Source organism: Rathayibacter sp. AC182, from assembly GCF_979253875.1.
The window spans coordinates 2,164,355-2,222,025 of sequence record NZ_CEEDEK010000005.1 but is presented as its reverse complement, the minus strand read 5'-3'; the positions used below and the strand labels follow the sequence as shown (position 1 = coordinate 2,222,025).

Genomic DNA, 57,671 nt, shown 5'->3' with positions numbered 1-57,671 from the left:
TGATCGCCGTCATCCTCGCGACGGCGCTCGTCAACGCCGTCGCAGCCGGAGTGCCCGCCCTCGTCGGCCGGCGCCTGGGCCTGCCCGGCGTCCGGATCGTCGCCTCACCGCGGGCGCTGCTCCTGGTGGCCGCCGCGGCGCTGCTCTCGCGCTTCGCCGGACTCGACCCCGCCTTCCTGTTCGGCGTGGTGATCGGGCTCCTCCTGCCGGAGGGCGCCTCGCCCGTCGACCGCGCCAAGCTCGCCACGGTGCGCGTCGTCTCGCTCCTGGGTCTCGCGGGGCTCGCGTGGAGCCTCGCGGTCGTCCCGACCGGCGGCTCCGTCGGCGGCGTGCTGACCGCCGAGGTGCTCAGCGCGACGACCCTGATCGCCGTCGGGTCGAGCGTCTTGCTGCTGTTCCCGGTCGGGCGTCCGGCCGGACAGAGCGTCCTGCGGTGGTCGCCGGTCCTCTGGCTGGGTCTCACCCTGCTCTCGACGACCGTGCTCTTCCTCCTGCTCACCCCCACGATCGCCGTGTGGGCGACCGAGGGCGGAGGCGGTCCGGTCGTCTTCGCCGTCGTCGCGTTCACCGTGGTGTGCACGTCGGTCTGGGCCTGGCGCCGCTTCGTCGAGCCGGAGCAGTAGCCGCGCTCCAGCCGATCGAGACGGGCTCGCGCACGTCGTCGTCCGGCAGCTCGTCGACCACCGCGCCGACCGTGAACTCCCCGAGCGTCGCGATGCCGTCGTACACACTGAGGAACGCGGTGTCCGCGGCGTCGCGTCCGGTCGCGATGCGCACGAGGCTCTGCCGGGGAGCCAGCGTCGTCGCGTCGACCACCCGCCACTCCCCCTCGATCCAGGCTTCGGCGACCGCGTGGAAGTCCATCGGGGACAGCCCGGGGGCGTAGACCGAGACGAGGCGCGCGGGCACGTCCAGGGCCCGGAGGAGCGCGACCACGAGGTGCGCGAAGTCGCGGCAGACCCCGCGACGCGCGAGCAGCGTCCGCTCGGCGCCGTCGGTGGGCAGGCTCGACCCGGTGACGTACGCCAGGCGCGTGCCGACCCAGGAGCTCACCGCGGCGAGGAGGTCGGCCCCGGCGAGGCCGGCGAACTCGGCCCGTGCGGTCGCCCACAGCACGTCCGACTCGGCGTAGCGGCTCGGGCGGAGGTAGCGCAGGCGGTCCACCTCCTCGCCCGCGATCGGCTCGAGGCGGCCGAGGATGCGGGCGGAGTAGTCGATGACGAGCTCGCCGACCCCGGGTTCGAGCACGTGCAGCCGGGTGCCGTGCTGGTCGAGCACCTCGCGGGGGCGCAGGGGCCGACCGTCGAGCGAGACGGTGAGCGACTCCTCGGCCGCGTAGGCGTCGGCCACCGCGATCGAGAGGACGAGCGACGCGGGTCGCGCCACGTCGAGGGTGAGGTGGGCGGTGACGTCGCGCTTCATGGTCGCTCTTCCCGGCTGATGGAGTGGACGGTGCAGGACGGTGCAGGTCTCTCGAGCGAGGCCGGGGCCTAGGGGCTCTGCTCGCCCTTGGGGGGCGGGGTCGGAGCCGCGTCGGGCTCCTGCACGAGCTGGAGTCCGCCGGAGGAGTTCGCCGAGACCGTCAGCAGATCGATCCACGTGCGGTTGATCGAGGGCACCCGGCCGCCGAAGTACTTGAAGTAGAGCGGCACGGAGGGATCGAGCCAGATGCTCGAGCGCCCGTCGCCGACCGCCGGGTCGTCGCGCCACGAGAAGAAGAAGCTCTCGCGGCGGCGCAGCTTGTTGGCGATGACGATCTGGACGTGCGTGAGCGTGCGGTCGTCGAATTCGATCTCGACGCCCGAGGCGCCGTAGAGCAGCTTCCCCATGGAGGTCTCCTGCCGCCCGTCTCCGGGCGGTGCGGTACAGTGCCCTGCGGCACGAGAAGAGGACGGAGCCGTACGGCCTCGCCCTCCGATGATACGGGCGATCCCGGCTCCCCGAGTGAGTGCGCACGCGCGATCACGGGCGTGGAACCGCCCGGCCACGACTCTATTCGAGAGGCACGGGGCGGATCCGGTGTTGACGGGCGGCGTCCTGACGGGTAGCCGCATCTGCACGCCGGCCCCGGATCCCCGGACCCGCCGAGCGGCGCCCCGGCGATGTCGGTGGTCGGACGTACGGTACCCGCATGATCGAATGCACGAGCTGTGGAACCGATGCCGTCGTCCTCGACCGCTCCGGAGCGGACGAGTCCTCCCCGAGGACCTGGTGGTCCTCTGCGCCGACTGCGCCCCCGGCGAGATCACCGAGGTGCTCGCGGCGGCGCTCCTGGCCGGGTCACCCGGACTCGCGGAGCGAGCACGCGCGAGCCGCCTGAGCGCGCATCGGTGCGGGCTCCCGGCCGCCCGGGCACCTGCGGTAGGTCGACCTTCGGGTGGACCGGTGCTCGCCCCCGCCGAGACGACGTGAACCGGGGCCGGACATCCGGTCGAGGCCCGTTCCGAGTCCCTTCGGTCTTCGGAGCACTCCTGAGGCGACACGGACGGGAGTACGACGTCCGGTCAGGGCCCGCCCCGAGTCGCTTCGGGCAACGGGACGTCTTCGAGACGTCACGGATCGAGGCCCGTCGTGAGGTCGCAGCCCGTTCCGAGCCCCTTCGGTCTACGCGCCGTCCCCGAGACGACAAGGATCGGGGCCCGACGTGAGGTCGCGGCCCGGGGTGCGATCGGACGTGCGCCGGAACGTCCGCCGCCGCGGAGTCGGATGGCTAAGCGTCAGGACGGATGCGACCTCCACCCGCTCGGGCGACGATCGCTGCGGAGTGCCCCCACTGGGACTCGAACCCAGACTGAGACGATTTTAAGTCGTCTGCCTCTGCCGATTGGGCTATGGGGGCGGCTTCCGCGGGGCGCGATCACTCGCGCCCCGCGGGAGCGGGGTCAGAGACTTGGCGGCTCTCCGCCGACGGTCACGGGCGCACCGGCGGGGCCGGGAGTACCCGCCGCGGGAGCGGCAGGAGCGGCGGCCGGAGCGGCCTTCGGTCGGGACGCGTAGGTCTCGAAGGAGCCGCGCGGGTACTCGCGCGCCTCGATCGACACGATGTCGCGGCCGAGCCAGAGGTTGTTCCACCAGCCCCACACCACGCGGAACTTGCGCTCCCACGAGGGCATGGCCAGGCCGTGGTAGCCGCGGTGCATCACCCAGGCGGGGAAGCCCTTGATCGCGATCTTGCCGGACTGGAAGACGCCGATGCCGATGCCGAGACCGGCGACGGCTCCGATGTTCTTGTGGAAGTAGTCCTTCGGCTTCTCGCCGCGGAGCACCGCGACGATGTTCTTCGCCATGAGCTTGCCCTGGCGCACCGCGTGCTGGGCGTTCGGGACGCAGTAGCCGCCCACTCCGCCGCCGGTGAGGTCGGGGACGGCGGTCGCGTCGCCGGCACCCCAAGCGCCCTCGACGAGGACGTCGTCGTGGCCGACGCGCAGGTCGGGGCGCACGCGCAGACGTCCGCGCTCCTCGATGGGGAGGTCGGAGTTCTTGATCGACGGGTTCGCCATGACGCCCGCGGTCCAGATGATGAGGTCCGACTCGAAGGTCTGACCGGTCGACAGCTCGATGACGCCGTCCTGGGCCGACTTCAGCTGCGTGTCGAGGTGGACCGTCGCTCCGCGCTGGTCGAGGTTCTTCAGCACCCAGTGGCTGGTCTCGAGCGCGACCTCGGGCATGATGCGCCCCATGGCCTCGACGAGGTGGAACTGCGTCTCCTCGAAGTCGATCTCGGGGTAGCGCTTGAGCAGCGCGCTCGCGAAGGAGCGGAGCTCGGCGAAGACCTCGATGCCGGCGAAGCCTCCGCCGACGACGGTGACGGTCAGCAGGCGCGAGCGCTCGGGACCGGCGGGCAGCGTGGCCGCCTTGTCGAAGTTGGTGAGGATGCGGTCGCGGATCGCGGTCGCCTCCTCGATCAGTCTTGAGGCCGATCGCGTTGTCGGCGACGCCCGGGATCGGGAAGGTGCGCGAGACGGAGCCGGCCGTGACGACGATCTGGTCGTACTCGAACTCGTAGGGCTCGCCGACCGTGGGGGTGATCACGGCGGTCTTCGCGGCGTGGTCGATCTTCGTGACCTTCGCGGCGAGGATCGCGGTCTTCTTCAGGTGGCGGCGGAGCGACACGATGGCGTGGCGGGGCTCGATCGAGCCGGCGGCCACCTCCGGAAGGAAGGGCAGGTACGCCATGTACGGCAGCGGGTCGGCGATCGTCACCTCGGCCTCGCCGGGGCGCAGGTACTTCTCGAGCTTCCACGCGGTGTAGAAACCGGCGTAGCCGCCACCGACGATGAGGATTTTGGGCACGGTGAACTCTCCAGAGGGATGGACTGTGCGAACACCCTACTATCACGAAGTGCCCGCTCTCGACGGCGGGTGGCAGCACTGACCCCGACGAATCCGAAGTCTAGCGAAGTGCGGGCCGATCGAGGCGGACCGCCCTCCCGCCTAGGAGGCGGCGGAGTCGTCGAACGGACGGCAGGCGCAGCGCTCGGGAGACCAGTCGGCGCGCGCGAGGGCGAGGTCGCCGATCGGGTTCACTCCCGGACCCGCGGCGAGCGAGTGGGCGACCTAACGCGTGCAGGCACTTCACCCGCGAGGGCATGCCCCCGGAGGAGATGCCCGCGATCTCGGGGACGGAGCCGACGCTCTCGCGGTCCGCGAGGAACGCGCGGTGCGCGGCGGCGTACGCCTCCCGCAGCTGCTCGTCCTCGGCGAGGAGGTCGTTGTACTCCGCCATCACCTGGGTGGCCCTCGAGCTGCGAGATCGCGGCCGTCGCGGCGGTGCGTGAGGTAGTAGAAGGTGGGGAACGGCGTGCCGTCCGCCAGGCAGGGGCTCGTCGAGACCACGGTGGGGTTGCCGCAGACGCAGCGGGCGCTGATGCCGACCACGTCGCGGGCGGGGCGGCCCAGCTGGGCGGAGACGACGGCGACGTCGCGCTCGCTGGGCGGATCGAAGGGGGGCGTGGTCACGAGGGCTCCAGGGGACGTCGACCGGACGGAACGATCCAGTCTACGCCGGGGCGCTCACGGGGCGGGCGGAGCCGGCTCGGCGGGCGCGAGCTCCTCGGTCGTCGGCTCCCCGAGGCCGGCCACCGCGATCGAGGACAGCAGCGAGCCCGCCCAGTCGACCGGCGTCTCCTGCACGGAGTCGCTCGCGGGCTGCTCCGCCTGCTGCGCCACGGCGATGTCGTCGAGCACCAGGTAGCTGACCTCGCCCGGCATGACGAAGTAGAGGCGCTCGCGGGCCTGCGCGCGGATGAACGCGGGGTCCGACCAGCGCGTGCGCTCCTCGTCGAGGTTCTGCGCCTGGGTCTTGGCGGCGTCGACCGTGCGCTGGAGCTCGGCGATCTCGGCGCGCTGCTCGACGAAGGTCTTCACCGCTCGGGGCGAGCACCACGACGGCCATGATCATGATCCCCATCACGAGGAGGGTGAAGCCGGAGCCGCGGACGCCGGCGATCCACGCGGACGACGGCGCGGCGGGCGGCTGCTTCGGGCGGGCGGGGCGGGACGCCCCGGACCGGGACGCCGCACCGGCGGGGCGGCTGCGCGTCGAGCCGGACGCCGCTGCGCTCCTCGTCCCCGAGGCGGGCTTCGACGCCGCGCCCGGCCTCTTCGCCGCACCGGGCTTCTTCGCCGCACCGGCCGACGACGCCGCACCGGGCTCCGCGGCACCCGAGGACGCGATCGGAGCCTCCGGCTCCTGCCGACGCGGGCGCTGCCGGGAGCGGAGGGACGGCGGGGCGGTCGAGCCATGGCGGAGGCCTCCTCGGCGGTGCTGGGGGAACGGGAGCGGCCCCGGTGCCCGCACCGAGGTGCGGGACGACCGGGGCCGCTGGGCGAGGCTACGCCGAGAAGCGCGGGAAGGCGGAGCGACCCGCGTAGGTGGCCGCACCTCCCAGGATCTCCTCGATGCGCAGCAGCTGGTTGTACTTCGCGACGCGGTCCGAGCGGGCGGGGGCGCCCGTCTTGATCTGGCCACCGTCCACCGCGACCGCGAGGTCGGCGATGGTGGTGTCCTCGGTCTCGCCGGAGCGGTGCGAGAGGATCGCGGTCATGCCGCTGCGCTGGGCGAGGGCCACCGCGTCGAGCGTCTCGGTGAGCGTGCCGATCTGGTTCACCTTGACCAGGATCGAGTTGCCGGCCTTCTCGGCGATGCCGCGCGCCAGGCGCACCGGGTTGGTGACGTAGAGGTCGTCTCCGACGAGCTGCACCTTGTCGCCGATCTCGGCGGTGAGGTGGGTCCAGCCGGCCCAGTCGTCCTCGTCCAGCGGGTCCTCGATCGAGACCAGCGGGTAGTTGGCGACGAGGTCGGCGTAGTAGGCGGAGAGCTCCTCCGCGGTCAGCTTCTTGCCCTCGAACGTGTAGGCGCCGTCGTTGTAGAACTCGGAGGAGGCCACGTCGAGCGCCAGTCCGATGTCCTTGCCGGGGGTGAAGCCGGCGGCCTCGACGGCCTTGAGGATGAAGTCGAGCGCCTCGCGGTTGGTGGGCAGGTCGGGGGCGAAGCCGCCCTCGTCGCCCAGGCCCGTGGCGAAGCCGGCCTTCTTCAGCTGCGCCTTGAGCGCGTGGTAGATCTCGACGCCCCAGCGCAGGCCCTCCGAGAAGGACTCGGCGCCCAGCGGGACCGCCATGAACTCCTGGATGTCGACGCCGGTGTCGGCGTGCGCGCCGCCGTTGATGATGTTCATCAGCGGGACGGGCAGCGTGTGGGCGTTCGGGCCGCCGACGTAGCGGAAGAGGTCGAGGTCGGCCGACTGCGCGGCGGCCTTCGCGACCGCGAGGCTGACGCCGAGGATCGCGTTGGCGCCCAGGCGCGACTTGTTCTCGGTGCCGTCGAGCTCGATCAGCTCGGCGTCGACGAGGCGCTGGTCGGTGGCGTCGAAGCCCTCGATGGCCGGGCCGATCTCGTCGATGACGGCGTCGACCGCCTTCTGCACGCCCTTGCCGAGGTAGCGCTCGGAGTCGCCGTCGCGCAGCTCGTACGCCTCGAAGGCACCGGTGGACGCGCCGGAGGGCACGGCCGCTCGCGAGGACGCGCCGTCCTCGAGCAGGACCTCGACCTCGACCGTGGGGTTGCCACGGGAGTCCAGAGACTTCTCGGGCGACGACTGCCTCGATAAGGGCCACAACTATCTCCCTCTTGACGGGTGCGCCCCCGGAGGGTGGGAGCGGTCGGGAAGGAGTCTGCTGACCGCCCCCGAACGGCAGGGGAACGCAGGGCGTGCGTAGACTTCCAGGGCCCTGAACACAGCAGCGCGCCCGCGCGCGAGCCGATCCGGAGGATCCCGTGACCACGACCGCCGCCGCCCTCGTCGAGCGCCTCACCGAGGTCGTCCCCGACTTCCCCGAGCCCGGGATCCTGTTCCGCGACCTCACCCCCGTCTTCGGCGACGGCGAGGCGCTGCGGGCGGTGGCCGACGCGCTGCTGGAGCCCTACCGCGGCCGGATCGACGCGATCGCCGGAGTGGAGGCACGCGGCTTCCTGCTCGCGGCGGCCGCCGCCTACTCGGCGGGGCTCGGCGTCGTCACCATCCGCAAGCCCGGCAAGCTCCCCCGCGCCGTCCTGCGGGAGGACGCGACGCTCGAGTACGGCACGACGACCCTCGAGGTGCACGAAGACGCGGTGCCGAAGGGCGCGCGGCTCCTGCTCGTCGACGACGTGCTCGCCACCGGCGGAACGCTCCACGCGAGCCGCCGGCTGATCGAGCGGGCCGGCTGGAGCCTCGAGGGCATCGCCGTCGTCATGGAGCTCGACGGTCTCGGCGGCCGCGAGCTGCTTCGCCGGCAGCCGCGTCGACGCGCTCGTCACCGTCTGAGGCGTCGGCGCCCGGGCGCGTCGCCCCGGGGCCGACGCGCGCTCAGTTGAGCGAGAGCGACATCCGCGAGAGCACGAAGGTCTCGATGACCTGCACGACCGTGTAGAGCACGAGCGAGACGCCCGTGACGAGCACGACCGCCGACCAGACGTCGTCGAAGCGCGCCTGCGCCGACCAGCCGGAGATCGAGCCGCCGATGCCGTTGCCGGTCGAGAGCCACTCGGCCAGCAGGGCGCCCGTGATGGCTCCCGGCACCGACACGCGGATCGCCGCGAACAGCGACGGCAGCGCGCCGGGGATCGCGACCTTGCGGATGGCGGTGAGGGTCGACCCTCCGTAGACCGAGACGACGTCGAGCATCTGCGGCGAGGCGTTGTTCAGTCCGAACGCGATCGTGACCAGGGCGGGGAAGAGCACCACGATGCCGCCGACCACCGCGACGGACGCGATCGTGCCCTGGCCGAACACCAGGATGATCAGCGGCGCCATCGCGATGAGCGGCACCGAGCGGAGCAGGAGCGCGAAGGGCATCAGGGCGTGCTCGACGCCCTTCGAGAGCCGGAACAGGATCGCCACGAGGATCGCGACCGCGAGACCGGCGGCGAAGCCGATGAAGGAGTCCCACAGGGTGACTGCGAAGAGCGCGCCCAGCTCGGCGCGGTGCTCGGCGGCGCTCTCGCCGGTGACCAGGTGGTCCCAGACGTCCCACGGGCCCTTGATCACGTAGGGCGAGACGCCGCTGAAGAGGATGACGCCGATCCAGATCGCGAGCACGATCACGATCGTCGAGAGCGCGATCAGGGCGCTCTTGCGCAGGCTCTTGAGCGTCGCGCCCAGCGCCGCCGAGCGCAGCTGACGGCGGAGCTCGTCGACCGCGAGGATCGACGTGTCGGTCGACTGCTCGGTCCTGTCGCGGGTGAGGGTCATGACGCGCCTGCTTTCCGGAGGACCAGGGCGCGACGAGGCGGCCGATCAGTCCGACGATGCCGTAGCCCAGGAGCGCGACTCCCGCGCAGAGCAGGAAGAGCGCCCAGACGCGCGGCGAGTTGAGCGAGACCTGCGCGGCGACCAGGATCGGGCCGACTCCGGTCTCGATCTTGCCGAAGTACTCCCCAGGATCGCGCCGAGGAAGGCCGCGGGGACCGCGATCTGCAGCGCCGAGAGGATGTTGGGCAGGGCCGCGATGATGCGCACCTTGCGCAGCTGCGTGAGCCTCGTGCCTCCGTAGACCGTGACCACGTCGAGCGAGGCCTTGTCGGCCGCCTTGAGCCCGAGGAGGCTGCCCACGACAGTGGTGAAGAAGACCGAGAGGCCGGCGAGGAACACCGCGGTGGCGCTCGGGAGGCCGGGAGCCTCGGCGCCGCCCATGATCAGGAGGACGAGGGTGCCGATCGCAACGATCGGGACGCAGTACGTGACGACCGCGAGCTGCGAGACGATCCCCTCCAGCCACGGCACGACGAGGACGAGGGCCGAGAGCACCAGGGCGATGAGATTGCCCCAGAAGTAGCCCACGGCCGCCTCGCCGATCGTGACGGAGAAGTTGCGCCAGTAGAAGCCGAAGCCGTCGTCGATCGCGACCTGCACGACCTGCACGGGCGTGGGTACGACGGCGTAGGTCGAGGAGCCGGTGGGTGCGCTGACGAGCGCGATGGCCCACCAGACGGCCACGATGCCGACGACCCCGAGGAGTCCGGACGCCCAGGGCGGGAGGGAGAAGGAGCGCCGCTCGAGCGCCGGAGAGGGGGAAGCCGTGGCCACGGTGCGCGTCCTAGTGCTCGTCGGCGGCCGCGCCGCCGTCGCCGAACAGCAGCTCGGAGGCCTGGTCGACGTACGCGTGGAACTCGGGGGTGCGCTGCATCTCGGGCGTGCGCGGACGGGGCAGGTCGATGTCGATGATCTCCTTGACCCGGCCTGGGCGCGGGCTCATCACGGCCACGCGGTCCGACAGGAAGATCGCCTCCGAGATGCCGTGCGTGACGAGCAGCGTGGTGGCGGGCTTCTCGGTCCAGATGCGCAGCAGCTCGAGGTTGAGCTTCTGCCGCGTCATGTCGTCGAGCGCGCCGAACGGCTCGTCGAGCAGGAGCACCTCGGGCTTGAGGATGAGGCACCGCGCGATCGAGACGCGCTGGCGCATGCCGCCCGAGAGCTGAGCGGGCTTGGCCTTCTCGAAGCCGCGCAGGCCCACCAGGTCGATGAGCTCGTCGATGTAGGACTGGTCGACCTTCTTGCCCGCGATCTCGAACGGGAGGCGGATGTTCGACATGACGCTGCGCCACGGCAGGAGCGCGTGGTCCTGGAAGGCGATGCCGAGCTTGTTGTCGCGGCGCAGCTCCTTCGGGGTGCGGCCGTCGACCCGGATGGAGCCGGACGTGGGCTCCTCCAGCCCCGCGAGGATGCGGAGGATCGTCGACTTGCCGCACCCCGAGGGGCCAAGCAGCGCGAGGAAGCTGCCCTGATCGGTGTGCAGATCCGTGTCCTGCAGCGCCGTGACGCTGCGGGAGCCCATCCGGAACGTCTTCGACAGGCCGTGGATCTGGATGCCGGTGCCGCCGGCGTCCTGCTCGCGCAGGAGGCCGGCGTCGGTCGTGTCGGTCACGGGTGGTGCCCTTCGTGGAGGTGGATCGGCGCCGGGATCAGGCGGCGTAGTCGACGAGCTCGGGGTTCTCCTCGTAGACCTCGGCGAGGAGGCTCATGTCGAAGAGGTCGTCGGCGGCGATGTCGATGCCGGCGCCGGCGAGCGAGGCGATGGTCTCGCTCTGCAGCTCGTCCGAGATCGTGAAGAGGCCGTTCGACGCGGTGTCGTCCGAGACCACGAGCTGCTCGGCCTGGATCGTCGCGCCCTCCTTCGAGGAGGCCTCGTCCAGACCCAGGTCCTTGCCGTACTCCTCGACGGCGAGCATCGCGCCCGCCTCCGGGTCCTGCACGGCGTCGGTCCAGCCCTTGATCTCGGCGACCAGGAACGCCTTCAGCGCGTCGCGCTTCTCGGCGATGGCCTGCTCGGTGACCGTGAAGGTCTCGGCGACGAACGGCAGTCCGTTGTCGGCGAAGGGCAGGTTGACGACCTCGTAGCCCTCGTTCGCGACGGTGATCGACTCGTTGGTCAGGTAGGCGATGAAGCCGTCGACGGTGCCGTTGATGAGGACGGAGGGGTCGTACTCGACCGGCACGACGGTGAGGTCGGACTCGGAGAGGCCGTTCGCGGCGAGGAGCGCCTGGAACAGCGAGGTGTTCGACGCCTGGACGCCGATCTTCTTGCCGGCCATGTCGGCCGGGGTGGCGATGTTGCCCGCGGTCGCGATCGAGAGGACCGTGAAGGGGTTCTTCTGGTAGGTCGCGCCGATGATCTTCAGCGGAGCCTCCTGCTGGGCGATCACGGTGCCGACCGAGACGGCGTCGCTGAGCGCGACGTCGGCGGAACCCGAGAGCAGTTCCGCGGTGCCGGTCGACGGGCCCGCGGTGAGGGTGACGCCCGAGAGGCCGGCCTCGGTGTAGTACCCCTTCGAGTCGGCGAAGAACTCGCCCGAGAACTCCTCGTTCTTGATCCACGAGAGCTGGACCTTCAGGGTGCCGAGGTCGCCGCCCTCGCCGCCGCCGCCGGTCGAGCCGGAGGCGTCGGAGGAGCAGGAGGCGAGGACGGAGGCGCCCCCGAGGGCGAGGCCGGCCACGCCCGCCATGCGGAGGAGGCTGCGGCGGTCGAAGGCCGGGGTGCGGAAGGGCGACAGGGTCAAGGGGGACTCCTCGGGTCGAGATCGTCGGGGCTGCTGGGAGCGGCCGCGGTGATGCTGCTGCTGTGGTGCGCGGGTGGCGACGGGTGCCCGTCCAGGCGCGCCAAGTCGCGCCGATCGGGTGCCTCGACGCTATCCTCGGGAGATTTCTCGGGTGTGTCCGCAGATTTCGCGGGTATTAAGGCTCTCACGGATCCGCCAACGAATGCGCCACTCAGGCGAACCCGTCCGGCGGATCGGGTGGAGCCCCTCCCGAGTCCGCTCGATCAGCCCAGCGGCTTGAACGTCAGGGAGTCGACGTCCGCGCCGTCGCGCGGAACGAGGGCGAAGCGGGTGAAGCCCGCCGCAGCGGCCCGGTCCAGGAGCGGAGTGAGGTTCTTGCTGCGGCGCTCCAGCCGCACCCGGGAGCCGCGCGCGATCAGCTCCTGCTTGAGCGCGAGCAGCGTCTCGGGTGCCGCGTCGCGCTCGTGCACGAGCACGACCGCATCCGGGCGGTCGTCGACGGGCACGTCGATCAGCTCGACGATGCGCTCGAAGCCGATCGAGAAGCCGCACGCGGGCACGTCCTGGCCGAGGAACCGGCCGATCATGCCGTCGTACCGTCCTCCTCCGCCGACCGAGGAGCCGGAGGAGGGGTGCGCGATCTCGAAGATGGTCCCGGTGTAGTAGCCCATGCCGCGCACGAGGGTGGGGTCGAAGCGGAGCGAGACGCCGGCCGGCAGGGAGCGCAGCGCGCGGGCCAGGGTCTCGAGCGCGAGCACCGCCTCGGGGTCGACGCCCTCGGGCAGGATCTGGAGGATCGCGGACTCCTCCATCGGCACACCCCGCCGCTGACCGCCTCCTCGATGCGCGCGAGGTAGCCGCCGAGGACCGCCGCGGCGTCCGCTCCGTCGGCCTCGAGCTCGGCGACGACGCCCGCGGCGCCGATCTTGTCGAGCTTGTCGATCGAGATCAGGGCCGGCCCGAAGCGCTCGGGCGCGAATCCGCAGTGCTCGAGGATGCCCAGCAGGAGCCGTCGGTCGTTGATCCGGATCGTGCAGTCGCGCAGCCCCAGGGTGTCGAGCGCGCCGATGCGGTCGCGGTGATCAGCTCGACCTCGGCCAACTGGCCGGGCTCGCCGATGATGTCGATGTCGCACTGCACGAACTGGCGGTAGCGGCCCTTCTGCGGGCGCTCGGCGCGCCAGACCGGAGCGATCTGCACCGAGCGGAAGACGGTGGGGAGCTCGGCCCGGTGCGTGGCGTAGAAACGGGCGAGCGGGACGGTGAGGTCGAAGCGGAGCCCCAGATCGGCGAGCGCCGACGGGTCGTCGGACTCGGCGGCCGCGGCGAGGTCGTCGTGGGAGAGGCCGCGGCGCAGCACGCTGAAGGCGAGCTTCTCGTTGTCGCCGCCGAGGCCCGAGTGCAGTCGCTCGAAGTCCTCGACGACGGGGGTCTCGATCTCGTCGAAGCCGTGCGACGCGTAGACGCGGCGGATGACGGCGAGCGCGTGCTCGCGCTTCGCCTTGTCGGCCGGGAGGAAGTCGCGCATGCCGCGGGGCGGGGTGATCGAGGAGGCCATGGGCTCGATTGTCCCAGACCCCCGACCACGCGTCCGGCGCCGCCGAGCCGTCCGACACGGGCGTCGGCTAGGCTCGCCGCGCCCGGACGGTCGAGGGGACCCCGGGCGGCGACGGACGGGGACCGGATGCACGCGGACCAGCACGACTTCGACCAGGACGGGTTCGACCAGGACGGGTTCGCCCGCTACGACGACGTGCCCGACGCGGTGCCCCGCGGCTTCCGCTCCGGATCCGGGATCGGCGGCATCGTCGCCGAGGGCGTCTCGCGCTCCTTCGGGTCCGTGCACGCCGTGCGGGACGCGACGTTCGAGGCGCGCCCCGGCGAGGTGACAGCGCTGGTCGGCCCCAACGGAGCGGGCAAGACCACGCTCATGCTCCTGCTCGCCACGCTCCTCCGGCCCGACGCGGGCCGACTGCTCGTGGCCGGGCACGACCCGGTCGCCGAGCCGGCCGCCGTGCGGGCGTCGCTCGGCTGGATGCCCGACGTGCTCGGCTCCTGGGCGGCACTGACCTCGCGGGCGACGCTGCGCACCACCGGCATGCTCTACGGACTGCCCCGCGCCGACGCCGAGGCGCGCGCCGACGAGCTGCTCGGCCTGGTCGACCTCGTCGAGCTCGCCGACCGGCCCACCCGCGTGCTCTCGCGCGGGCAGAAGCAGCGCCTGAGCCTCGCGCGGGCGCTCGTGCACGACCCCGCCGTCCTCGTGCTCGACGAGCCCGCCTCGGGCCTGGATCCCGGGGCGCGGATCGCCCTGCGCGACCTCGTCCTGCGGCTCGCGGGCGAGGGACGGACGGTGCTCGTCTCCAGCCATGTGCTCGCCGAGCTCGACGAGATGGCCGACGCGGCCGTGTTTCTCGACGCCGGCACCACGGCGTCGCAGGAGGCGGTCTCGCACGCGGCCGGATCGCTCCGCACCTGGCGCATCGAGGCGGTGTCGATCGGCGGGCGCGAGCTGGCCGGCCTCGTCGCGCGGGTGACCGGCGCCGTCGCCCAGGAGGATCGCGACGCGGTGCTCGTGCCCGTCGCCGATGACGCGGCCGCCGCGGCACTCCTCGCGGCACTGGTCGGCGCGGGGGTCGCGGTCAGCCGCTTCGCCCCGGCCGTCGGACAGCTCGAGCACACCTTCGCCGACCTTCGGCGAACGGGCACGGCGACGACGGAGGAATCCGCACGATGACCACGACGACCCTTCCCGAGCCCGTCCGCGCCCTTCCGTTCCTCCGGGGTGTGGGACTCGTCGTCCGGCTCGAGCTCGCTCAGCGCGTCCGCGGCGTCTCGTCCTTCGTGCTGCTCGGACTGTTCTTCCTGCTCGTGGGAGCCGTCACAGGGCTCCTCGTCGTCGCGAGCGGCGTCCTGTCGGGCAGCGGCGCCCAGGTCGGCGGCTGGATCTACTCCGTCCTCGTCTACTTCGTGCTGCTGCTGGGCAGCCTGGTCACGCCCGCGCTGTCCGGCGCCGCGATCAACGGAGAACGCGACGCGGGAGCGCTTGCGACGATGCAGGTGACGCTCCTGACCACTCCGCAGCTCGTGCTCGGCAAGCTCGCCTCCGCCTGGCTGGTCGCCCTCGCGTTCCTGGTCAGCACGCTGCCGTTCCTGCTCGTGGCGGTGCTGGTGGGGGGCGTCTCGGCGGTCTCGGCGCTCGTCTCGGTGCTCGTGCTCGCCGTGCAGCTCGGAGTGGTCGCGGCGATCGGAGTGGGGGCTCAGCGGGATCCTCGATCGGCCGCTCATGTCGGTGGTCACCACCTACCTCGTGGTCGCGGCGCTGAGCGTCGGATCGCTGATCGCGTTCGGCCTCCTCACGACGGTGACGACGTCCGAGACGCGGACCGTCTTCGTCGACGGCGAGGGGAACCCCGATCCCGCGTGCGGCTCGGGGTACGACAGCGTCGCTCCGCGCTACGACTACTACTGGGGGCTGCTGGCGCTCAACCCGTTCGTCGTCCTCGCCGACGCGGTGCCTCCGCGACTCGATGACTACGGGCAGCCCTCGGACCTGTTCGGGAGCATCGCGCTCGGGGTCCGCCAGGCGCAGATCCCGCCGGAGCTGGAGGTCGAGATCGACTGCACCGGGACGTCGGAGCAGGAGTACCGCGGGCCCGCGGAGACGTTCGCCGAGACGGTGCCGTCGTGGTTCGTCGGCCTCGCTCTGCAACTGGTGCTCGCGGTCGGACTGGTGCTCGGAGCGATCCGGCGCACGGCGACGCCGGCCGCACGGCTGCCGAAGGGGCGCCGCGTCGCCTGACCGCGGCTAGTCGGCGGCGCGCTCGCGCTCGACGGCCCGGATCTCGTCCTGCAGGTCGCGGGTCGCGGTGCGGAGGGCGCGCTCGGCGTCCAGGCCCTGCGCCCGAGCGGAGGCGACGATCGCGAGCAGCAGGGCCCGAGGTCGTCCTCGGACTCGATCGGCAGCGGCCCCTCCCCCGCGTCGACGATGCCGAGGGTCGTCGCCTTGCCGATCACCTTGTCGGCGAGGGCCAGCGCGGGCATGCCCTGGGGTATGCCGTCGAGGACGCTCGTGCGGTGCGGCTTCTCGGTCCTCTTCAGCTCGTCCCAGACCGCGATGACGTCGTCGGCCGTCTCGGCCGTGGCGTCGCCGAAGACGTGCGGGTGGCGGCCGATCATCTTGGCGTTCATGTGCGCGGCGACGTCCTCGATGGTGAACGGCTCGGAGCCGTCGGCGGCGAGATCGGCGTGGAAGAGCACCTGGTAGAGCACGTCGCCGAGCTCCTCGATCAGATCGGCGCGGTCGCCCGCCTCGATCGCGTCGACGAGCTCGTGCGACTCCTCGATGAGGTAGCGCACGAGCGACTCGTGGGTCTGCTCGGCGTCCCACGGGCAGCCGCCCGGAGCGCGGAGGACGTGGACGGTGCGGATGAGCTCGTCGAGCCGGGGATGCGCGGTCACCCGGCCATCCTCGCATCCGCGATCGTTGCCGCCCCTCACGCGCGGGCGAGGCGGTGCCGTGCCACGAGCAGGCATGCGGCGACCACGAGCGGGACCGCGGCGACGAGACCGGGCGCGGCTGCGACTCCGACGGCCGCGGCGCCCGCCACGAGCACGCCGGCCAGGTTCCAGAGCAGCACCATCACTCCGCACCGTCGCCGATCGGCAGAGGGACCGGGTTCAGGAGCGACGGGGGCAGTGGCCCGCGCGTGGCGTCCATCGCTCGGGCGGCGACTGCGACCACTGCCGCGGCGATCGCCGGGGCGGCGGGTCCGGTGACGAGGACCGCGCCGCCGAGGACGAGCGCCGTGGCGAGGACCAGCGGCAGGATCCCGTGCAGCAGGAGCAGATCGAACGGAGCGGGTGCGAGCAGCGCGGGCTGTCCGGCCGTCGCGGCGGCGTGCCGGAAGCCGTCGCTCCACACCCTGCTCCGCTGTAGGCGAGGAGCCCGGCGATCACCGCGGGGACCGCCAGGAGCGACGGGGGCACGACGGTCGCGACGGCCAGCGCGACGCCGGCGCCCGCGAGGGCGGCGGCTCCCGCTGCGGAGCGCCCCGGAGTGCGGAGGGATCCGACGGCGTCCCGGATCGGCACCGCGAGGGCGAACGGAGCGAGGCGCACCGCGGTGACGCGGCGGAGGCGAGCGGGCCTCGGCCGGTAGCCCTCGAGCGCGTCGGCGAGCTCCCCGATCGCTCCCCTGCCCAGGGCCGCACGCCACTGGCGCGACTGGGCCACCACGACGGGGCCGCGGACGGTGTCGAGCAGGGGAGGAACGGCGGCCAGGGCGAGAGCGGCCAGGGCGAGCAGCGCGGCGAGGGTCCGCAGCTGCAGCGGCCCGGTCTCGGTGACCGCGCCGGCGGCCAGTGCGCCCGCGGCCGCCGCCACGACGACGAGGACGGCGGCGAGCACGGCGGAGGACCGCGGCGGCAGGCACTGCCCGGCGAGCCAGGCGACAGAGGCGAGGACGCCGAGCGCGGCTCCGGCCGTCGCGGCGATCGGCCAGGGAGAGTCGGAGGCGATCGCTCCGAGGAGCGCGGCGGCGACGCCCGCCAGGACGACGACGGCACCCGAGACGGCCACGGGCCGGCGGAGGACGAGGCGTCGGGGCAGATCGGTCGCGAGCAGCACGGCCGTGGTGTGCGGCTCCCCACCGCGGGGCCGCGGACCCGGCCCAGGAGGACCGCGGCGGGCAGGAGGCGCCGCCGCGACTCCGACGACCAGGGACGGATCCAGGGAGGCGAGGGCCGGTCCGGGGTCGCCGAGCAGCAGCACGAGGGCCCGCAGCACCGGCAGCACCACGACGAGGAGGGTCAGAGCTGCGAGGTAGCCGGCGTAGGCGCCGCCGCCGTGATCCGCTGCTGAGCGGGAGCGGTGCAGCGCGCGGACGGCGCGGATCCGGGACGCGCTCATCGGGCGCCCAGCTCGATCACCCGCGTCGCCAGCCCCTCGGTCATGACCGAGCTGTGCGTCGCGAGGAGCACAGCACGCCCGCGCGCGGCCTCGCGGAGCACCTCCACGGCGAGCGGCACGCGGTCGACGTCGAGCCGCTGCTCCGGCTCGTCGAGCAGCAGCACCTCGCTCGGGCGCGCGAGGACGAGGGCGAGCGAGAAGAGCTGGGTCTGACCCGAGGAGAGCTCGTGGGGGAAGCGGAGGGCGAGCGGAGAGAGTCCGAGGGCGTCGAGGCCCCGGGACGCTTCGGCGCGGGCGTCGTCCAGCGATGCGCCCCACGAAAGAGCGACCATCGCCAGGTGCTCCTCGAGGGTGAGGTCCCGCTCGACAGGCGGTGTGCCGAGGAGGGCTGCGACGCGGCGGCGGTGCTCACGGGAGCGCTCGTCCACCGGAGCGCCCGCGACCTCGACGGTGCCGGCGGTAGGAGGGGTGAGCCCGGCGATCACGCGGAGCAGGGTGGTCTTGCCGCTGCCGTTGGGACCGGTGACCGCGACGACCGCCCCCGCCTCGACCTCCAGCGAGAGCGGCGCCAGCAGCTCGGCCTCGGCCGTCCGCACGGCGACGTCGCGGAGCCGGACGAGCGGAACGCCGGCTGCCGAGGGGCGGAGCGGCGACGACGGGCGAGCAGCGGCATGCCTTCATCCTGTCGGCGCCCCGCGGCCTCCGCATCCGCCGGTCAGCGGAGTCCACATCCGTCGGTCATCGGGCCGTAACACGACGCGGCTATCGTCGCCGCGGGGCGCACCCGGCGACCCGGAACAGGATCACCGTGCCCGACACCACTCCCCTCGACCGAGGCGCCCCGCCGAGCGCCGAGCTGCACATCCACATCGAGGGCACGATCGAGCCCGAGCACATCGTCGAGATGGCGCGCCGCAACGGAGTCGCCCTGCCGACCGAGGACATCGACGCCCTGCGCGCCCGGTACGCGTTCACCGACCTCGGCTCGTTCCTCGACCTGCACTACTCGAATCTCACGGTGCTGAAGACCGAGCGCGACTTCTTCGAGCTCGCCACCGGCTACCTCGACCGCGCGAAGCTCGCCAACGTGCGCCGCGCCGAGATCTTCTTCGACCCGCAGACGCACCTCGGCAACGGGGTCGCGCTCGAGACCGTCATGGCCGGTCTCACGCGGGCTCTCGGGCCCAGCGTCGAGACGCACGGCATCTCGACGGACCTGATCATGTGCTTCCTGCGCGACCTCGGCGCGGAGGCGGCCGACGAGATGCTGACGGCGATCCTCCCCTACCGCGAGCACATCATCGGGGTCGGGCTCGACTCGAACGAGGTCGGCTTCGGACCGGAGCTCTTCGTCGACGTCTACGCACGCGCGGCGGCCGAGGGGTTGCGGCTCGTCGCGCACGCCGGCGAGGAGGGCGGCCCGGAGACGGTGGCGGCGACACTCGAGCTGCTGAAGGTGGAGCGGATCGACCACGGCATCCGCGCGATGGAGGACCCGGCGGTCGTGGCGATGCTCCGAGTGCAGAAGGTGCCGGTGACCGTCTGCCCCCTGTCGAACGTCGCTCTGCGGGCGGTCGACACGATGAAGGACCACCCGCTGCCCGAGATGCTCCGGCAGGGCCTCGTCGCGACGGTCTCGAGCGACGACCCGCCCTACTTCGGCGGCTACGTCGATGCGAACTACCGGGCGCTCGTCGAGGAGCTCGGCATGGACGACGCGCAGCTCGAGCAGCTCGCGCTGAACTCGTTCGACGCCGCGTTCATCTCGGCCGAGGACCGCGACCGCTGGAAGGCCGAGGTCCGGGCGCACTTCGGGCACTGACGACCGCCGCGAGAGGCCACTCCGGCACGCGACATGCCATCGTGCCGGAGTGGCATCTCGCGGAGGCTCGCCGGGCTAGGAGTGGTCTGCGACGTCGGGCTCGGCACGGGCGACGTCGGCCGCCTCCTCCTCGGGGCGCGGGGCGACGGTCTCGTCGTCCTCGAGCTCGGGGATGCTGGACTCGTCGGGCGCGGGGACGCGGGGCGGGACGGAGTGCTGGTCGGGTGCGGTCACGGTGATCCTTCGTTCTGGGTCGGGTGGCGGACGGTCAGCTCGCGACCGCGACCGGCTCGGGGAAGAGCGCCTCGAGCAGGTTCGCGACCCAGTCGATGAGGGCGCGATCGTTCAGCGGCACGCCGTCGACGACGGGCATCGGGACGACGACCGCGTTCGCCTGCTGGAGGTACTTGGCGCTCGGGTACATGCGACGCAGCCGGACCTGGATCGAGTCGGCGAGGTGCGCCGGCGCGACGCGGACGTTCGAGCCCATGGCGACGACGTCGCTGAGCCCGGCCTTCTGAGCGCGCATCCGCAGCCGCGAGACCAGGATGAGGTTCTCGACCGCCTCGGGCAGTTCGCCGTAGCGGTCGGTGAGCTCCTCGACGACCAGCTCGACGCTGCCCTGCTTCGCGGTGGGCGAGGACGCGGCCGACAGCTTCTGGTACGCCTCCAGGCGCAGCCGCTCGCTGTCGACGTACTCCTCCGGGATGCGGGCGTCGACGGGCAGCTCGAGCCGCAGCTCGGTCTGGCCCTCGGCGACGTCTCCGCGGAACGTGTCGACGGCCTCGCCGATCATCCGCAGGTAGAGGTCGAAGCCGACGCCCTGGATGTGACCGGACTGCTCGCCGCCGAGCAGGTTGCCGGCCCCGCGGATCTCGAGGTCCTTCAGCGCGATCTGCATGCCGCCGCCGAGGTCGGTGTTGGCCGCGAGCGTCTGCAGCCGGTCGTGCGCCGTCTCGCTGAGCGGCGTGGTCTCGTCGTAGAGCAGGTAGGCGTAGGCGCGCTCGCGTCCGCGGCCCACGCGTCCGCGCAGCTGGTGGAGCTGCGAGAGCCCGTACTTGTCGGCGCGGTCGACGATGAGGGTGTTGGCATTGGGGATGTCGAGGCCGGTCTCGACGATGGTCGTCGAGACGAGGACGTCGAACTTGCGCTCCCAGAAGTCGACGATGATGCGCTCGAGCTGCGCCTCGCTCAGCTTGCCGTGGGCGACGGCGATCCGCGCCTCCGGCACCAGCTCGGCGAGCTGCGAGGCGACGCGGTTGATCGTGGAGACGCGGTTGTGCACGAAGAACACCTGGCCCTCGCGCAGCAGCTCGCGACGGATCGCGGCGCCGACCTGCTTCTCGGAGTACGGCCCGACGAAGGTGAGGATGGGGTGCCGCTCCTCGGGCGGGGTCGCCAGGGTCGACATCTCGCGGATGCCGGTGACCGCCATCTCGAGCGTGCGCGGGATGGGGGTCGCGCTCATCGAGAGGATGTCGACGTTCTTCTTCAGCGCCTTCAGCTTCTCCTTGTGCTCGACGCCGAAGCGCTGCTCCTCGTCGATCACGAGGAGGCCGAGGTCCTTGAAGGCGATGTTGTCCGAGAGGAGCCGGTGGGTCGCGATGACCATGTCGACCGTGCCGTCGGCGAGGCCGTCGATCGTCTCCTTCGACTCCTTCGCGCTCTGGAAGCGGCTCAGGGCGCGCAGGTGCACGGGGAACCCGGCGAAGCGCTCCTGGAAGGTCTCGAGGTGCTGGCGCACGAGCAGCGTCGTCGGGACGAGCATCGCGACCTGCTTGCCGTCCTGGATCGCCTTGAACGCGGCGCGCACGGCGACCTCGGTCTTGCCGAAGCCGACGTCGCCCGAGAGCAGGCGGTCCATCGGGATCGGCCGCTCCATGTCGGCCTTCACCTCGTCGATGACGGTCAGCTGATCGGGCGTCTCGGCGAAGGGGAACGCCTCCTCGAGCTCGCGCTGCCAGGGGGTGTCCGGCGGGAAGGCGTGCCCGGGCGACGCCATGCGGGCGGAGTAGAGCTTCACGAGCTCCACCGCGATGTCGCGGACCGCTCGGCGCGCCTTGCTCTTGGCCTGCGCCCAGTCGCTGCCGCCCATCTTGCTCAGCGCAGGCGCCTCTCCTCCGACGTAGCGCGAGAGGAGGTCGAGCTGGTCGGTGGGCACCAGGAGCTTGTCGCCCGGGAAGCCGCGCTTGCTGGGCGCGTACTCGAGCACGAGGTACTCGCGCTTGGTCTTCACCGCGTTGCGCCCGCCGCTGGAGACCTCGCGCTGCGAGAGCTCGACGAACCGGCCGATGCCGTGCGTGGCGTGCACGACGTGATCGCCCGGAGTGAGCTGCAGCGGATCGACGACGTTCTTGCGGCGCGACGCGAGCTTCTTCACGGCGCGGGAGTCGTAGCCGACGGTGCGCCCGTAGAACTCGGTGTCCGTGAGCAGCGCGAGCTTCGCCTCCGGCACCTCGAAGCCGTGGTCGACGGACGCCTGCAGCACGTAGGCGAGGCCGGGCTCGACGCTCTCGGGCAGGTCGGGCACGATCCGCGCGGCGAGCTCGTGCTCGGCGAGGACCTGATCGGTGCGCTCGACGGTGCCGGTGCCGGGCGCGGTGAGGACGACGGTCCAGCCGTCGGCGAGGCGCGAGCGGACGTGCGCGAGCGCGCCCTCGACGTTCGCCCCGAAGCCGGGGACGGGCTCGCCCTCGACGCGCACGGCGAGGATCTCGTCGATCCCGAGGTCCTCGGGGAGCACCTCCGCCTCGCCCGCGGCCGGGCCCTGGCGGAAGGTGCTCATGGTCCACCACGGGTGGTCGGGAGCGGCGGCACCGGGGGCGCTGAACTTCACGGAGTCGCGCAACGCGCCGAGGGAGATGAACTCGCCCGACGCGAGGTCGATCGGCGCCTCCGCCCCGGCCGTGGCGGCGCTCCACGCGGCCTGCAGGAACTCGCGGTTGGTCTCGGCGAGGCTGATCGCGCGGGTGGCGACCCGCTCGGGGGCGAGGACGGCGACCGCCGCTCCCGCGGGGAGGTAGTGCGAGATCGGCACGAGGCGCTCGAGCAGCGCCGGCGCCAGCGACTCCATGCCCTCGACCGGGATGCCCTCGGCGATCTTCGCGAGCATCCCCGACAGGCTCGGGAACTCGTGCAGCATCTCGCGGGCACGCTGGCGGACGGCCGGGACCAGCAGCAGCTCGCGGCTGGGCGGCATGACGACCGAGTCGGACTCTCCGGGGAGCGAGCGCTGGTCGGCGACCGAGAACGCGCGGATCGAGTCCACTTCGTCGCCGAAGAAGTCGACGCGGCTGGGGTGCTCGGCGACGGCGGGGAAGACGTCGAGGATGCCGCCGCGGACCGCGAACTCGCCGCGGCGGGTGACCATGTCCACGCGCGCGTAGGCGAGGTCGACCAGCTCGGCGGCGATGCGGCCGAGGTCGTAGCCGCGCCCGCCCTTCTCGAGGCGGATCGGCGCGATGTCGGCGAGGTTGTCGGCGACGGGCTGAAGGGCGGCGCGCACGGACGCGACGACGACCAGCGGCTTCTCGGCGCTCCACGTCTTCATGCGGCGCAGGGCGTCGAGGCGGCGCCCCACGATCTCGGCGCTCGGGCTCAGCCGCTCGTGCGGCAGCGTCTCCCATGCGGGGAACTCGACGACGTCGGCGCCGGGCAGCATGCAGCTGAGCGAGGCGCGGACGTTCTCGGAGTCGCGGCCGGTGGCGGTGACGACGAGGGCGGCCTGAGGGCGGCCCGCCTCGGCACGACGCTCGAGCAGGCCCGCGAGCAGGGGCACGCGGAGTCCGTCGGTCAGGGAGAAGTCGGCATCGCGCACCGCGTACGCCAGTGCGTCGTCGAACGTGGAGGCGCGCGAAAGCGCCGAGATGATCTCGTTGAGGGGCACTGTCCGAGTTTACTGCGGACCCCCGACACGGAGCCGTGCTCGGCGGCGGCCGGTCCGTCCGTGAGGGAACCCCGGACGGTCGAGGAGCCCGTTGCTCCGGGTTCCCCCGACGGTCCGGGGTTCCCTCGGTGAGGCAGGCTCAGGCGCTCGTGTGGAACTTGAGCTGGGCGGCGGCGAGGCCGGAGTCGGCGATCAGCTCGACGGCGTCGGCCGCGTCCTGGATCAGGATCGGCAGCGTCTCGCGCTCGGGGCCGGCGAAGTCCTTCAGGACGAAGTCGGCCGCGGGCTGGCGTCCGGGCGGGCGTCCGATGCCGACCCGCACCCGGAGGAACTCGGCGCCGTCGGTCGCGGCGAGGATGTCGCGGATCCCGTTGTGGCCCCCGTGACCGCCGCCCTGCTTCAAGCGCAGGGTGTCGAAGGGGATGTCGAGCTCGTCGTGCACCACGATCAGGCGCCCGGGAGCCAGCGAGTAGAAGTCGAGCAGCTGCGAGGTGGGGCCGCCCGAGAGGTTCATGAAGCTGTTCGGCTTGCCGAGGACGAGCTTCGGCCCGCCGGGGCGGAGGAACCCCTCGGCCACCGTCGCGTTCGCCCGCGTGTGCCGGCGGAAGGAGCCGCTGATCCGGGAGGCGAGCTCGTCGAGCACCATCTGGCCCACGTTGTGGCGGTTCCGCGCGTACTGCGCGCCCGGGTTGCCGAGCCCGACGACGAGCCAGGTGTCGCCCATGGTGGTCCTCTTCTCGTGCCGATGCGGGGAAGCCCGGGTGTGCCCCGGATGCGGAACGGGCCCGCTCGCTCTCGCGGCGGGCCCGTCCGGTGGTGCGGGTGGGGAGACTACTCGGCGGTCTCGGCGACGACGTCGCCCGACGCCGGCGTCTCGTCCTCGTCGCCCAGGTCCTGCTCGACCTCGGCGGTGACGTTGACGACCAGCACGTCGGCCTCGGTGACGAGGGTCGCGCCGTCGGGCAGCACGACGTCGCCGGCGGCGATCTGGGTGCCGGCCTCGAGGCCCTCGACCGAGATGACGATGTTCTGCGGGATCTTGGTCGCGTCGACCTCGAGCGAGAGCGTGTTGGCGTCGATCGACACGAGGGTGCCGGGAGCGGCCTCGCCCTCGACGTGCACGGGGATGTCGACCGAGACCTTCTCGCCGAGCTTGATGACCACGAGGTCGATGTGCTCGATGATCTGGCGCACCGGGTCGCGCTGGATGTCCTTGACCAGGGTGGTCTGGGGGGTGCCGTCGATGTCGAGCTCGAGGATCGCGTTCGCCTTGCGGGTCAGCAGCAGGACCTGGTGGCCCGGCAGCGTGACGTGCTGGGGCTCGGTGCCGTGGCCGTAGAGGACCGCGGGGATCTTGTCCTGGGCGCGGATCTTGCGCGCCGCTCCCTTGCCGAACGAGGTGCGGAGCTCCGCGACGACCTTGTTGGTGAGTTCAGCCATGATGTTCTCCTTGGGCGGCGCGCACGCCACCGGATCGGGGTCGTGGCCGAGGCCACGGACGGGGTTTCGACTCGAACGCATGTCAGCGTGAGGAAAAGTCCGCGGCGCCCCTCTCGGGGCCTCGCCTGCTTCCACCGCGTCGATCACGGATGCGTGGTGCATCCCTCGCCGAAGTTCAGCTGCCCACCCTACCGGCCGATCCCCTCCTCCGCCACCCGCGGAGCCCTGCCAAGAAGCGGTCAGGAGCACGGGAGGCGGTCAGGAGCACTCGTTAGCGTTCGGGCCATGACTGACGACGACTTCGGCTCCTACGTGGAGAAGAACGGGTTCCACCGCGACACGAACTACATCCCCACTCGGATCACCGCCGACGGCAGCGACGGCTTCCCCGTCGAGGCGGGCCGCTACCGGCTCGTGGTCTCGCGGGCCTGCCCGTGGGCGAACCGCGCCGTGATCGTCCGGCGCCTGCTCGGACTCGAGGACGCCCTCTCGATGGGCATCTGCGGTCCGACCCACGACAAGCGCAGCTGGACGTTCGACATCGATCCCGGCGGCGTCGATCCGGTGCTGGGCATCCCGCGCCTGCAGGACGCGTTCCTGAAGCGCTTCCCCGACTACCCGCGCGGCATCACCGTGCCGGCGATCGTCGACATCCCCTCCGGCGAGGTCGTCACCAACGACTACCCGCGGATGACCCTCGACTTCTCGACCGAGTGGACCGCGTTCCACCGCGACGGAGCGCCGGAGCTCTACCCGGACCACCTCCGCGACGAGATCGACGAGGTGGCCGAGCTGGTCTTCCAGGACGTCAACAACGGCGTCTACAAGTGCGGGTTCGCGGGGTCGCAGAAGTCGTACGAGCGCGCCTACGACGCGCTCTGGGCTCGCCTCGACTGGCTCGAGGAGCGCCTCGCCACGCAGCGCTACCTGGTCGGCGACACCATCACCGAGGCGGATGTGCGCCTGTTCACGACGCTGGCCCGCTTCGACGCCGTCTACTACAGCCACTTCAAGGCGAACCGGAACCTGCTCTCGGCGATGCCCGCGCTCTGGGCCTACGCGCGCGATCTGTTCGCGACTCCGGGCTTCGGGGACACCATCGACTTCACCCACATCAAGTCGCACTACTACGAGGTGCAGCGCGACATCAATCCGACCGGAGTGGTCCCGAAGGGCCCGATCTGTCGGGCTGGCGCGTCCCCTCGCACCGCGACGAGCTGGGCGGCCGCCCGTTCGGCGACGGCACCCCGCCGCCGCCGCCGATCCCCGCGGAGCGCGTGCCGACCGACCACACCGTCTGAGCGGCCGCGCACGGCCGTGAATCCGGGCCGCGACCGATGTGCAGTCGCGGACCCGGGCTCCCGGAGGGGTGCTTCGGTACCCTGGGCGCGTCCCTGAACGCGTACGTCGAGGAGAACCGTGTCTGACAAGCCCACCGCCACAGCCAACATCGGAGTCGTCGGTCTGGCGGTGATGGGCTCGAACCTGGCCCGCAACCTCGCCAGCCGCGAGGGCAACACCGTGGCCGTCTTCAACCGCTCCTACGGTCGCACCGAGACGCTGATCACCGAGCACCCCGAGGCCGGCTTCGTCGCCTCGGAGACGATCGAGGACTTCGCCGCCTCGCTCGCCACTCCGCGGACCGCGATCATCATGGTCCAGGCCGGCCGCGGCACCGACGCCGTCATCGACCAGCTGACGAAGGTCTTCGAGCCCGGCGACATCATCGTCGACGGCGGCAACGCGCTCTTCACCGACACCATCCGCCGCGAAGGCGGTCCGCGAGACCGGCATCCACTTCGTCGGCACCGGCATCTCGGGCGGCGAGGAGGGCGCGCTCAAGGGCCCGTCGATCATGCCCGGCGGCTCGGTCGAGTCGTACAAGACGCTCGGACCGATCCTCTCCTCGATCGCGGCGGTCGCCGAGGGCGAGCCCTGCGTCACCCACATCGGCACCGACGGCGCCGGCCACTTCGTCAAGATGATCCACAACGGCATCGAGTACGCCGACATGCAGCTCATCGCCGAGGCCTACGACCTCCTCCGCACGGTCGGCGGCCACGAGCCCGCCGCCATCGCCGAGGTCTTCGACGCGTGGAACAAGGGCGACCTCGAGTCGTACCTGATCGAGATCACCGCCGAGGTGCTCCGCCAGGTCGACGCCGAGACCGGCTCGCCGTTCATCGACGTCGTCCTCGACCAGGCCGGCTCCAAGGGCACCGGCGTCTGGACCGTGCAGAACGCGCTGGACCTGGGCGTGCCCGTCGGCGGCATCGCCGAGGCCGTCTTCGCCCGCGCGGTCTCGTCGAAGCCGGAGCAGCGCGCCGCGGTGCAGAACCGCGTCACGTCGCGTCCGACCCCGGTCGCGCTCTACGACGGCTTCGAGGACGACGTCCGCGCCGCCCTCTACGCCTCGAAGGTCGTCGCCTACTCGCAGGGCTTCGACGCGATCATCGCCGGTGCCGAGAAGTACGGCTGGGAGATCGACAAGGGCGCCGTCGCGAAGATCTGGCGCGCGGCTGCATCATCCGCGCGCAGTTCCTCAACCGCATCGTCGACGCCTACGCCGAGAACGCGGGCATCACGACGCTCCTCGAGGACCCGTACTTCGCCGAGGCCGTCGCGAACGGCGAGGCCGCCTGGCGCCGCATCGTCTCGACCGCCGCGCTCTCGGGCGTGCCGATCCCCGGCTTCGGCGCCGCGCTGTCCTACTACGACTCGCTCGCCTCGAAGCGCCTCCCCGCCGCCCTCGTCCAGGGCCAGCGCGACTTCTTCGGCGCGCACACCTACCAGCGCGTCGACAAGCAGGGCACCTTCCACACGCTGTGGTCGGGCGACCGCTCCGAGGTCGAGCAGGACCCGTCGACGCACTGACCCCCTGACACGCCGGAGCGCCCCGCACCTCGATCCTCGGATCGGCGCGGGGGCGCTCTGTCGTTCAGCGGTTCAGCGCAGCCAGACCGTGGTCTCAGGAGGCAGGACGCCGTCCGTCAGAGGTCCGCTCGCCAGCAGCACCTCTCCGGCGGGGAGGTCGACCGGGACCGCGCCCAGGTTCGTCGCCGAGCGCCAGCCGTTCGGGCGTGCGAAGTGCAGCACATCGGCTCCGGAGTCGAGCCACTCGAGCTGCTCGCCGGACTGCAGCTCGTGCCGCAGCGCGAGCGCCCGGCGGTAGAGCGCGAGCGTCGACTCCTCATCGCGCTCCTGCGCCTGGACGGAGGAGTCCGCGAACCACTCCGGCTGCGGCAGGTGCGCGCCGCCGGAACCGAAGCCCAGCGACTCGCCCGTCTCCGCCCAGGGCAGGGGCACGCGGCAGCCGTCGCGGCCGACGTCGGTGCCGCCGCTGCGGAAGAACGTGGGGTCCTGGCGCTCGCATCCGGGATCGCGGGCACCTCGTGCAGACCCAGTTCCTCGCCCTGGTAGAGGTAGGCGGACCCGGGCAGCGCGAGCAGCAGGAGCGTCGCGGCGCGGGCTCGGCGCAGACCCCGCTCGGCGTCCAGCTGGGGCTCCACTCCCCGCTGAGCAGCCACTGCTTCGCGGGGCGGTCGGAGCGTCCCCGCGGGCCGGCAGCCCGTAGCGCGTCGCGTGACGCACCACGTCGTGGTTCGAGAGCACCCAGGTCGTCGAGGAGCCCGACTCGGCGGCGAGCGCGAGGTTGAACGAGATCAGCCGGCGGAACTCCTCCGCATCGAAGTCGGCCTCCAGCAGGTCGAAGTTGAACGCCTGGCCCAGGCCCTCCGGGCTCGCGTACCGGGCGCGGCGCGACGCGTCGACCCAGGCCTCGGCGACGGCGGTGCGCGGCGGGTCGTAGGAGTCGAACAGCGCGCGCCACTCGGCGTAGACCTCGTGGACCTCGTCGCGGTCCCAGAACGGGTGCGAGCCGTCGAGGCGCTGCTCCTGGATCTCGGCGGCCGCGGGGAGCGGCTCGCTGAGGTCCTTCACGAGCGAGTGCGCCACGTCGATCCGGAAGCCGTCGACCCCGCGGTCGGACCAGAAGCGGAGGGTGTCGAGGAAGTCGTCGCGGATCTCGCGGTTCGCCCAGTTCCAGTCGGGCTGCTCCTTCGCGAAGAGGTGCAGGTACCACTGGCCGTCGCCCACCGGCTCCCAGGCCGACCCGCCGAACACCGACTCCCAGTCGCTGGGCGGGAGGGAGCCGTCGGTGCCGCGGCCGTCGCGGAAGACGTAGCGCTCGCGCTCGGGCGAGCCCTTCGGTGCCGCGAGCGCCTCCTGGAACCAGGGGTGCAGATCGGAGGAGTGATTCGGCACGATGTCGACGATCACGCGGATGCCCGACTCGTGCAGCCGCCGCGTCATCTCGTCGAACTCGGCGAGGGTCCCGATCCGCGGATCGACGTCGCGGTAGTCCGCCACGTCGTACCCGCCGTCGGCCAGCGCCGACGGGTAGAAGGGCTCAGCCACACCGCGTCGATCCCGAGCTCGCGGAGGTAGGGGATGCGCGCGATGATCCCCTTCAGGTCGCCGATCCCGTCCCCGTCCGCGTCCGCGAAGCTCCGCGGGTACACCTGGTACACCGCCGCCTGCCGCCACCACTGCGCGTCCTGCGCCGTGCCGCTCCTGGTGAGCAAGGTCTCCGTCATGCCGTTCCTTCCGTTCGTTGTGTCGTGTCGGTTGCGCCCGCCGTCTGGCGGACGTGGATCTCGATACGCCCGCTCCGCGGGCTACTCGATCAGCAGAGGTGGGCCCCCGCTCCTGAGCAGCTGCTCGTGCGCAGCACGGCCCCTCCCCCCTCGGCTCGTGCGCAGCACGGCCCCTCCCCCTCGGCTCGTGCGCAGCACGGCCCTCTCCGCGCCTCCAGCAGAGGTCGCGGGTCTCGGGGTGGTGAGCTGCAAGGCGGAGGAGGGAAGGCGTAGCGGAGCTACGACGACCGACGACAACGCCGCAGATCGCCGCTCCGAGGCCCGCGATATCTGCTTGATCGCCCCCTGAGTCACGCCGGACATGACCCAGCGCTGGGTGAAGAGGTAGACGATGATCGCCGGCGCCATGGCCATCAGGTAGGAGGCGAAGGCGACGTTGTAGTCGTTGCTGAACTGCGTCTGGAAGATGCTCTGGAGCACCGGCAGCGTCTGCAGCGAGGGGTCGGACGTGATGAGCGAGGGCATCATGAAGTCGTTCCAGGAGGCGAGGAAGGCGAAGATGCCGACCGTGGCGCTCATGGGGGCGAGCAGCGGGAACACCAGTCGCCAGAAGACCTGGTTCGTGGTCGCTCCGTCGAGCCGTGCGCTCTCCTCGAGCTCCTCGGGCAGCGAGCGGAGGAACGCGGTGAACAGCATGACGCTGAACGAGAGCTGGAACATGATGTGCAGGATCGCGACGCCGATCGGGTTGTCGAGGCCGACGAGTCCGGTCAGCGAGACCTGCGAGAGCGCGAGGACGGGGAACGGCAGGAACATCGCGGCGAGCAGGTAGAAGAACGAGAAGCGGTAGAACCTCCTGCTCCAGTTGCGCGAGATCGCGTAGGCGGCGAGGGCGCTGAGCACGATGGTGCCGCCGACGGTGATCGCGGTGACGAGCAGCGAGATCGCGAAACCGCGGGGGAAGTCGGTGAGGGTCCACGCCTGCACGAAGCCGTCGATCGAGATCGGGGCGGGGATCGAGAAGGCGTTGCCGTCCACGGCCTGAGCGGTGGTCTTGAACGCCATGGTCACGGTGACCCAGAGCGGAGCGACGACCGTCAACGCGCAGATCGCCAGGACGATCGTGAGCAGGAGGTTCGAGCGGCTCCGGCGGCCACCGCGTCGGGCGTCCGCGTCGGCGGCGGGGCGGGTGCCGGGCAGCGCCGGCGAGAGGGGGACCTGGCTGGTCATCAGAAGGCCGCCTTTCCGCGCGAGATGCGCAGTTGCACGAGCGCGATCACGAGCGCGATGAGGAAGAAGATCGTGGCGTTGGCCATCTGGTAGGCGTAGTCGCCGCTGGTGAAGCCCGAGAAGATCGTCATCGCGACGCTGCGGGTCGAGGTGCCCGGTCCGCCGTTGGTGAGGCCGACGATGATGTCGTACGAGTTGAGGAAGTTCTTGAAGCCGATGACGAGGTTGATGACCACGTAGCCGGCGACGAGCGGCAGCGTGATGGAGCGCAACTGCCCCACGTCGAGGCCCCGTCGAGCGACGCGGCCTCGTAGACGTCGCCGGGGATCGAGAGGACGCCCGCGATGTAGATCAGCAGGGCGGAAGGGACCGACTGCCAGGCGGTGACGATCACGATCGCGAGCCACGCGAGGTTCGGGTCGGCGAGCATGCTGCTCGCGAGCGGCGTGAATCCGATCGACGCGGCGAAGCCCGGCAGCGAGTTCGAGAAGAGGAAGTTGAAGACGAACGCGATGATGATGCCCGAGACGACCATCGGCAGCACGAAGACGGCGCGGAGGGCGACCTTGCCCCGGATCTGCGTGGTGAGGGCGATGGCGAGCAGGAACGCGATCACGTTGACCAGGAGCACCGTCATCAGCGCCAGAGCGACCGTGAATCCGTAGGACGCCGCGATCGCCGGATCCGAGAACAGCGCCACGTAGTTCGTGAAGCCGATGAAGGTCCACTCCCGAAGCCGATGGAGTCGGTGAAGCTGAAGAAGATGCCCATCAGCGCGGGCAGGGTGATCGCGAGCGTGAAGAGGATCAGCGCGGGGAGCAGGAAGAGCGGGAGCGTGAGGTCCCGGCGCCGCTTCGGCGTGGTGCGCGCGACGGCGTGGGCAGCGACGGGGCGCCGCTCCTCCGTCCGTGCGGGGAGGGTGGTGGCCATGGTGTCTCGTCTCTGAGAGTGGTCGGCGGGAGGAGGGGGATCAGGAGCGGAACGCGATGCGCGCCCAGTCGGCGTCGATGGTGCGCAGCGTCGACTGCGGGTCGGAGCCGAGCACCATGCCCTGCACGTAGTTCTGCAACGGGATGTTCTGCGGCACCAGCTGCGAGGCGCCGAGGCTGAACGCGGCGCGGTCGTAGAACTCCTGCAGCTCGACGAGGGTGGGCTGGGTCACGGCCGGGGCGTCGGTCGTCACTCCGAACGCGTTGTTGTCGGCGTTGTAGGCGTCGATGATCTCGGGCCGCATCAGGAACGCGAGGAACTCGCGCGCCGCCTCCTTCTTGGTGGAGGCCTCCGGGATCCAGAGGGCGAGGTCGACGTTGACGCGACGCGGCGGTCCTCGGGGTCGTCCGTCATCGGCAGCGGGAAGGCTCCGACCGAGAGGTCGGGGGCCGTCTTCGCGATCTCGCTCAGCGCCCACGGCCCCTGGAAGTACATCGCGGCCTCGCCGTTCGAGAACGCGAGGTTCCCGTCTCCGTAGGCACGGCTGGCCGCATCGGGGTTCGAGTACGCGGCGATCTGCAGCATCTGCTCCATCGGCGCGGCGAGGTCCTTCTGGAACGAGACCGGCGACCCGGGTCCGACGTCCGGGCCCTGCTCCTTCAGCTGCGAGAAGAACGACTCGAGGTCGACGGTGCCGCCGACGGAGTAGTCGAAGAGGCCCTGCGAGACCGTCCACGGGTCCTTGTAGGTGCTGTAGAGCGGAGTGATGCCCGCGGCCTGCAGCGCGTCGCAGACCGCGAGGAACTCCGTCCAGGTCGTCGGCACCTCGAGCCCCTGCTGGGCGAAGATGTCGCGGTTGTAGAGCACGGCCGACATCATCAGCGAGTACGGCAGCACGCTGGTCCGGTCCGGGTACGACGCGGTCTGCTCGATCAGCGGCTGCAGCGCCGGGTTGATGCGCTCCGCCTCCGGCATGTCCGACAGATCGCTGAACGCCCCCCGCTCGACGAAGCGCGCGACCTCGAAGTTGTAGTTGAGGCAGCCGAGGTCCGGCGGGTTGGTCCGCACGAAGCCTGCCGAGAGGTTGGAGGAGAAGTCGTGGACGACCCGCACGCGCGACTGCGCGGCGTGGAACTTCTCGATCACCTCGTCGAAGTAGCCGATGACCTCGGGCTTGGACTGGTGGAACACGATCTCGGTCGCACCTCGGGCGCCCGAGGGGGACGCGCACGCGGCGAGACCGAGCGCCGCGGCGCCCGCTCACTGCGGCGGTGAGGAGGGTCCGTCGGCGCAGGCCGCCGCTGGGTGGGGTGGTGAGGGGCGTCGTCGTCTCCCGGTCTGGCAGGTGGATCTGGCGGGGATAAGTTGCTTCGTCGACTAAATCTGAGAAGAAAATCTAGTACGCGATGTACTGTTGCAGCCGATCCCGCTCGGGTCAAGAGGGAGGCGGAACCGATGTCCGAGAACGTGTTCTCGTTCCAGCGCCGGCGCAACGCCCTCGAGATCCTGCAGGGCGCGTGGAGCGGCGAGCCGATGACGGCGTCCGATCTGATCGAGCGCACCGGGCTCACGCGGTCGACCGTGATCGCGGTCTGCGACGACCTCATCGAGCTCGGCTGGCTCGAGGAGCTCGAGAACCAGCGCGCTGCGGGCGACTACGTCAAGGGCCGCCCCGCCCGCCGCTACGCGCTGCGGCGCGAGGCGGGCGTGATCGTGGGGGTCGACGCCGGTCAGCACAGCGTCGGCGTCGACGTCGCGGACCTCCTCGGCGACTCGATCGCGCACCGCGTCGAGCCGGTCGAGCACGAGCCCGTCGAGGAGCTCCCGCACGAGCGGCGCCTCGCCGACATCGAGCGGATCCTCGACCGCACACTCCAGCAGGCGGGAGTGGCCGATGCCGGGGTGCTGGCGATCACCTTCGGCGTCCCGGCACCGGTCGACGCCGACGGCCGCTCCCCGCCGACGACAACGGCTTCTGGAGCGCGATGAACCCCGGTCTCGCCGACCGCTTCGCCGATCGGGGCTGGCGCCCGGTGGTCGACAACGATGCCAACCTCGCGGCCCTCGCCGAGGGCTGGCGGGGTGCGGCCGTCGGATGCTCCGACTATCTGACCCTGCTCTCGGGCGAGCGCCTGGGCGGCGGTGTCGTCCTCGGCGGCACGCTGCTCCGCGGCGCCCGGGGCCTCACCGGCGAGATGCGCTACCTCGACCTGGTCGAGGGGGTCGGCTCGGCAGAGGGCGTCGCCGCGCTCGCCCGGACCTGGGCGCAGGAGGCCCTCGCTACCGAGGACCGCGCGCCCTCGCTCCTGGATGCGGCGCCGCTCCCGGGCGCCGAGCAGGTGCTGGCCGCCGCGGCCGCCGGGGACGCCCTCGCCCTCGAGATCGTCGATCGGCTCGCCGTCCGCCTGACGAGCGTCGCCGCGACCCTCGCCAACCTGCTGGACGTCTCGCTCCTCGTGGTCGGCGGGGCTCTCGCCGAGTCGGCCGGCCCACTGCTGGCAGACGTCTCGGAGCGCATCGCGCCCCTCGTCCACGCCCCCGCGCCCCGGATCGTCCCCTCGACACTGGGCGACCGCGCCGTCGCGCTCGGCGCCGTCCGAGCGGGTCTGGACCGCGTCCGCGCGGATCCGCTCGCCCTCCGCCTGGCTGCCGCCTCGATCGACACCGCGGCCGCACCGCTCTGAGCTCGGGGCGCCGACGGGACTTCAGCGCCGGAACGCCCGCACGATCAGCAGCACCGCGAGCAGCACCGCCACCGCCGCCGCCGTCGCGGTCGGCAGCGCGAGCAGCAGCACCAGCGCGCCGACCGCCGACACCACCGCCGACCAGCTGCGCAGCTCGGCCTGGTCGATCCGGCGCAGGAGGAGCACCAGGAGGCCGGCGCCGACCGCGAACGCGAGCAGCGCATCCGCGTCGAGGATCACGACCGAGAGCACCGAGACCAGGCAGACGAGCAGCTGGGGAGCGACCGGCGCGCCCGTCCTGGCGCTGATGCCCGCGAGAGGACCGGGGATCTCGCCGGCGCGCACCAGTCGCACGAGGGCGCTCGCGTCGCGCCGGAGCAGCACGACGAGCGCGAGGACGCACGCGAGCACGGCGGCGATCGCCACGAGCGGCTGGGCCGCGGTCCCCGCCGCGGCCGCCAGCAGAGGGGTGGGCGTCGCGGCGAGGGCCGCGGGGCCGACGAGCAGCAGGAGCCCCGCACCGAGGGCGCTCGCGGCGAGAGCGACGGCGCCCGTCGTCACGAGTGCCGACCGGAGGCGCACGCGCACGCCGGAGGAGCCGGTGCGACGAGGAACAGGGCGTACGCCGCGGCGGTGGTCGCCCCCTCCGCACCGCCGATCACCGTGTCGGCCGGAGGGACCACGGGCGGGGTGACGAGCACCGTCACGGCCGCCGCGGTCAGCAGGAGGAGGACCAGCAGTCCGAGCACCCGCGCGAGCGCCGGCCGCACCACGCCGCCGCGCAGGACGAAGACCGTGACCGCGACCAGGAGGAGCACCGCCGCGGGACGCGCGGCGGCCCCGAGGACGTGGTCAGCCGCCGTGAGGGCGAGGGCGGAGGCACCGAGCGCTCGGCCCGCGAGCGCGAGCCACTCCCCGTGGGGCCGTCGTGCACCTCGCGACCGGAGTCGGCGATCGCCCCGATCACGGTCAGCGCGGCCGCGATGCCGATCCCGAGCAGCAGCCACCAGCCGGCCTCGAGCGCCGCGGGCGAGAGGACGAGGAACACTCCCGCGAGCGCGATCGCGCCGACGGGCTCCGCGGGACGCAGCGCATGCCGCTCACCGGTCTCGCGTCGCTCGGGCACCCGCTCACCCTAGGCCAGCACCCCTCGTGCGGGGGTTCTCCCGGTGGACACCGATTCGCGTGTCGCCCGGACCGCGCCCGCGGAGCGGCTCGAAGACCTCGTCCGCAGGGCGAACGTGCACGCCACACTGGCGGTCGCACGCCCGAGGACGGCACGCCTCACCCGACCACCGGCACGGCTCGGAGGCGCACGCCCAACTCGACCGGTCGGCGCGGCCCGGAGGCGTCGGCTGCAAGGCGGAGGAGGAAGCGATACCGGCGGTATCGCGCCCGACGACAACGCCGCAGACGGCGCCTCCGGGGCTGCCGGCGCGGCTCGGAGGTGTCGTCTGCAAGGCGGAGGAAGAAGCGATACCGGCGGTATCGCGCCCGGGGACAACGCCGCGGACGGCGCCTCCTGAGCCGTGCCGGGCTAGGCGTCGCCGTCGAACATGGAGGTGACGGAACCATCGTCGAAGACCTCGTGGATCGCGCGCGCCAGCGGCGGCGCGATCGGGAGGATCGTCAGGCGGTCCCACTTCTTCTCCTCCGGCAGCGGGAGGGTGTCGGTGACGACGACGGAGTCGATGAACTCGGAGCTGAGGAGCTCGCGCGCCGGGTCCGAGAACACCGCGTGGGTCGCGGCGACGACGACGCCGATCGCTCCGGCGTTCTTCAGCGCCTCGGCGGCCTTCGCGATGGTGCGGCCGGTGTCGATGAGGTCGTCGACGAGGAGGCAGACGCGGCCCTCCACCTCGCCGACGATCTCGTGCACGGAGACCTGGTTGGCGACCTTGGGGTCGCGGCGCTTGTGGATGATCGCGAGCGGCACGCCGAGCTTGTCGCTCCAGATGTCGGCGACGCGGACGCGGCCCATGTCGGGCGAGACGACCGTGAGGGTCGAGGGGTCGAGCTTCTCGCGGAAGTGCTCGAGCAGCACAGGCATGGCGAAGAGGTGGTCGACGGGGCCGTCGAAGAAGCCCTGGATCTGCGCGGCGTGCAGGTCGACCGACATGATGCGGTCGGCTCCGGCGGCCTTGAACAGGTCGGCGACGAGGCGGGCCGAGATCGGCTCGCGGCCGCGGCCCTTTTTGTCCTGGCGGGCGTAGGGGTAGAACGGCGCGACGACCGTGATCCGCTTCGCCGAGGCGCGCTTGAGCGCGTCGACCATGATGAGCTGCTCCATGAGCCACTCGTTGATCGGCGAGGTGTGCGACTGGAGCACGAACACGTCGCCTCCGCGCACGGATTCGCCGTAGCGCACGTACAGCTCGCCGTTGGCGAAGGTGCGCCCCTCGGTGGTCACGAGCTCGGTGCCCAGCTCGTCGGCGACCGCTTCCGCCAGTGCCGGATGCGCCCTCCCCGAGACGAGGACCAGGCTCTTCTTGTTGCTGGCGGTGATGCCCGTCACTGTTCTCCGCTTCCTCCGGTCGGCTGGTCCGAGCCCTCGGGCTCGAGCACCCGGGCGGCCTCGGCGGCGGTCGCCGCCGCGGTCCTGGGTCGGTGGGTCTGCACCCAACCGGCCATGTTGCGCTGCGGAGCGACGGTGATGCCGAGGGCTCCGGCCGGGATGTCCTTGCGGACGACCGTTCCAGCACCCGTGTACGCTCCGTCCCCGATTCTAACGGGGGCGACGAAGACGTTGTGCGACCCGGCGCGCACGTGCGACCCGACCACGGACGACGCCTTGGTCACTCCGTCGTAGTTGGCGAAGATCGAGCCCGCGCCGATGTTCGACTCCTCGCCGATGGTCGCGTCGCCGACGTACGAGAGGTGCGGCACCTTCGATCCGGCTCCGATGACGGCGTTCTTCGTCTCGACGTACGTGCCGATCTTGCCCTTCGCGCCCAGCACGGTGCCGGGGCGGAGGAAGGAGAACGGCCCGACCTGGGCACCCGCGCCGATCACGGCGAGGGTGGCGTCCGAGCGCTTCACGACGGCGTCCTCGCCGATCTCGCAGGAGTCGAGGGTCGTGTCGGGGCCGATGATCGCGCCCGTCGCGATGACGGTCGGTCCCTTGATCTGCGTGCCGGGCAGGATCTCGACGTCGGGCGCGAGGACCGCGTCCACGTCGATCCAGGTCGTCGCCGGGTCCTGGATCGTGACGCCCTCGAGCTGCCAGCGGCGGACGATGCGGGCGTTCAGCTCGACGGCCGCGTCCGAGAGCTGCGCGCGGTCGTTGATGCCGGCGACGAGCCACCGGTCCTGCACGGGCACGGCCTCGATCGCGCGGCCGGCGGCCTTGAGCGCGGCCGCGGCGTCGGTGAGGTACATCTCCCGCTGCGCGTTGTCCGTGCCGATGCCGCCGATGACGGCTCGGAGGGCCGCGGCGTCGAAGGCGTAGACGCCGGCGTTGATCTCGGCGATGGCGAGCTGGTCGGCGTCGGCGTCCTTCTGCTCGACGATGGAGGCGAAGCCGCCGTCCTCGCCGCGGACGATCCGGCCGAAGCCGGTCGGGTCCTCGAACACGCACGAGAGCATCGTCAGGGCGTTCGCCGCGCCGAGGTGCGCGTCGACCAGGCGGCGCAGGGTCGGCGCGTCCAGGAGCGGCACGTCGGCGCTGAGGACCACGACGGTCCCGGCGAAGTCGGCGGGCAGAGCGGCGAGACCGAGCTCGACGGCGCGTCCCGTGCCCGGCACCTCGTCCTGGTCGACGACGAGCGCCGCGGGCGTGTGCTCGAGCACCGCCTCCGCGACGCGCTCGCGCTCGTGGCGCACGACGGTGACGACGTGCCCGGCCTCGAGCGAGGCCGCGGTGTCGAGGACGTGGCCGAGCAGCGGCCGTCCGGCCAGGCGGTGCAGCACCTTGGGTGTGCGGGACTTCATGCGGGTGCCCTGGCCTGCGGCCAGGATCACGACCGCGAGCGTGCTGTCGATGATCGCGTCTCCTCTTCGGCGGGCGCACCGGGACCGGTGCACCCTCGTCTTCCCCGCTCCGCCACCAGGATTCGAACCTGGACCGGACAGCTCCAAAGGCTGCCGTGCTGCCGTTACACCATGGCGGACCGCGCTCGCGCGCGTCGTCCATCCTGCCATCCGGCCGGGACCCCCACAGAACTCCGGAGCCGCCCGTTCACGACTCCCGGGGCGGACCCTCGCAGCCCGCACCCGCCACAATGGAGGGGTGAGCGCGAACGACGAGGTCGACGGCATCGTCGACGCCTGGGTGAGGGAACGACCCGATCTGGACTTCACGCCGCTGCAGGTCTTCTCCCGCATGCGGCGGCTGGCCAAGCAGCTCGAGCGCGCCCGCGGGATCGCCTTCGGCCGCTCGGAGCTCGAGACGTGGGAGTTCGACGTGCTGTCGGCGCTGCGCCGCGCCGGCGCCCCCTACCGCCTCTCCCCCAAGCAGCTGCTGCAGGCGACCATGGTCACCAGCGGCACCATGACCAACCGCATCGACCGCCTCGTCGAGCGCGAGCTGGTCGAGCGCCTCGACGACCCCAACGACGGACGCGGCGTCCTCGTCCAGATGACGCCGTCCGGGCTCGCGCGCGTGGACGCCGCGATCACCCGGCTGGTCGACGCCGAGCAGGAGCTGCTGGGCGCGCTGACGCACGCGCAGCAGGAGCGGCTGGCGCAGCTGCTCCGCAAGCTCTCGCTCGACTTCGGCTGAGGACGGGCCCGCCCCGGCTCAGCCCTCCAGCTGCTCCGAGAGCTCCAGCCAGCGCAGCTCGAGTTCGGCGGTCTCGTCCTCGTAGCCCCGGAGCGTCGCGTTGAGCGCCAGGATGCCGTCGTAGTCGTCCTGGTCGTGGGTCGCCATCTTCTCGTGCACCGTCTTCGCCAGCTGGGTCAGCTTGTGCAGGCGCCGGTCGATCGCCGACACCTCCTTCTCGGCGGTGCGCCGCTCGGCGCCACCGAGCCCCGAGGGTGCTGCGGAGGGGGACGAGGTCAGCGCCGCCGGCCCCGCCTTCTCGAGCGCGCGGCGCAGCTCCAGGTACTGCTCCACGCCTCCCGGCAGGTGCCGGAACGCCCCCTCGAGCACCGCGTACTGCTGATCGGTGACCCGCTCGAGCAGGTACCGGTCGTGCGAGACGACGAGCAGCGTGCCCGGCCAGGAGTCGAGCAGGTCCTCGATCGCCGCGAGCATGTCGGTGTCGAGATCGTTGGTCGGCTCGTCGAGGATCAGCACGTTCGGCTCGCTCAGCAGGATCAGCAGGAGCTGGAGGCGCCGGCGCTGACCTCCCGAGAGGTCCTTCACCGGCGTCGACAGCTGCGCGCTCGAGAAGCCGAGGCGCTCGAGCAGCTGCCCCGGCGTCATGTCCTTGCCGCCGATGGAGTAGCTGGTGCGCTGCTGCGCGATGATCTCGCGGACGGGCTGGTCCTGCACCTCCGTGAGCTCGCGCAGCTGCTGGTCGAGGATCGCGACGCGCACCGTGGTGCCGCGCTTCACCTTCCCGCTCGTGGGCTCGACGCTGCCGGCCACCAGGCCCAGGAGGGTCGACTTGCCCGCGCCGTTGACGCCGAGGATGCCGGTGCGCTCGCCGGGCGCGATCCGCCACTCGATGCGGTTGAGCACCGTCCGCTCGCCGTAGCGCACGGTCACGTCCAGCAGGTCGACGACGTCCTTGCCCAGTCGCGAGACCGCGAGCTGCGACAGCGAGACGGAGTCGCGCACGGGCGGCTCGTCCTCGATCAGCTGGTTGGCCGCGTCGATGCGGAACTTGGGCTTCGCGGTGCGGGCGGGGCTCCGCGGCGCAGCCACGCGAGCTCCTTCTTCATCAGGTTCTGGCGCTTGGCCTCCATGGTGGAGGCCATGCGGTCGCGCTCGACGCGCTGCAGGATGTAGGCCGCGTAGCCACCCTCGAAGGGCTCGACGATGCGGTCGTGCACCTCCCACGTGGCGGTGCAGATCTCGTCGAGGAACCAGCGGTCGTGGGTCACGACGGCGAGGCCGCCGGAGGCCGTGGCCCAGCGGCGCTTGAGGTGCTCGGCGAGCCAGGCGATGCCCTCGACGTCGAGGTGGTTGGTGGGCTCGTCGAGGAAGACCACGTCCCAGTCGCCGACGAGGAGCTTCGCGAGGGCGACCCGGCGGCGCTGGCCTCCCGAGAGCGAGCCGACGACTCCGTCCCACGGAACGTCGCGCAGGAGACCGGCGATCACGTCGCGGGTGCGCGCGTCGCCCGCCCACTCGTGCTCCTCGAGCCCGCCGACGACCGCCTGGGCGACCGTGAGCTCCTCGTCGACCGTGTCGGCCTGGTCGAGCATGCCGAGCGTGACGCCGCGGCGGTGCGTGACGCGCCCCGCGTCCGGTTCGATGCGCTGCGCGAGCAGGCGCAGGAGGGTCGACTTGCCGTCGCCGTTGCGGCCGACGATGCCGATGCGGTCGCCCTCCTCGATGCCGAGCGAGACGTCGTCGAAGATGACCCGCGTGGGGTACTCGAGTCGCAGCGCCTCAGCGCCCAGGAGATGTGCCATAGGGATCGATTTTACGGGGCTCCGGAGCGGCCCGGCCGACCGCCAGGCGACGGTGATCGTCCTGAGGTGCCAGCCGGTGGCTCCGTCGGGAGCCGGCGGCGCCTCGTCCGAGGTCTGGGTGAGCCCCTCGGAGTCGGTGGCCCGCACGAGCAGGACGTGATCGCCGGGCAGGGCCTCCCACTCGTAGACCCACTGGATCCACGTGTCGGCGGTGACCGCCTCGGCCAGGCGAGCGCTCCTGCCACACTCCCCGTCGACCTGCACCTCGACCTTCGAGATGCCGGTGTGCGGAGCCCACGCGACTCCGGCGACCGCGACCGTGCCCGCGGCGACCGCCTGACCCTGGCGCGGCACGTCGATCCGCGACTCGACCTTGATCGGGCCGCGCTCCGTCCAGCCGCGCGTCGACCAGTAGGCCACGTCGTCGGCGAACGTCGTCACCTTCAGCTCGGTGACCCACTTGGTCGCGGAGACGTAGCCGTAGAGCCCGGGCACGACCATCCGCACCGGGAAGCCGTGCTCGACGGGCAGGGGCTCGCCGTTCATCCCGACGGCGAGGATGCTCGCCCGGTTCTCGTCGGCCAGCACCTCGAGCGGGCTCGAGGCGGTGAAGCCGTCGATGCTGCGCGAGAGGACCATGTCGGCGCCGGCGGTCGGCCGTGCGCGGGCGAGCAGCTCGCGGATCGGGTAGCCGAGCCACAGCGCGGTGCCGATCAGATCGCCGCCCACCTCGTTCGAGACGCACGACAGGGTCACCAGGTGCTCCTCGAGCGGCAGGGCGAGCAGCTCGTCCCAGGTGAGCACGATCTCCTCCTCGACCATGCCGTGGATCCGGAGCGACCAGTCGGCGGGGTCGACGGAGGGGACCGACAGGGCCGTGTCGATGCGGTAGAACTCGGCGTTCGGGGTGACGAACGAGCTGATGCCCTCGACGTCGTCGAGGACGGCGGCGGCCGGGACGGGCGGGGCGGCGGCCGCGGCCCTCGGCAGCACCACGGCCTCGCGGACGGCGGTGACGGCCGCGGAGGCGGCGGTGGCCAGGCGGGCGCCGACGCCCACCACGACGGCGGCGGCTCCGGCGATGCCCACGAGGCGGAGGAAGGACCGCCGGTCGGTCCCACCCCGCGCGGGCTCGTCGTCCCAGGCGCGCAGCCGGGCCGAGGCGGTCCAAAGCACCAGCGCGCCGGCGACCATGCCCGCGATGCTCGGAGCGGCCGAAAGTCCGGTCGCACCTCCCGTGTGACCGCGGCGAGGGCGCCGAGACCGGCGACGACCACGAGGAGCAGCGCGCCCAGCGGCGGGCGGCGGAACTCCAGCAGACCCGCCGCGACCGCGAGCAGCGCGACCGCGAACGCGAGCGAGGCGAGCAGCACGATCTTGTCGCCCGTGCCGAACAGCGCGATCACCGTGTCCTTCACGCCGGGCGGCACGATGTCGATGACGAAACCCCCGACCGCGACGAGCGGACCGCCTCCGGCGCCGTGAACACGGCCACGAGCTCGGCGCTCGCGAGGGCGACGACGGCGGAGACGATCCCCGTGAGGATCGCGAGCAGTGCGGCTCTTCTGGGGGCATGAGCCGCACTCTAAGCCACTGCGCGGGGTGCGGGCTGGGGCCCGCTCAGATCGAGAGGAGTCTCGCTCCGTGCACGGGGCCGGTCACGCGGAGGGCCTTGTAGCGCGCGGTCGTCAGCTCCAGCTGGAGCTCGAGAGCCGCATCCGCGTCCGCCGCGAGGAAGGCGACGGTGGGTCCCGAGCCCGAGACGAGCCCGCCGAGGGCGCCGCTCTCCTCGCCGCGCTCCAGGATCCGCGCCAGACCCGGCTGCAGGTGCAGCGCCGGAGCCTGGAGGTCGTTGTGCATCGCGTCGGCGAGCATCGCCGCGTCGCCCGCCCTCAGCGCCTGCAGCACATTGGGGTCGACGCTCGGCGAGGCCGAGATGGGGCGGAAGTCGTGCAGGTGCCGCTCGCGGTGGCGGTCGAGCTCGCTGTAGACCTCCGGAGTCGAGAGCCCCTGCTCCGAGAGCACGAGCACCCACTCGAAGCGGCCCTTCGCGAGCGCGGGGCTCAGCTCGTCGCCGCGGCCCACTCCGATCGCCGTGCCGCCTGTGAAGGCGAAGGGCACGTCGGCGCCGAGGCTCGCGGCGATGCCGAGGAGCTGCTCCCGCGTGCAGGCCGTGCCCCACAGCGCGTCGCAGGCGAGGAGCGTCGCGGCCGCGTCGGCCGATCCGCCGCCCATGCCGCCCGCGATCGGGACGTTCTTCTCGATCTCGAGGTGCACGCCTCCGCGGTGGCCCGTCGCTCGTGCGAGCGCTCTCGCGGCCTTGACGGCGAGGTTGCTGCCGTCGACCGCGAGGCCGCTCGTGTCGATCGAGCCCGAGAAGGCGACCGAGAAGTCGTCGGCGGCGCTGGCGCGCACGTCCTCGTAGAGCGAGAGCGACTGGAACGCGGTCGCGAGCTCGTGGTAGCCGTCCTCGCGAACGGCCCCCACCTTGAGGAAGACGTTGATCTTGCCCGGTGCCCGCGCGTGGACCACGGTCGACGTCGCGCGAGCAGCCATGCCTCCAAGCTACAGGGTGGCGGAGGGGCCCTCGTGCCCGTCGGACGGGTCCGTCCCGGGGTCCTCCTCGACCGGGTCCGGCACGGTGCCGCCGCGGGTCGGCACGCGAGCGGGATCGAGCGTGCGGCCCAGCGCGACGAAGGAGTCGACGGTCAGCTCCTCGCCGCGAGCAGTCTGCGGGACGCCCGCCGATTCGAGGGCGGCGATCGCCGAGGCGCTGTCGCCGAAGAGCGGGGCGAGCGACTGGCGCAGCATCTTCCTCCGCTGGGCGAAGGCCGCGTCGACGACCGCGAAGACGGCCCGGCGCAGGGTCTCGTCGCCCGGCTCCTCGCCGCGCTCGAACGCCACGAGCACGCTGTCGACGTTGGGGACGGGCCAGAAGATCTGCCGCGAGACGGTGCCGCCGGTCGAGAACGAGCCGAACCAGGCGGCCTTCACGCTGGGGCCGCCGTAGACCTTGGAGCCCGGGCCCGCGGCGAGCCGGAGGCCGACCTCGGACTGCACCATGACCACTCCGGAGCGGATGCTCGGGAAGTGCTCGAGGAAGTGCAGCAGCACCGGCACCGAGATGTTGTACGGGAGGTTCGCCACGAGACGGACGGGATCGCCCGGCAGCTCGAGCACGCGCATCGCGTCGGCGTGCACCACGTGCAGGTCGGCCCCGGGCGCCATCAGCTCGACCGTGCGCGGGAGCTGCTCGGCGAGCCGCCCGTCGATCTCGACGGCCACGACCTGCGCGCCGGCCTCGAGCAGGCCCAGCGTCAGCGAGCCGAGGCCGGGTCCGATCTCGACCACGGTCTCGCCCGCCTGCACGCGCGCGAGCTTGACGATGCGGCGCACGGTGTTGGCGTCGTGCACGAAGTTCTGACCGAGCTTCGGTCGGCGTCACGTCCAGCAGCTGCGCGAGGTCGCGGATCTCGGCGGGGCCGAGCAGCCGCGGAACGGCGGGCGCCTCGGCGTCCGCCGCGTGGCGGCCGCTCATGCCAGCTGCCCCACGGGCTCCGTCGGCTCCGAGCCGACCTCGCCGCCCCACTCGCCGTAGACCTGCTCGGTGTTGGAGGCGATGGTCGCGGCCAGGTGCCCCACGTCGGTCTCGAGGTGCAGCGCCATCGCGCGCAGCGTGTGCGGGAGCAGGTACGGAGCGTTCGGGCGGCCGCGCAGCGGGCTCGGAGTGAGGAACGGGGCGTCGGTCTCGACGAGGATCAGGTGCCGCGGAGTGACCGACAGCGCCTCGCGCAGCGACTCCGCGTTCTTGAAGGTGACGTTGCCCGCGAAGGACAGGTACCACCCCTCCTCGGCGCACATCCTGGCCATCTCGGCGTCGCCCGAGAAGCAGTGGAAGACGGTGCGCTCGGGGGCGCCGACACGGCGGAGCGTGTCCATCACCTCGCGGTGCGCGTCGCGGTCGTGGATCTGCAGCGCGATCCCGTTCTCCTTGGCGATGCGGATGTGCTCCTCGAACGAGCGGAACTGGGCGCCGCGGCCGCTCTCGCCGGTGCGGAAGAAGTCGAGCCCGGTCTCGCCGACGGCGCGCACGCGCGGCTGCGTCGCGAGCTCGGCGATCACCGCGAGGGCGTCGTCGAGCTCCCCGCGGGCCTCGAGCTCGGGCGCCTCGTTGGGGTGGATCGCGACCGCGGCCAGCATGCGCGGCTCGGCAGCGGCCATCTCGGCCGACCAGCGGCTCGTCGCCACGTCGGTCCCGACCTGGACGACTCCGCGGACGCCGACCGTGGAGGCCCGGTCGAGCTGCTCGCGGTAGTCGAGCGGCTCGAGGCCGTCGGCGATCTCGAGGTGCGTGTGGTTGTCGTAGACGGGGACCACGAGGGCCTCGGGCAGCGGAGGGTACGTCAGGTCGCGGCCGGAGGTGTTCTCGCGGGCACGGACGTGCTGGCTGTCGCTCATGCGCTCCAGGCTACCGGGAGGGCTCCGGACGGCCCGCGTCCGGGGCGGAGGGATCTCGCGCCCCCTCTGCTGCTCGAGCAGCCCCGCAGGGGCGCATCGAGCCCCGCCGACTCCGAGACGGCGTGGATCTCGATACGCGCGCTTCGAGCGCTACTCGATCAGCAGCGAGAGGCGCTGCGCACCCCGGCCGAAGGCGCGGCTCTCACAGGAGGACGGCCGCAGCAGAACCTCGGCCAGGAGCACCGGTCAGCCACCATCGCGACTGAGGAGCGCTCCGGCCGAGGTTCTGCACCCGAGCCTGCTGGTCGAGTAGCCCCGCAGGGGCGTATCGAGACCGACCGACTCCGGACATCGGGGATCCCGATACGCCCGCGGAGCGGACCACGTGATCAGCAGAGGAGGGCGTCCGCCGCGCGGGCTCGATCAGCAGGCCCGCGGCGTCAGCTCGCGGGGGCCTCGATGCGCGGGAAGAGGGCCTCGAGGGCGCCGACGGTCGTGCCGACGGGCAGGCGGCCCCACTCCCCGGCCTCGCGGATCCGCTGCGCGGCCAGCGCGCCGAGCGACTCCTCGACGCCGAGCGCCGTCCAGAGCTTCGCGGTCGCGCGGGGCACGACCGGCGAGAGCAGCACGGCCAGGGCGCGCAGGCCCTCCGTCGCCGTGTAGAGGACGGTGCCGAGCCGCTCGCGGTCGGCGTCGTTCTTGGCCAGGGCCCACGGCTCCTGCTCGGTGATGTAGCCGTTCAGTTCGTCGACGATCGTCCACACCGCGGTGATCGCGTCGTGGATCGCGAGGGAGTCGATCGCCGCGTCGGCGGTGGACGCCGCCTCGGCGACGGTGCGCCGGACGCGCTCCTCCGCGGGGGTCGCCTCGGCGGGTGCCGGCACGACGCCGTCGTAGTAGCGGTTGAGCATGGCGATCACGCGCGAGGCGAGGTTGCCGAACCCGTTCGCGAGCTCGGCCTGGTAGCGCGCCGAGAGGTCCTCCCACGAGAACGAGCCGTCCTGGCCGAACGTGATCGCCCGCATGAAGTAGTAGCGGAACGCGTCGGAGCCGAAGGTGTCGGTGATCTGCTCGGGAGCGATGCCGGTGAGCTTCGACTTCGACATCTTCTCGCCGCCGACCAGCAGCCAGCCGTGGCCGAAGACCTGCTTGGGCACGTCGAGCCCGGCGGCCATGAGCATGGCGGGCCAGATCACCGCGTGGAAGCGGAGGATGTCCTTGCCGACGATGTGGGTCGCCGGCCAGCGGCGGGCGAACTCCTCGTCGTCCTGGCCGTAGCCGACGGCGGTGACGTAGTTGAGCAGCGCGTCGAACCAGACGTAGACGACGTGCGAGTCGTCCCACGGCACCTTCACGCCCCAGTCGAAGCTCGAGCGCGAGATCGAGAGGTCGGCGAGTCCCTGGCGCACGAAGCTGACGACCTCGTTGCGGGCCGACTCCGGCTGCACGAAGTCGGGCCGCTCCTCGTAGAGCGCGAGCAGGCGCTCGGTGTACTCGCTCATCCTGAAGAAGTAGTTCTTCTCGCTCAGCAGCTCCACCGGCTTGGAGTGGATCTTGCAGACGTACTGGCCCTCGTAGTCGCCGGTGCCCTCGTCGAGGTCCGAGAGCTGCTTGTACTCCTCGCAGCCCACGCAGTAGTAGCCCTCGTACTCGCCGGTGTAGATCGCGCCGGCGTCGTAGAGCCTCTGCAGGAACTTCTGCACGTTGACCTCGTGCCGCTCGTCCGTGGTGCGGATGAAGTCGTCGTTGGCGATGTCGATCGTGCTGAGCAGCGGCTGCCACGCGGTCTCGACGAGGCGGTCGGCCCACGCCTTGGGAGTCGTCCCGTTGGCGGTCGCGGTGCGCAGGATCTTCTGTCCGTGCTCGTCCGTGCCGGTGAGCAGCCAGGTGTCGTCGCCCGCCTGACGGTGCCAGCGGGTCAGCACGTCCGCCGCGACCTCCGTGTACGCGTGCCCGATGTGGGGGACGTCGTTGACGTAGAAGATCGGGGTCGTGAGATAGAAGGAGGCGCCGTCGGACATGGCGACCATCCCTATTCACCGTGCGGTGCTGCTCCTTCTGTGTGACGACGCGCTCAGCCGCGGCGGGAGGCGAGGGCCGCCTCGTACAGCTCGCGCCGGGAAAGGCCTGTGCGCTCGGCGACCTCCGCGGACGCCTCCCTGAGCCGAGCTCCGGCGGCGACCCGCGCGAGCACGTCGGCGAGCGCATCATCCTGCGAGGCCTCCCGCTCCGGAGCGCCCTGCACCACCAGGCAGATCTCGCCGCGGAGCCCCCCGGCGGCCCAGTCGGCGAGCTCGGCCGCGGTGCCCCGGCGCACCTCCTCGAACATCTTCGTCAGCTCGCGGCAGACGACGACCCGGCGCTCGGGGCCCATCGCCTCGACGAGGTCGGCGAGCGCGTCGCCGATGCGGTGCGGGGACTCGAAGAACACCATGGTGCGGCGCTCGTCCACCAGCGAGCGGAAGGTCGACACCCGCTCGCCGTGCTTGCGCGGCAGGAAGCCCTCGAAGCTGAACCGGTCGGTCGGCAGGCCCGAGACGGCGAGCGCCATCAGCACGGCCGAGGGTCCGGGGAGCGCCGTGACCGCGACTCCGGCGGCCACCGCGGTCTCGACGAGGTGGTACCCCGGATCGGACACCGTGGGCATGCCGGCGTCGCTGAGCACGAGCAGGTCCTCCTCCCGGGCGAGTTCGACCAGCTCGGCCGCCCGCTGGCGCTCGTTGTGGTCGTGCAGCGCGTAGAGGGTCGGCCGGTTCTCGATGCCGAGCGCCCGCAGCAGCTGGATCGTGACGCGGGTGTCCTCGGCGGCGACGTGCTGCGCGGTCGAGAGCGCCTCCACGAGCCGCCGGGAGGCGTCGCCGAGGTTTCCGATGGGCGTGCCCGCGAGGATGATCATGCGGCCAGTCTCCCAGCCCCGATCCAGCGCAAGCTCCTGCGGGGTTCCAGGAGCAGAGCGGAGGGTGGAGGTCCCGGGGCGATCGCGCCCGGGAGGGAGAAGGAGAACCGTGAAGGCAGTGCAGTACCGCGAGATCGGCAGCGAGCCCGAGGTCGTCGAGGTGGACAAGCCCGTGCCCGGACCGGGCCAGGTCCTGCTCCGGGTGACCGCGGCGGGGCTCTGCCACTCCGACTCGTTCCTGATGGGCCTCCCCGAGGACCAGTACACCTACGGGCTCCCGCTGACCCTCGGTCACGAGGGCGCCGGAGTCGTCGACGAGCTTGGCGAGGGCGTGACGGGCGTCGAGGTGGGCGACGCTGTCGCGGTCTACGGGCCCTGGGGCTGCGGTGTCTGCCGCACCTGCGCCTCCGGACGGGAGAACTACTGCCCGCACGCGGCGGAGCTCGGGATCACGCCTCCCGGTCTGGGCTCGCCCGGCGCCATGGCGGAGTACGTCGTGATCGACGACGTCCGGCACCTGGTGCCGCTGGGCGACCTCGACCCGGTCGACTCGGTCTCGCTGACCGACGCGGGCCTGACTCCGTACCACGCGATCCGCTCGGTCGCCTCGAAGCTCGTGCCGGAGCGTCCGCGGTCGTGATCGGGAGCGGCGGACTCGGCCACATCGGGATCCAGATCCTCAAGGCGATCTCGCCGGTCCGCGTGATCGTGCTCGACCTCTCGGACGAGAAGCTGGCCCTCGCCCGCGAGGTGGGCGCCGACGAGACGCTGCGCTCGGACGACGAGGGCGTCGTCGCCCGGATCCGCGAGCTGACCGACGGGGAGGAGCCGAGGTGGTCCTCGACTTCGTGGGCGCGGAGCCGACGCTCGAGATCGCCCGCCAGGTGGTCGCGGCCGACGGAGCGGTGCAGATCGTGGGCATCGGCGGCGGCGTGCTCCCGACCGGCTTCTTCTCCACTCCGTACGGGGCCTCGGTGCGCGCGCCCTACTGGGGATCGCGGACCGAGCTGATGGAGGTGCTGGACCTGGCGCGCGCCGGACTCGTGCGCGTGCACACCGAGCGCTACTCCCTCGACGAGGCACCGGAGGCGTACCGCCGACTGCACGACGGGAAGGTGCGCGGACGGGCGGTCGTGGTGCCGTGAGGCCCCGTTAGCATGGCCGGGTGACGGACCGACCGCAGCGCGACTTCGACGACCTGCTCCTCGACTCCGCCGGAGCGACCCGGTCGGTGCCCGTCGAGCCCGCGGAGGACGTCGCCGCCGCACCCCGGGTGCGCGAGCCGCAGCCCGACGTGCCGCGCGGCTCCTGGTTCGACGACGTCTTCACCCGACTGACCCTCACCCCGCTCCGGCGACGGCTGTGGGATCTCGGGCTGCCGATCGCCGTGGTCGTGCTCGCCTCCGTGCTGCGGCTGTGGAACCTCGGCCACCCCCGCTCGCTCGTGTTCGACGAGACCTTCTACGTCAAGGACGCCTGGACCCTCTGGAACCTCGGCTTCGAGGGCGCCTGGCCCGAGGACCCCGACCCGGGCTTCGCGGCGGGCGACGTCGACACCTTCACCGGCGCCCCCTCCTTCGTGGTGCACCCGCCGCTGGGCAAGTGGATCATCGGGCTCGGCATGGGCGCGTTCGGAGCCGACGACAGCGTCGGCTGGCGCGTCGCGACCGCGGTCGTCGGGATCCTCGCGGTGGCGCTCGTCATAGCGATCGGGAGGATGCTCTTCCGCTCGACGCTGATCGCCTCCCTCGCGGGCCTCCTCCTCGCCCTCGACGGCCACGCGATCGTGATGTCCCGCGTGTCGCTGCTCGATGGGATCCTGATGTTCGTCGCGCTCTGCGGAGTGGCGGCCGTGCTGCTGGACCGCCGCTGGGCGGAGCTGCGGCTCGCCGAGAAGGTCGCCGCGGGGGCCCTCCCCAGCTGGGGCCCCGTGCTCTGGTGGCGGCCGTGGCTCCTGGTCGCGGGCGTCGTCTTCGGCCTCGCCGCGGGCGTGAAGTGGACCGGGATCTACTTCCTCGCCGCCTACGGCGTGTACCTCGTCGTGGTCGACGCGCTGATGCGCCGCCGCGCGGGCGTGCCGTTCTGGGGCAGCGGGGCGGTGCTCAAGCAAGGACCGGTGACGTTCCTCCTCGTCGTGCCGATCGCGCTCGCCGCCTACCTCCTCACCTGGACCGGCTGGCTCCGCACCTCCGGCGGCTGGGCCAGGCAGTGGGCGACGGAGGCCCCCGGCAACGCCTGGACGGGTGCTCTGGCCTGGGTCCCCGACTGGGCGCAGAGCCTCTGGCACTACCACGTGCAGATGTACGACTACTCGATCAATCTGCGCGCCACGCACCCCTACGAGGCGAACCCGCTGACCTGGCTGCTGATGACGAGGCCGACCAGCATGTACTTCGTCGACCAGGCCCAGGGCGTCGACGGCTGCACGGCGATCCGCTGCGACGAGGCGATCACCTCGGTCGCCAATCCGCTGATCTGGTACGCCGGGGTGGCCGCGCTGCTGTACCTGCTCTACCGCCTCGCGCGGTACCGGGAGTGGCGCGCGGGCTTCGTGCTGATGGGGATCGTCGCGGGCTACCTGCCGTGGATGCTCTACCTGGACCGCACGGTCTTCCAGTTCTACTGCGTCGTCTTCCAGCCCTACATGATGCTCGCGCTCGCGATGACGGCGGGGATCGTGATGGGCTCGCCGCAGGACGCACGGCCGAAGCGGACCCGCGGCCTCGTGATCGTGCTGGTGTTCGTCGCGCTCGCCGCAGCGCTCACCGCCTTCTTCTACCCTCTCTGGACCGGGCAGCAGACCTCGTTCGCCTTCTGGCAGGCGCACATGTGGCTCCCGTCGTGGGTCTGATCGGGCGCCTGGGTCCCGGAGTCGCGGTCTGCGCGGCCGCGGCGGTCCTCGCCGCACTCGTGCACGCTCTGGTGCCGGCGGTGCCGATGCTGACGGCCGCCGTCGCGCTCGGGATCCTCGTGGCGCAGGTGCCTGCCGCGCGTCCGACCCTCAGCGGTGCGCTCTCGCCGGGTCTGAAGTTCTCGTCCCGCTCGCTGATGCGCACGGGCATCGTGCTGCTGGGGCTGACGCTCTCGCTCGTCGACATCGCAGCGCTGGGCTGGGCGGCGATCCTCGTGGTCGTGGGCATCGTGCTCGCGACCTTCGCGCTGACCTGGGCCCTGGGCCGCGCGGTGGGCCTGCCGGGGCGGGAGCCGCTCCTGCTCGCCGCGGGCTTCTCGATCTGCGGCGCCTCCGCGATCGGCGCGATGGCCGGGGCGACCCGGGCGAAGGAGTCGGAGCAGGCCGTGCCGGTCGCGCTGGTGACCCTCTGCGGCACGCTCGCGATCGCCGTGCTGCCGGCACTGCAGCACCCGCTGGGCCTCTCGGCCGATCAGTTCGGGCACTGGGTCGGCGCGTCGGTGCACGACGTCGGCCAGGTCGTCGCGACGGCCCAGATCGCGGGCGCCTCCGCCCTCGCGATCGCGGTGGTCGTCAAGCTGACCCGCGTCGTGCTGCTCGCCCCGATGGTCGCGGTCGCCGCGGCCGTCACGCGCAGGAGCGGATCGGGCACCGGACCGCGCCCCGCGATCGTGCCGCTGTTCGTGGTCGGGTTCCTCGCGGCGATGCTCCTGCGCACCTGGGCGCCCCTGCCGGAGGGCCTGCTCGAGGCCGCGGCCGTCGCGCAGACCTGGCTGCTCGCCGCGGCGCTCTTCGCGCTGGGAACCGGTGTGCGGCTCCGGGCCCTCGTGACGACCGGCTGGCGCGCCCTCGTCGTGGCGCTCGGCTCCTGGTTCGCGATCGCCGCGATGGCGCTGGCCGCCGTGCACGCGACCACCTGACGCACCGACTGTTACGGACTGCGACACCCTGCGCGCCGTGGTGTCGGAGGACGCGGGTAACGTCGATCGCATGGCAGATCGCGAGTACGGCTTCAAGACGCGTGCAATCCACGCGGGCAACATCCCCGACCCGGTGACCGGTGCGCGCGCGCTGCCGATCTACCAGACCAGCGCGTTCGTCTTCGACGACACGGCGGACGCCGCGGCGCGCTTCGCGCTGCAGAAGTACGGCAACGTCTACTCGCGCCTCTCCAACCCCACCGTCGCCTCGTTCGAGGAGCGCGTCGCGAGCCTCGAGGGCGGCCTCGGCGCCGTCGCGACGGCGTCCGGCCTCTCGGCGCAGTTCATCGTCTTCGCGGCGCTGGTCGGCTCGGGCGACCACGTCGTCTCCTCCGCCAACCTCTACGGCGGGTCCATCACGCAGCTCGACGTCACCCTGCGCCGCTTCGGCGTCGAGACGACCTTCGTGCAGTCGAGCGATCCGGCCGACTACGCGGCGGCGATCACCGAGAAGACCAAGGTCCTCTACGCCGAGACCATCGCGAACCCGTCCGGCGAGATCGCCGACATCGAGGGCCTCGCCGCCGTCGCGCACGCCGCCGGCATCCCGCTCGTCATCGACTCGACCGTCGCCACGCCCTACCTGGTGCGCCCGATCGAGTGGGGTGCCGACATCGTCATCCACTCGGCGACCAAGTTCCTCGGCGGACACGGCACCACGCTCGGCGGCGTCGTCGTCGAGTCGGGGCGCTTCCACTACTCGCACGAGAAGTTCCCGCTGCTGCACGACTCCGTCGCCTCGTACGGCGACCTCTCGTGGGACGGCAACTTCGGCGAGTACGGGTTCCTCACCCGGCTGCGCGCCGAGCAGCTGCGCGACATCGGGCCGGTGCTCGCCCCGCACTCGGCGTTCCTCCTCGCCCAGGGCGTCGAGACGCTGCCGTACCGGATCCAGGCCCACGTCGACAACGCGCGCCGCGTCGCCGAGTGGCTCGACGCCGACCCGCGCATCGAGGCGGTCTACTGGGCCGGCCTGCCCGAGCACCCGCACCACGAGCGCGCGCAGAAGTACCTGCCGAAGGGGCCGGGCTCGGTCTTCAGCTTCGTCGTGAAGGGCGGCCGCGCGGTCGGCCAGACCTTCATCGAGTCGGTCGACCTGGCCAGTCACCTCGCCAACATCGGCGATGCGAAGACCCTCGTCATCCACCCGGCGTCGACGACGCACGCGCAGCTCACCGAGCAGCAGCTGCTCGACGCGGGCGTCCTGCCCGGCCTCGTCCGCCTGTCGGTCGGCATCGAGGACGCCGACGACATCATCTACGACCTCGACCAGGCGCTCACCACGGCCGTCGAGAAGCACGGCACGCCGGACGCGCCGAGCGAGCTCCCGGAGGACGCCTCGGCCACCCTCCTCTCCCCCACCGTGGAGGTCTGATCCCATGAGCACGACCGACGACACCGTCGTCCAGCTGTCGAACGGACTGAGCTGCTCCGTCCCGGCCAACTCGCCGCTGGCGAAGATGCTGCGCTCGCAGCGCACCTGGGTGGGGCCCGACGCGAAGCAGCGCCTCGACATCCTCCGCCGCGCGAAGACCGTCGCGATCGTGGGCGCCTCGCCGAACCCGGCGCGCTCGTCGTACTTCGTCTCGACGTACCTGAAGCAGTCGAGCGACTACGAGCTGTTCTTCGTGAACCCGAACGCCACCGAGATCCTCGGGCAGCCGGTCTACAAGAGCCTGGCCGACCTGCCCGTGGTGCCCGACATCGTCGACGTCTTCCGCAAGGCGAGCGACATCCCCTCCGTGATCGACGACGTGGTCGCGATCGGCGCGCCGACCGTCTGGGTGCAGCTGGGCATCTGGAACCAGGAGGCGGCCGAGTACGGCGAGTCGAAGGGCCTGACGGTGGTCATGGACCGCTGCATCAAGGTCGAGCACGCCCGCTTCCACGGCGGCCTGCACCTGCTGGGCTTCGACACCGGGCAGATCACGGCGCGCAAGACGATCCGCTGACACGACGGGCCGGCCGGGACTCCCCGGCCGGCCCGCTCCGCTCAGTCGCCCTTCACGTTCACCAGCTGGCGCAGCGTGTGCCTCACCTCGACCAGGTCGGCGGCGTCGGCCATCACGCGGTCGATCGGCTTGTAGGCCGCCGGGATCTCGTCGAGGAACGCCTCCGTGTCGCGGTACTCGATGCCGGCCATCGCCTCGCGCAGCTGCTCGCGCGTGAAGGTCCGGCGTGCCGCCGAGCGCGAGTACTCGCGGCCGGCCCCGTGCGGCGACGAGTTCAGCGACATCGCGTCGCCGCGTCCGACGACCACGTACGACGCCGTGCCCATGGAGCCGGGGATGAGGCCGGGGCGCCCCGCGTCGGCCTGGATCGCGCCCTTGCGGCTCACCCAGACGTCGAGGCCGAAGTGGTGCTCCCGCTCGGTGAAGTTGTGGTGGCAGTTGATCCGCTCGAGCTCGTCGACCTCGGAGCCGATCCACTCCGAGAGCTGCCGGACGACCCGGTCCATCATCTCCTCGCGGTTCAGCAGCGCGTAGGTCTGCGCCCAGCGGAGCTCGGCGATGTACCGGGCGAACTCCTCCGTGCCCTCCTCGAGGTGTGCGAGGTCCGGGTCGGGCAGGGCGATCCGCCGTCGCGCGCAGGATTCGCGGGCGATCCGGATGTGCTCGCTCGCGATCCGGTTGCCGACTCCTCTCGAGCCCGAGTGCAGGAACAGCCACACCGCTCTCGTCGCGGCTCACCTCGATGAAGTGGTTGCCGCTGCCGAGCGAGCCCAGCTGCACCGCCCACCGCGTCGCGTACCGCGCCGGGTCGAAGCCCGCCGCGGCGGCGAGCGCCCTGAGCTCGGCGATCCGCGGTGCGGCGGTCTCGGCGATCCTCCGGTTGGCGGCTCCCGCCGACAGCGGCACGGCGCGCTCGATCCGCTAGCGCAGGGCGGCGAGGTCGCGGCCGACCAGGTCGTCGCGGACGAACCCCGTGCGCACGGCGATCATCCCGCAGCCGATGTCCACTCCGACCGCTGCGGGGATGATCGCGCCGAGGGTCGGGATGACGGACCCCACTGTCGCGCCGCGACCCAGGTGGGCGTCGGGCATGAGCGCCAGGTGAGGGAAGACGAACGGCATCGCGGAGGCGGTGAGCGCCTGGGCGAGTGCGCCCTCGTCGAGGATGCTCGCCCAGGAGACGAGCCGGTCTGCGATCCTCTGCATGGTCCTTCCTCCCGAGAGGCCCGGCCGCGCCGGGGTGGAGATCTGTTCGGCGCGAGCCTGGGAGAGCACCGGAACGCCGCGCGGGAGGGTTGCGCGGAGCTCGACAGGCCGGACGTATTCGAGCGCCCGCCCCTTCCGAGCGAGCCGGGCGTAGTCTCGCGTCATGAGCGCCTACGTCTCCGTCCTCGACCTGTTCAGCGTGGGGATCGGCCCGTCCAGCTCCCACACGGTGGGCCCGATGCGCGCCGCTCTCGACCTCGCCGGGCGCCTGCGCGCGGCCGGACTCCTGCCGCGGGTGAGCCGCGTCGGCTGCACCCTCTACGGGTCCCTCGGCTCCACCGGGATCGGCCACGGCACTCCCGACGCGGTCGTCGCCGGGCTGTCGGGGCTGGCTCCCGAGACGTGCGACCCCGAGCAGGTGCGCGGGGCGTGGCGGCGGCTCGACGACGAGGGGTCGATCCTCCTGGCGGGCGAGCAGCCCGTGCCGATGACGCCGGACGACGTCGGCTTCGAGCCGCGCACCCGCCTGCCCGAGCACCCCAACGCGCTCACCTTCAGCGTCTGGCTGGGCGAGGACGCCCTGCCCGCGTGGGAGGAGACCTACTACTCGATCGGCGGGGGATTCATCCGACGCGCAGGTGAGCGGGCGCCTCTCGCGGCGCTGGCGGAGCATCCGCACCCCTTCGCGTCGGGCGCCGACCTGCTGGCCACCTGCGACCGCACCGGCGCGAGCATCGCCGGCGTCGCGGCGGCGAACGAGGAGGCGCTGCATCCCGGCGTCGACGTCGACGCCCGGCTCGACGCGATCTGGGACGCCATGGCGGCGTGCGTCGACCGCGGACTCACGACCGACGGCGTCCTGCCGGGCGGGCTCGCCGTGCGCCGCCGGGCCTCGCTGATGCGGGAGCGGCTCGAGGCGCTCGAGCACGATCCGCTCGATGCCGCCCGGGTGACGGCGGTCGAGTGGCTGCACGCCTTCGCGCTGGCGGTGAACGAGGAGAACGCCGCCGGCGGGCGCGTGGTCACCGCGCCGACGAACGGAGCGGCGGGCATCCTCCCCGCGGTCGGCCACTACTACCTCCGCTTCGTGCCGGGGGCGGACCGGGCCGGCCTGCGGGACTTCCTGCTGACGGCCACGGCCATCGGCTCGCTCTGCAAGACGAACGCGTCGATCTCGGGGGCGGAGGCGGGCTGTCAGGGCGAGGTGGGCTCGGCGTGCGCCATGGCCGCCGGAGGCGCTCTGCGCCGTGCTCGGCGGGACGCCCCGCCAGGTCGAGAACGCTGCCGAGATCGCGATGGAGCACCACCTCGGGCTGACCTGCGACCCGGTCGGCGGGCTCGTGCAGATCCCGTGCATCGAGCGCAACGCGATCGCCGCCTCGACGGCCGTCAGCGCGGCGCGGCTGGCGCTGCACGGCGACGGCACCCATCGCGTCTCGCTCGACACGGTGATCGAGACGATGCGGCAGACCGGCATCGACATGTCCTCGAAGTACAAGGAGACCAGCGAGGGCGGTCTCGCGGTCAACGTCATCGAGTGCTGAGGCGCGCGCCTGTCGAGCACGATCCCGCGTGCTCGCGACGGCGATCCCCTGTTCGACGGGCCCAGGTGAAGCCGGGTTACGCGCCGGGGTGCGGCCGGGACGACCGGCGCCTAGCGTGGGGCGGGTGAGCAGCTCCCCTACCTGGCCCGGCCGATCGTCTCGACGCAGTGGCTGGCCGATCAGCTCGGCCGCGACGGACTCGTCGTGATCGACGCCAGTGTGCTCTTCGTGCCCGCCTTCGACGGGCGCTACCGCTACCTCACGGGCGAGGACCAGTACCTCGTCGAGGGGCACGTGCCCGAGGCGGTGTTCGCCGACCTGCTCGAGCACCTCTCGGACGCCGAGGCGCCGCATCCGTTCACGAGGCTCGCCGCCGAGCGGTTCGCCGCCGCGGTCGGGGCACTCGGCATCGACGACGACTCCGTGGTCGTCGTCTACGACTCCGCCGTCGGCCAGTGGGCGTCGAGGCTGTGGTGGCTGCTGCGCACCGCGGGCTCGACTCGGTCGCCGTCCTCGACGGCGGTCTCACCGCGTGGCGTCAGGAGGCGCGCCCGCTCGAGACGGGGCGCGTCGCGCCCGTCCCGCGCGACGGGCTCACGGTCCGCGAGGAGCGGCCGCTCTGGGTCGACAAGGCCGACGTCGAGCGGATCGTCCGCGGCGAGGCCCCCGGCGCGCTCGTCTGCGCCGTGCCGCCGAAGGAGTTCACCGGCGAGGCCGGCCAGCGTCCGCGCCGCGGCCACATCCCGGGCTCCCGCAGCGTGCCGGCGGCGCGACTGGTCGACCGCGAGACCAACACACTCCTGCCCCTCGACCGGCTCCGCACCCTCTTCGGCGACGCGGTCGACGCCGAGCGCGTGGTCCTGTACTGCGGAGGAGGCATCGCCGCCGCGGCCGACGCCCTCGCCCTCACGCTCCTCGGCGTGCGCGACGTCGCGATCTACGACGGATCGCTGAACGAGTGGGCCGCCGATCCGGACGCGCCCCTCGTGGTCACGGCCGCCTGACGAGCTGCTCCGGGAGGCGCGTCGTCGGCAGCGCGCAGACGAACGCCTCGCAGGCGTAGGCGGTCGGGAGTCCGTCGCGCGACGTCCTGCCCTCGAAGAGCTCGAAGCCGGCGCCCGCCCAGGCGGCCGCCTCCCGATCGGTGACCAGCGCCAGCACCCCCACGTC

Annotated in this window: 40 protein-coding genes, 2 tRNA genes and 16 pseudogenes (2 of these 58 running past the window's edge); 18 read left to right on the top strand and 40 right to left on the bottom strand. The window is 72.1% G+C overall.

Annotated elements, in window-relative coordinates:
* Nucleotides 1-623 carry the 3' portion of a hypothetical protein gene (locus AC0CII_RS23720; protein ID WP_465230774.1) on the top strand. Its footprint begins 73 nt before the window's first position, so the window shows 623 of its 696 coding nt (coding positions 74-696); the start codon falls outside the window, past its left edge; its stop codon occupies nt 621-623.
* On the opposite strand, the gene AC0CII_RS23715 is transcribed toward AC0CII_RS23720, so the two are convergent.
* Together AC0CII_RS23715 and AC0CII_RS23710 are read right to left on the bottom strand one after the other, a co-directional pair.
* The gene (locus tag AC0CII_RS23715) at nt 565-1,422 is read right to left on the bottom strand and encodes a transglutaminase-like domain-containing protein (protein WP_465230773.1); all 858 of its coding nucleotides are present in this window, start codon (nt 1,420-1,422) and stop codon (nt 565-567) included. The genes AC0CII_RS23720 and AC0CII_RS23715 overlap by 59 nt on opposite strands.
* Before the next feature lie 68 nt (nt 1,423-1,490).
* Nucleotides 1,491-1,829: a DUF7882 family protein gene (locus tag AC0CII_RS23710; RefSeq protein ID WP_207403445.1), complete on the bottom strand. Its 339-nt coding sequence runs from the start codon at nt 1,827-1,829 to the stop codon at nt 1,491-1,493.
* A gap of 382 nt (nt 1,830-2,211) precedes the next feature.
* Here AC0CII_RS23710 and AC0CII_RS23705 point away from each other — a divergent pair, with 382 nt between their 5' ends.
* Complete coding sequence (locus AC0CII_RS23705; RefSeq protein WP_465230772.1) at nt 2,212-2,412, top strand: hypothetical protein; 201 nt, start codon at nt 2,212-2,214, stop codon at nt 2,410-2,412.
* Nucleotides 2,413-2,765: 353 nt separating this feature from the next.
* Here AC0CII_RS23705 and AC0CII_RS23700 read toward each other — a convergent pair.
* From AC0CII_RS23700 to eno, 5 genes and pseudogenes are all read right to left on the bottom strand, one after another.
* Nucleotides 2,766-2,839 (bottom strand) — tRNA-Leu (locus tag AC0CII_RS23700).
* A 43-nt stretch (nt 2,840-2,882) separates the two neighbouring features.
* Nucleotides 2,883-4,293 (bottom strand): annotated as a pseudogene (locus tag AC0CII_RS23695) (NAD(P)/FAD-dependent oxidoreductase).
* Nucleotides 4,294-4,434: 141 nt separating this feature from the next.
* Nucleotides 4,435-4,959 (bottom strand): annotated as a pseudogene (locus tag AC0CII_RS23690) (DUF501 domain-containing protein).
* A 54-nt stretch (nt 4,960-5,013) separates the two neighbouring features.
* A pseudogene (locus tag AC0CII_RS23685) lies at nt 5,014-5,376 on the bottom strand (septum formation initiator family protein); the annotation flags it as partial.
* A 458-nt stretch (nt 5,377-5,834) separates the two neighbouring features.
* A pseudogene (eno, locus tag AC0CII_RS23680) lies at nt 5,835-7,116 on the bottom strand (phosphopyruvate hydratase).
* Nucleotides 7,117-7,276: 160 nt separating this feature from the next.
* On the opposite strand from eno, the gene AC0CII_RS23675 reads away from it, so the two are divergent.
* On the top strand, nt 7,277-7,855 hold the full coding sequence (locus AC0CII_RS23675) for an adenine phosphoribosyltransferase (protein WP_465230771.1): 579 nt from the start codon (nt 7,277-7,279) through the stop codon (nt 7,853-7,855).
* Here the strand turns inward: AC0CII_RS23675 and AC0CII_RS23670 are convergent.
* From AC0CII_RS23670 to hisS, 5 genes and pseudogenes are all read right to left on the bottom strand, one after another.
* A complete protein-coding gene (locus AC0CII_RS23670; protein WP_465226259.1) occupies nt 7,848-8,732 on the bottom strand; it encodes an ABC transporter permease in 885 nt (294 codons plus the stop codon). The two genes, AC0CII_RS23675 and AC0CII_RS23670, sit on opposite strands and share 8 nt — an antisense overlap.
* Nucleotides 8,733-8,777: 45 nt before the next feature.
* Nucleotides 8,778-9,566, bottom strand: coding sequence for an ABC transporter permease (locus tag AC0CII_RS23665; RefSeq protein WP_465230770.1), 789 nt, complete (start codon nt 9,564-9,566; stop codon nt 8,778-8,780).
* Between the two features lie 10 nt (nt 9,567-9,576).
* Nucleotides 9,577-10,314, bottom strand: coding sequence for an ABC transporter ATP-binding protein (locus AC0CII_RS23660; RefSeq protein WP_465228062.1), 738 nt, complete (start codon nt 10,312-10,314; stop codon nt 9,577-9,579).
* Nucleotides 10,315-10,441: 127 nt separating this feature from the next.
* A complete protein-coding gene (locus tag AC0CII_RS23655; RefSeq protein ID WP_465226260.1) occupies nt 10,442-11,536 on the bottom strand; it encodes an ABC transporter substrate-binding protein in 1,095 nt (364 codons plus the stop codon).
* Between the two features lie 263 nt (nt 11,537-11,799).
* Nucleotides 11,800-13,093 (bottom strand): annotated as a pseudogene (hisS, locus tag AC0CII_RS23650) (histidine--tRNA ligase).
* A 126-nt stretch (nt 13,094-13,219) separates the two neighbouring features.
* On the opposite strand from hisS, the gene AC0CII_RS23645 reads away from it, so the two are divergent.
* On the top strand, nt 13,220-14,272 hold the full coding sequence (locus tag AC0CII_RS23645; RefSeq protein ID WP_465226262.1) for an ABC transporter ATP-binding protein: 1,053 nt from the start codon (nt 13,220-13,222) through the stop codon (nt 14,270-14,272).
* A complete protein-coding gene (locus tag AC0CII_RS23640) occupies nt 14,269-15,069 on the top strand; it encodes an ABC transporter permease (protein WP_465230769.1) in 801 nt (266 codons plus the stop codon). Before AC0CII_RS23645 ends, AC0CII_RS23640 begins: the two co-directional genes overlap by 4 nt.
* Here AC0CII_RS23640 and AC0CII_RS23635 read toward each other — a convergent pair whose 3' ends face one another.
* The 4 genes from AC0CII_RS23635 to AC0CII_RS23620 are packed head-to-tail and all read right to left on the bottom strand — an operon-like array spanning nt 15,070 to nt 18,041.
* Nucleotides 15,070-15,996 carry a MazG family protein gene (locus AC0CII_RS23635; protein ID WP_465230768.1) on the bottom strand — a complete coding sequence of 309 codons (927 nt, stop codon included), beginning with the start codon at nt 15,994-15,996 and terminating at the stop codon, nt 15,070-15,072.
* Nucleotides 15,997-16,031: 35 nt separating this feature from the next.
* Nucleotides 16,032-16,181 (bottom strand): hypothetical protein, encoded by a 150-nt coding sequence (locus tag AC0CII_RS23630; RefSeq protein ID WP_465230767.1) that lies wholly within the window; start codon nt 16,179-16,181, stop codon nt 16,032-16,034.
* A gap of 34 nt (nt 16,182-16,215) precedes the next feature.
* A complete protein-coding gene (locus AC0CII_RS23625; protein ID WP_465230766.1) occupies nt 16,216-17,445 on the bottom strand; it encodes a hypothetical protein in 1,230 nt (409 codons plus the stop codon).
* Nucleotides 17,442-18,041 (bottom strand): ABC transporter ATP-binding protein, encoded by a 600-nt coding sequence (locus tag AC0CII_RS23620; RefSeq protein ID WP_465230765.1) that lies wholly within the window; start codon nt 18,039-18,041, stop codon nt 17,442-17,444. The genes AC0CII_RS23625 and AC0CII_RS23620 overlap by 4 nt, the downstream gene beginning before the upstream one ends.
* 212 nt (nt 18,042-18,253) lie before the next feature.
* On the opposite strand from AC0CII_RS23620, the gene AC0CII_RS23615 reads away from it, so the two are divergent.
* The gene (locus tag AC0CII_RS23615) at nt 18,254-19,267 is read left to right on the top strand and encodes an adenosine deaminase (RefSeq protein ID WP_465226266.1); all 1,014 of its coding nucleotides are present in this window, start codon (nt 18,254-18,256) and stop codon (nt 19,265-19,267) included.
* A gap of 75 nt (nt 19,268-19,342) precedes the next feature.
* Here AC0CII_RS23615 and AC0CII_RS23610 read toward each other — a convergent pair whose 3' ends face one another.
* From AC0CII_RS23610 to AC0CII_RS23595, 4 genes are all read right to left on the bottom strand, one after another.
* The gene (locus tag AC0CII_RS23610) at nt 19,343-19,501 is read right to left on the bottom strand and encodes a hypothetical protein (RefSeq protein ID WP_465226267.1); all 159 of its coding nucleotides are present in this window, start codon (nt 19,499-19,501) and stop codon (nt 19,343-19,345) included.
* Between the two features lie 34 nt (nt 19,502-19,535).
* Nucleotides 19,536-23,153, bottom strand: coding sequence for a transcription-repair coupling factor (mfd, locus tag AC0CII_RS23605; protein ID WP_207403459.1), 3,618 nt, complete (start codon nt 23,151-23,153; stop codon nt 19,536-19,538).
* A 139-nt stretch (nt 23,154-23,292) separates the two neighbouring features.
* Nucleotides 23,293-23,877 (bottom strand): aminoacyl-tRNA hydrolase, encoded by a 585-nt coding sequence (pth, locus tag AC0CII_RS23600; RefSeq protein WP_465226268.1) that lies wholly within the window; start codon nt 23,875-23,877, stop codon nt 23,293-23,295.
* A gap of 107 nt (nt 23,878-23,984) precedes the next feature.
* Entirely contained in the window at nt 23,985-24,593 is a 609-nt protein-coding gene (locus tag AC0CII_RS23595) for a 50S ribosomal protein L25/general stress protein Ctc (RefSeq protein WP_465226269.1), read from the bottom strand.
* A gap of 285 nt (nt 24,594-24,878) precedes the next feature.
* Between AC0CII_RS23595 and AC0CII_RS23590 the strand changes: the two are divergent.
* Together AC0CII_RS23590 and gndA are read left to right on the top strand one after the other, a co-directional pair.
* Nucleotides 24,879-25,894 (top strand): annotated as a pseudogene (locus AC0CII_RS23590) (glutathione S-transferase family protein).
* Nucleotides 25,895-26,066: 172 nt separating this feature from the next.
* Nucleotides 26,067-27,467: pseudogene (gene gndA / locus AC0CII_RS23585) on the top strand (NADP-dependent phosphogluconate dehydrogenase).
* 72 nt (nt 27,468-27,539) lie between these two features.
* Here gndA and AC0CII_RS23580 read toward each other — a convergent pair.
* From AC0CII_RS23580 to AC0CII_RS23560, 5 genes and pseudogenes are all read right to left on the bottom strand, one after another.
* Nucleotides 27,540-29,188 (bottom strand): annotated as a pseudogene (locus AC0CII_RS23580) (glycoside hydrolase family 13 protein).
* A 333-nt stretch (nt 29,189-29,521) separates the two neighbouring features.
* Nucleotides 29,522-30,418 (bottom strand): annotated as a pseudogene (locus AC0CII_RS23575) (carbohydrate ABC transporter permease); the annotation flags it as partial.
* Nucleotides 30,418-31,348 (bottom strand): annotated as a pseudogene (locus tag AC0CII_RS23570) (carbohydrate ABC transporter permease). The pseudogenes AC0CII_RS23575 and AC0CII_RS23570, both read right to left, overlap by 1 nt.
* 40 nt (nt 31,349-31,388) lie before the next feature.
* Entirely contained in the window at nt 31,389-31,652 is a 264-nt protein-coding gene (locus tag AC0CII_RS23565) for a hypothetical protein (RefSeq protein WP_465230764.1), read from the bottom strand.
* Nucleotides 31,652-32,539: an ABC transporter substrate-binding protein gene (locus AC0CII_RS23560; protein WP_465230763.1), complete on the bottom strand. Its 888-nt coding sequence runs from the start codon at nt 32,537-32,539 to the stop codon at nt 31,652-31,654. The genes AC0CII_RS23565 and AC0CII_RS23560 overlap by 1 nt, the downstream gene beginning before the upstream one ends.
* A gap of 264 nt (nt 32,540-32,803) precedes the next feature.
* Between AC0CII_RS23560 and AC0CII_RS23555 the strand changes: the two genes are divergently transcribed.
* Both AC0CII_RS23555 and AC0CII_RS23550 read left to right on the top strand, forming a co-directional pair.
* Entirely contained in the window at nt 32,804-33,337 is a 534-nt protein-coding gene (locus AC0CII_RS23555; RefSeq protein WP_465230762.1) for a helix-turn-helix domain-containing protein, read from the top strand.
* Nucleotides 33,334-34,032, top strand: a complete 699-nt coding sequence (locus tag AC0CII_RS23550) for an ROK family protein (protein ID WP_465230761.1) — start codon at nt 33,334-33,336, stop codon at nt 34,030-34,032. Before AC0CII_RS23555 ends, AC0CII_RS23550 begins: the two co-directional genes overlap by 4 nt.
* Before the next feature lie 21 nt (nt 34,033-34,053).
* On the opposite strand, the gene AC0CII_RS23545 is transcribed toward AC0CII_RS23550, so the two are convergent.
* The 6 genes from AC0CII_RS23545 to AC0CII_RS23520 form a co-directional block, all read right to left on the bottom strand.
* Nucleotides 34,054-34,593 (bottom strand): hypothetical protein, encoded by a 540-nt coding sequence (locus tag AC0CII_RS23545; RefSeq protein WP_465230760.1) that lies wholly within the window; start codon nt 34,591-34,593, stop codon nt 34,054-34,056.
* The gene (locus tag AC0CII_RS23540; RefSeq protein ID WP_465230759.1) at nt 34,590-34,781 is read right to left on the bottom strand and encodes a hypothetical protein; all 192 of its coding nucleotides are present in this window, start codon (nt 34,779-34,781) and stop codon (nt 34,590-34,592) included. The genes AC0CII_RS23545 and AC0CII_RS23540 overlap by 4 nt, the downstream gene beginning before the upstream one ends.
* The gene (locus AC0CII_RS23535; protein WP_465230758.1) at nt 34,751-35,158 is read right to left on the bottom strand and encodes a hypothetical protein; all 408 of its coding nucleotides are present in this window, start codon (nt 35,156-35,158) and stop codon (nt 34,751-34,753) included. The genes AC0CII_RS23540 and AC0CII_RS23535 overlap by 31 nt, the downstream gene beginning before the upstream one ends.
* A 411-nt stretch (nt 35,159-35,569) precedes the next feature.
* Nucleotides 35,570-36,547 (bottom strand): ribose-phosphate diphosphokinase, encoded by a 978-nt coding sequence (locus AC0CII_RS23530; protein WP_465230757.1) that lies wholly within the window; start codon nt 36,545-36,547, stop codon nt 35,570-35,572.
* Entirely contained in the window at nt 36,544-38,016 is a 1,473-nt protein-coding gene (gene glmU / locus AC0CII_RS23525) for a bifunctional UDP-N-acetylglucosamine diphosphorylase/glucosamine-1-phosphate N-acetyltransferase GlmU (RefSeq protein WP_465231073.1), read from the bottom strand. The genes AC0CII_RS23530 and glmU overlap by 4 nt, the downstream gene beginning before the upstream one ends.
* 53 nt (nt 38,017-38,069) lie before the next feature.
* Nucleotides 38,070-38,141: transfer RNA gene (locus AC0CII_RS23520), tRNA-Gln, on the bottom strand.
* 119 nt (nt 38,142-38,260) lie between these two features.
* Between AC0CII_RS23520 and AC0CII_RS23515 the strand changes: the two genes are divergently transcribed.
* Nucleotides 38,261-38,752: a MarR family winged helix-turn-helix transcriptional regulator gene (locus AC0CII_RS23515; RefSeq protein WP_251945203.1), complete on the top strand. Its 492-nt coding sequence runs from the start codon at nt 38,261-38,263 to the stop codon at nt 38,750-38,752.
* 18 nt (nt 38,753-38,770) lie between these two features.
* On the opposite strand, the pseudogene AC0CII_RS23510 reads toward AC0CII_RS23515, so the two are convergent.
* The 7 genes and pseudogenes from AC0CII_RS23510 to rsmI form a co-directional block, all read right to left on the bottom strand.
* A pseudogene (locus AC0CII_RS23510) lies at nt 38,771-40,554 on the bottom strand (ABC-F family ATP-binding cassette domain-containing protein).
* 483 nt (nt 40,555-41,037) lie between these two features.
* Nucleotides 41,038-41,376 (bottom strand): annotated as a pseudogene (locus AC0CII_RS23505) (molybdopterin-dependent oxidoreductase); the annotation flags it as partial.
* 798 nt (nt 41,377-42,174) lie between these two features.
* Nucleotides 42,175-43,110: a 4-(cytidine 5'-diphospho)-2-C-methyl-D-erythritol kinase gene (locus AC0CII_RS23500; RefSeq protein WP_207403472.1), complete on the bottom strand. Its 936-nt coding sequence runs from the start codon at nt 43,108-43,110 to the stop codon at nt 42,175-42,177.
* A 9-nt stretch (nt 43,111-43,119) separates the two neighbouring features.
* A pseudogene (gene rsmA, locus AC0CII_RS23495) lies at nt 43,120-44,092 on the bottom strand (16S rRNA (adenine(1518)-N(6)/adenine(1519)-N(6))-dimethyltransferase RsmA).
* Nucleotides 44,089-45,012: a TatD family hydrolase gene (locus AC0CII_RS23490; protein WP_207403474.1), complete on the bottom strand. Its 924-nt coding sequence runs from the start codon at nt 45,010-45,012 to the stop codon at nt 44,089-44,091. The pseudogene rsmA and the gene AC0CII_RS23490 overlap by 4 nt, the downstream one beginning before the upstream one ends.
* A gap of 440 nt (nt 45,013-45,452) precedes the next feature.
* On the bottom strand, nt 45,453-47,033 hold the full coding sequence (gene metG / locus AC0CII_RS23485) for a methionine--tRNA ligase (protein ID WP_465226278.1): 1,581 nt from the start codon (nt 47,031-47,033) through the stop codon (nt 45,453-45,455).
* A gap of 53 nt (nt 47,034-47,086) precedes the next feature.
* On the bottom strand, nt 47,087-47,908 hold the full coding sequence (gene rsmI, locus AC0CII_RS23480) for a 16S rRNA (cytidine(1402)-2'-O)-methyltransferase (protein ID WP_465230756.1): 822 nt from the start codon (nt 47,906-47,908) through the stop codon (nt 47,087-47,089).
* Between the two features lie 109 nt (nt 47,909-48,017).
* Between rsmI and AC0CII_RS23475 the strand changes: the two are divergent.
* The 5 genes and pseudogenes from AC0CII_RS23475 to AC0CII_RS23455 all read left to right on the top strand — a co-directional run bounded on the left by AC0CII_RS23475 (nt 48,018) and on the right by AC0CII_RS23455 (nt 53,751).
* Nucleotides 48,018-49,053, top strand: a pseudogene (locus tag AC0CII_RS23475) (NAD(P)-dependent alcohol dehydrogenase).
* A 20-nt stretch (nt 49,054-49,073) separates the two neighbouring features.
* Nucleotides 49,074-50,759, top strand: coding sequence for a dolichyl-phosphate-mannose--protein mannosyltransferase (locus AC0CII_RS23470; RefSeq protein ID WP_465226280.1), 1,686 nt, complete (start codon nt 49,074-49,076; stop codon nt 50,757-50,759).
* Nucleotides 50,738-51,739: a YeiH family protein gene (locus AC0CII_RS23465; RefSeq protein WP_465226282.1), complete on the top strand. Its 1,002-nt coding sequence runs from the start codon at nt 50,738-50,740 to the stop codon at nt 51,737-51,739. Before AC0CII_RS23470 ends, AC0CII_RS23465 begins: the two co-directional genes overlap by 22 nt.
* 70 nt (nt 51,740-51,809) lie before the next feature.
* Nucleotides 51,810-53,174, top strand: coding sequence for an O-acetylhomoserine aminocarboxypropyltransferase/cysteine synthase family protein (locus AC0CII_RS23460; RefSeq protein WP_465226283.1), 1,365 nt, complete (start codon nt 51,810-51,812; stop codon nt 53,172-53,174).
* A gap of 4 nt (nt 53,175-53,178) precedes the next feature.
* On the top strand, nt 53,179-53,751 hold the full coding sequence (locus AC0CII_RS23455) for a CoA-binding protein (protein WP_251946003.1): 573 nt from the start codon (nt 53,179-53,181) through the stop codon (nt 53,749-53,751).
* Nucleotides 53,752-53,792: 41 nt separating this feature from the next.
* Here AC0CII_RS23455 and AC0CII_RS23450 read toward each other — a convergent pair.
* Nucleotides 53,793-54,957 (bottom strand): annotated as a pseudogene (locus AC0CII_RS23450) (RtcB family protein).
* A 163-nt stretch (nt 54,958-55,120) separates the two neighbouring features.
* On the opposite strand from AC0CII_RS23450, the pseudogene AC0CII_RS23445 reads away from it, so the two are divergent.
* A pseudogene (locus tag AC0CII_RS23445) lies at nt 55,121-56,501 on the top strand (L-serine ammonia-lyase).
* 167 nt (nt 56,502-56,668) lie between these two features.
* Nucleotides 56,669-57,505 (top strand): sulfurtransferase, encoded by an 837-nt coding sequence (locus tag AC0CII_RS23440; RefSeq protein WP_465230755.1) that lies wholly within the window; start codon nt 56,669-56,671, stop codon nt 57,503-57,505.
* Here AC0CII_RS23440 and AC0CII_RS23435 read toward each other — a convergent pair.
* Nucleotides 57,439-57,671, bottom strand: the 3' end of a protein-coding gene (locus AC0CII_RS23435) for a thioredoxin domain-containing protein (protein WP_465230754.1). Its footprint extends 1,678 nt past the window's final position; only the last 233 of its 1,911 coding nucleotides appear in the window; its start codon lies off the right edge, out of view — the gene reads right to left on this strand; its stop codon occupies nt 57,439-57,441. The two genes, AC0CII_RS23440 and AC0CII_RS23435, sit on opposite strands and share 67 nt — an antisense overlap.

What these genes read in the sequence shown, in the direction of transcription:
- AC0CII_RS23715 (WP_465230773.1), bottom strand. Translation starts at nt 1,422, where the DNA reads ATGAAGCGCGACGTCACCGCCCACCTCACCCTCGACGTGGCGCGACCC.
- AC0CII_RS23710 (WP_207403445.1), bottom strand. Translation starts at nt 1,829, where the DNA reads ATGGGGAAGCTGCTCTACGGCGCCTCGGGCGTCGAGATCGAATTCGAC.
- AC0CII_RS23670 (WP_465226259.1), bottom strand. Translation starts at nt 8,732, where the DNA reads ATGACCCTCACCCGCGACAGGACCGAGCAGTCGACCGACACGTCGATC.
- AC0CII_RS23660 (WP_465228062.1), bottom strand. Translation starts at nt 10,314, where the DNA reads ATGGGCTCCCGCAGCGTCACGGCGCTGCAGGACACGGATCTGCACACC.
- AC0CII_RS23645 (WP_465226262.1), top strand. Translation starts at nt 13,220, where the DNA reads ATGCACGCGGACCAGCACGACTTCGACCAGGACGGGTTCGACCAGGAC.
- AC0CII_RS23640 (WP_465230769.1), top strand. Translation starts at nt 14,269, where the DNA reads ATGACCACGACGACCCTTCCCGAGCCCGTCCGCGCCCTTCCGTTCCTC.
- AC0CII_RS23625 (WP_465230766.1), bottom strand. Translation starts at nt 17,445, where the DNA reads ATGAGCGCGTCCCGGATCCGCGCCGTCCGCGCGCTGCACCGCTCCCGC.
- pth (WP_465226268.1), bottom strand. Translation starts at nt 23,877, where the DNA reads ATGGGCGACACCTGGCTCGTCGTCGGGCTCGGCAACCCGGGCGCGCAG.
- AC0CII_RS23595 (WP_465226269.1), bottom strand. Translation starts at nt 24,593, where the DNA reads ATGGCTGAACTCACCAACAAGGTCGTCGCGGAGCTCCGCACCTCGTTC.
- AC0CII_RS23565 (WP_465230764.1), bottom strand. Translation starts at nt 31,652, where the DNA reads ATGCGGCCCGAGATCATCGACGCCTACAACGCCGACAACAACGCGTTC.
- AC0CII_RS23555 (WP_465230762.1), top strand. Translation starts at nt 32,804, where the DNA reads ATGTCCGAGAACGTGTTCTCGTTCCAGCGCCGGCGCAACGCCCTCGAG.
- AC0CII_RS23550 (WP_465230761.1), top strand. Translation starts at nt 33,334, where the DNA reads ATGAACCCCGGTCTCGCCGACCGCTTCGCCGATCGGGGCTGGCGCCCG.
- AC0CII_RS23500 (WP_207403472.1), bottom strand. Translation starts at nt 43,110, where the DNA reads ATGGCTGCTCGCGCGACGTCGACCGTGGTCCACGCGCGGGCACCGGGC.
- AC0CII_RS23490 (WP_207403474.1), bottom strand. Translation starts at nt 45,012, where the DNA reads ATGAGCGACAGCCAGCACGTCCGTGCCCGCGAGAACACCTCCGGCCGC.
- metG (WP_465226278.1), bottom strand. Translation starts at nt 47,033, where the DNA reads ATGTCCGACGGCGCCTCCTTCTATCTCACGACCCCGATCTTCTACGTC.
- rsmI (WP_465230756.1), bottom strand. Translation starts at nt 47,908, where the DNA reads ATGATCATCCTCGCGGGCACGCCCATCGGAAACCTCGGCGACGCCTCC.
- AC0CII_RS23460 (WP_465226283.1), top strand. Translation starts at nt 51,810, where the DNA reads ATGGCAGATCGCGAGTACGGCTTCAAGACGCGTGCAATCCACGCGGGC.
- AC0CII_RS23455 (WP_251946003.1), top strand. Translation starts at nt 53,179, where the DNA reads ATGAGCACGACCGACGACACCGTCGTCCAGCTGTCGAACGGACTGAGC.